This is a genomic window from Marilutibacter aestuarii, from assembly GCF_006546775.1.
In the GTDB taxonomy this organism is placed as follows: domain Bacteria; phylum Pseudomonadota; class Gammaproteobacteria; order Xanthomonadales; family Xanthomonadaceae; genus Marilutibacter; species Marilutibacter aestuarii.
Map to the genome: position 1 here is coordinate 1 of NZ_VICE01000023.1, position 56,025 is coordinate 56,025.

General features: G+C 69.8%; 49 protein-coding genes. 13 read left to right on the forward strand and 36 right to left on the reverse strand.

The genetic code is table 11. The annotated features are described in order from the left end of the window. Positions 1 to 303 precede the first annotated feature (303 nt). The 13 genes from FKV25_RS02730 to FKV25_RS02790 form a co-directional block, all read right to left on the reverse strand. Entirely contained in the window at positions 304 to 1,215 is a 912-nt protein-coding gene (locus tag FKV25_RS02730; RefSeq protein ID WP_141517265.1) for an arginine deiminase-related protein, read from the reverse strand. Then, positions 1,212 to 2,255: a tRNA dihydrouridine(20/20a) synthase DusA gene (gene dusA, locus FKV25_RS02735; protein ID WP_141517266.1), complete on the reverse strand. Its 1,044-nt coding sequence runs from the start codon at positions 2,253 to 2,255 to the stop codon at positions 1,212 to 1,214. Before dusA ends, FKV25_RS02730 begins: the two co-directional genes overlap by 4 nt. 240 nt (positions 2,256 to 2,495) lie before the next feature. Further along, complete coding sequence (locus FKV25_RS02740; RefSeq protein WP_141517267.1) at positions 2,496 to 3,956, reverse strand: serine hydrolase domain-containing protein; 1,461 nt, start codon at positions 3,954 to 3,956, stop codon at positions 2,496 to 2,498. Positions 3,957 to 4,075: 119 nt separating this feature from the next. After that, a complete protein-coding gene (locus FKV25_RS02745) occupies positions 4,076 to 4,825 on the reverse strand; it encodes a LytR/AlgR family response regulator transcription factor (RefSeq protein WP_141517268.1) in 750 nt (249 codons plus the stop codon). Beyond that, positions 4,822 to 5,916 carry a sensor histidine kinase gene (locus FKV25_RS02750; RefSeq protein WP_141517269.1) on the reverse strand — a complete coding sequence of 365 codons (1,095 nt, stop codon included), beginning with the start codon at positions 5,914 to 5,916 and terminating at the stop codon, positions 4,822 to 4,824. Before FKV25_RS02750 ends, FKV25_RS02745 begins: the two co-directional genes overlap by 4 nt. A 403-nt stretch (positions 5,917 to 6,319) precedes the next feature. Next, a complete protein-coding gene (locus tag FKV25_RS02755; RefSeq protein ID WP_211345348.1) occupies positions 6,320 to 7,339 on the reverse strand; it encodes a glycoside hydrolase family 43 protein in 1,020 nt (339 codons plus the stop codon). Between the two features lie 39 nt (positions 7,340 to 7,378). Next, entirely contained in the window at positions 7,379 to 8,227 is an 849-nt protein-coding gene (locus FKV25_RS02760; RefSeq protein WP_141517270.1) for an aldose 1-epimerase, read from the reverse strand. Next, positions 8,217 to 9,254, reverse strand: coding sequence for a glycoside hydrolase family 43 protein (locus FKV25_RS02765; RefSeq protein WP_141517271.1), 1,038 nt, complete (start codon positions 9,252 to 9,254; stop codon positions 8,217 to 8,219). The genes FKV25_RS02760 and FKV25_RS02765 overlap by 11 nt, the downstream gene beginning before the upstream one ends. A gap of 17 nt (positions 9,255 to 9,271) precedes the next feature. Next, entirely contained in the window at positions 9,272 to 10,756 is a 1,485-nt protein-coding gene (locus FKV25_RS02770) for an MFS transporter (protein WP_141517272.1), read from the reverse strand. Positions 10,757 to 10,815: 59 nt separating this feature from the next. Then, the gene (locus FKV25_RS02775; protein WP_246071862.1) at positions 10,816 to 13,518 is read right to left on the reverse strand and encodes a glycoside hydrolase family 3 protein; all 2,703 of its coding nucleotides are present in this window, start codon (positions 13,516 to 13,518) and stop codon (positions 10,816 to 10,818) included. Then, complete coding sequence (locus tag FKV25_RS02780; protein ID WP_141517310.1) at positions 13,518 to 15,215, reverse strand: glycoside hydrolase family 43 protein; 1,698 nt, start codon at positions 15,213 to 15,215, stop codon at positions 13,518 to 13,520. The genes FKV25_RS02775 and FKV25_RS02780 overlap by 1 nt, the downstream gene beginning before the upstream one ends. Before the next feature lie 47 nt (positions 15,216 to 15,262). Next, positions 15,263 to 17,245, reverse strand: a complete 1,983-nt coding sequence (locus FKV25_RS02785; protein WP_246071864.1) for a sialate O-acetylesterase — start codon at positions 17,243 to 17,245, stop codon at positions 15,263 to 15,265. Continuing rightward, positions 17,242 to 19,425: an alpha-glucuronidase family glycosyl hydrolase gene (locus FKV25_RS02790; protein ID WP_141517273.1), complete on the reverse strand. Its 2,184-nt coding sequence runs from the start codon at positions 19,423 to 19,425 to the stop codon at positions 17,242 to 17,244. Before FKV25_RS02790 ends, FKV25_RS02785 begins: the two co-directional genes overlap by 4 nt. Positions 19,426 to 19,538: 113 nt before the next feature. Here FKV25_RS02790 and FKV25_RS02795 point away from each other — a divergent pair, with 113 nt between their 5' ends. Then, the gene (locus FKV25_RS02795) at positions 19,539 to 20,600 is read left to right on the forward strand and encodes a LacI family DNA-binding transcriptional regulator (protein WP_141517312.1); all 1,062 of its coding nucleotides are present in this window, start codon (positions 19,539 to 19,541) and stop codon (positions 20,598 to 20,600) included. A gap of 58 nt (positions 20,601 to 20,658) precedes the next feature. Here the strand turns inward: FKV25_RS02795 and FKV25_RS02800 are convergent, their stop codons facing one another. The 9 genes from FKV25_RS02800 to FKV25_RS02840 all read right to left on the reverse strand — a co-directional run bounded on the left by FKV25_RS02800 (position 20,659) and on the right by FKV25_RS02840 (position 35,115). Beyond that, entirely contained in the window at positions 20,659 to 23,223 is a 2,565-nt protein-coding gene (locus tag FKV25_RS02800; protein ID WP_425462600.1) for a glycoside hydrolase family 3 protein, read from the reverse strand. Next, positions 23,220 to 24,635, reverse strand: coding sequence for a sugar porter family MFS transporter (locus FKV25_RS02805; protein WP_141517274.1), 1,416 nt, complete (start codon positions 24,633 to 24,635; stop codon positions 23,220 to 23,222). The genes FKV25_RS02800 and FKV25_RS02805 overlap by 4 nt, the downstream gene beginning before the upstream one ends. 40 nt (positions 24,636 to 24,675) lie before the next feature. Next, positions 24,676 to 26,010, reverse strand: a complete 1,335-nt coding sequence (gene xylA, locus FKV25_RS02810; protein WP_141517275.1) for a xylose isomerase — start codon at positions 26,008 to 26,010, stop codon at positions 24,676 to 24,678. 42 nt (positions 26,011 to 26,052) lie between these two features. Beyond that, positions 26,053 to 27,546: a xylulokinase gene (gene xylB / locus FKV25_RS02815; protein WP_141517276.1), complete on the reverse strand. Its 1,494-nt coding sequence runs from the start codon at positions 27,544 to 27,546 to the stop codon at positions 26,053 to 26,055. 221 nt (positions 27,547 to 27,767) lie between these two features. Next, positions 27,768 to 28,466 (reverse strand): DUF6445 family protein, encoded by a 699-nt coding sequence (locus FKV25_RS02820; RefSeq protein ID WP_141517277.1) that lies wholly within the window; start codon positions 28,464 to 28,466, stop codon positions 27,768 to 27,770. 24 nt (positions 28,467 to 28,490) lie between these two features. After that, entirely contained in the window at positions 28,491 to 30,020 is a 1,530-nt protein-coding gene (locus FKV25_RS02825) for a tryptophan halogenase family protein (protein WP_141517278.1), read from the reverse strand. 17 nt (positions 30,021 to 30,037) lie between these two features. After that, a complete protein-coding gene (locus FKV25_RS02830; RefSeq protein ID WP_246071866.1) occupies positions 30,038 to 31,030 on the reverse strand; it encodes a cupin-like domain-containing protein in 993 nt (330 codons plus the stop codon). A 31-nt stretch (positions 31,031 to 31,061) separates the two neighbouring features. Beyond that, positions 31,062 to 31,817, reverse strand: a complete 756-nt coding sequence (locus FKV25_RS02835) for a SapC family protein (RefSeq protein ID WP_141517280.1) — start codon at positions 31,815 to 31,817, stop codon at positions 31,062 to 31,064. 145 nt (positions 31,818 to 31,962) lie between these two features. Then, on the reverse strand, positions 31,963 to 35,115 hold the full coding sequence (locus FKV25_RS02840) for a TonB-dependent receptor (protein ID WP_141517281.1): 3,153 nt from the start codon (positions 35,113 to 35,115) through the stop codon (positions 31,963 to 31,965). A gap of 719 nt (positions 35,116 to 35,834) precedes the next feature. Here FKV25_RS02840 and FKV25_RS16335 point away from each other — a divergent pair. Then, complete coding sequence (locus FKV25_RS16335; RefSeq protein ID WP_211345349.1) at positions 35,835 to 36,323, forward strand: hypothetical protein; 489 nt, start codon at positions 35,835 to 35,837, stop codon at positions 36,321 to 36,323. A 99-nt stretch (positions 36,324 to 36,422) separates the two neighbouring features. Here FKV25_RS16335 and FKV25_RS16120 read toward each other — a convergent pair whose 3' ends face one another. The 6 genes from FKV25_RS16120 to FKV25_RS02880 all read right to left on the reverse strand — a co-directional run bounded on the left by FKV25_RS16120 (position 36,423) and on the right by FKV25_RS02880 (position 39,851). Further along, complete coding sequence (locus FKV25_RS16120) at positions 36,423 to 36,977, reverse strand: hypothetical protein (RefSeq protein WP_170218489.1); 555 nt, start codon at positions 36,975 to 36,977, stop codon at positions 36,423 to 36,425. Positions 36,978 to 36,985: 8 nt separating this feature from the next. Beyond that, positions 36,986 to 37,423 carry a hypothetical protein gene (locus FKV25_RS02860; protein WP_141517282.1) on the reverse strand — a complete coding sequence of 146 codons (438 nt, stop codon included), beginning with the start codon at positions 37,421 to 37,423 and terminating at the stop codon, positions 36,986 to 36,988. A gap of 123 nt (positions 37,424 to 37,546) precedes the next feature. Next, entirely contained in the window at positions 37,547 to 38,017 is a 471-nt protein-coding gene (locus FKV25_RS02865) for a hypothetical protein (protein WP_141517283.1), read from the reverse strand. 151 nt (positions 38,018 to 38,168) lie between these two features. Further along, a complete protein-coding gene (locus FKV25_RS02870) occupies positions 38,169 to 38,891 on the reverse strand; it encodes an HAD family hydrolase (RefSeq protein WP_246071867.1) in 723 nt (240 codons plus the stop codon). A 166-nt stretch (positions 38,892 to 39,057) separates the two neighbouring features. Continuing rightward, complete coding sequence (locus FKV25_RS02875; protein WP_141517284.1) at positions 39,058 to 39,399, reverse strand: EF-hand domain-containing protein; 342 nt, start codon at positions 39,397 to 39,399, stop codon at positions 39,058 to 39,060. Positions 39,400 to 39,662: 263 nt separating this feature from the next. Beyond that, positions 39,663 to 39,851, reverse strand: a complete 189-nt coding sequence (locus FKV25_RS02880) for a CPXCG motif-containing cysteine-rich protein (RefSeq protein ID WP_141517285.1) — start codon at positions 39,849 to 39,851, stop codon at positions 39,663 to 39,665. 135 nt (positions 39,852 to 39,986) lie between these two features. On the opposite strand from FKV25_RS02880, the gene FKV25_RS02885 reads away from it, so the two are divergent. From FKV25_RS02885 to FKV25_RS02935, 11 genes are all read left to right on the forward strand, one after another. Further along, positions 39,987 to 41,192 (forward strand): PQQ-dependent sugar dehydrogenase, encoded by a 1,206-nt coding sequence (locus FKV25_RS02885; protein ID WP_141517286.1) that lies wholly within the window; start codon positions 39,987 to 39,989, stop codon positions 41,190 to 41,192. Between the two features lie 262 nt (positions 41,193 to 41,454). Beyond that, the gene (ccoN, locus tag FKV25_RS02890) at positions 41,455 to 42,894 is read left to right on the forward strand and encodes a cytochrome-c oxidase, cbb3-type subunit I (protein ID WP_141517316.1); all 1,440 of its coding nucleotides are present in this window, start codon (positions 41,455 to 41,457) and stop codon (positions 42,892 to 42,894) included. Positions 42,895 to 42,904: 10 nt separating this feature from the next. Then, on the forward strand, positions 42,905 to 43,522 hold the full coding sequence (ccoO, locus tag FKV25_RS02895; protein ID WP_141517287.1) for a cytochrome-c oxidase, cbb3-type subunit II: 618 nt from the start codon (positions 42,905 to 42,907) through the stop codon (positions 43,520 to 43,522). Position 43,523: 1 nt separating this feature from the next. Then, positions 43,524 to 43,682: a CcoQ/FixQ family Cbb3-type cytochrome c oxidase assembly chaperone gene (locus tag FKV25_RS02900; RefSeq protein ID WP_141517288.1), complete on the forward strand. Its 159-nt coding sequence runs from the start codon at positions 43,524 to 43,526 to the stop codon at positions 43,680 to 43,682. Further along, positions 43,679 to 44,635: a cytochrome-c oxidase, cbb3-type subunit III gene (gene ccoP, locus FKV25_RS02905; protein WP_141517289.1), complete on the forward strand. Its 957-nt coding sequence runs from the start codon at positions 43,679 to 43,681 to the stop codon at positions 44,633 to 44,635. The genes FKV25_RS02900 and ccoP overlap by 4 nt, the downstream gene beginning before the upstream one ends. Positions 44,636 to 44,639: 4 nt before the next feature. Beyond that, positions 44,640 to 44,936 (forward strand): hypothetical protein, encoded by a 297-nt coding sequence (locus FKV25_RS02910; protein WP_141517290.1) that lies wholly within the window; start codon positions 44,640 to 44,642, stop codon positions 44,934 to 44,936. 23 nt (positions 44,937 to 44,959) lie between these two features. After that, positions 44,960 to 46,495 carry a 4Fe-4S dicluster domain-containing protein gene (locus FKV25_RS02915; protein WP_141517291.1) on the forward strand — a complete coding sequence of 512 codons (1,536 nt, stop codon included), beginning with the start codon at positions 44,960 to 44,962 and terminating at the stop codon, positions 46,493 to 46,495. After that, positions 46,492 to 47,079, forward strand: a complete 588-nt coding sequence (locus FKV25_RS02920; protein ID WP_141517292.1) for a FixH family protein — start codon at positions 46,492 to 46,494, stop codon at positions 47,077 to 47,079. Before FKV25_RS02915 ends, FKV25_RS02920 begins: the two co-directional genes overlap by 4 nt. Before the next feature lie 6 nt (positions 47,080 to 47,085). After that, positions 47,086 to 49,539 (forward strand): heavy metal translocating P-type ATPase, encoded by a 2,454-nt coding sequence (locus tag FKV25_RS02925; protein WP_141517293.1) that lies wholly within the window; start codon positions 47,086 to 47,088, stop codon positions 49,537 to 49,539. A 21-nt stretch (positions 49,540 to 49,560) separates the two neighbouring features. Then, on the forward strand, positions 49,561 to 49,770 hold the full coding sequence (gene ccoS / locus FKV25_RS02930; RefSeq protein ID WP_141517294.1) for a cbb3-type cytochrome oxidase assembly protein CcoS: 210 nt from the start codon (positions 49,561 to 49,563) through the stop codon (positions 49,768 to 49,770). A 2-nt stretch (positions 49,771 to 49,772) separates the two neighbouring features. After that, a complete protein-coding gene (locus tag FKV25_RS02935; protein ID WP_141517295.1) occupies positions 49,773 to 50,519 on the forward strand; it encodes a sulfite exporter TauE/SafE family protein in 747 nt (248 codons plus the stop codon). Between the two features lie 25 nt (positions 50,520 to 50,544). Here the strand turns inward: FKV25_RS02935 and FKV25_RS02940 are convergent, their stop codons facing one another. The 8 genes from FKV25_RS02940 to FKV25_RS02975 form a co-directional block, all read right to left on the reverse strand. Beyond that, positions 50,545 to 51,315: a helix-turn-helix domain-containing protein gene (locus FKV25_RS02940; RefSeq protein WP_141517296.1), complete on the reverse strand. Its 771-nt coding sequence runs from the start codon at positions 51,313 to 51,315 to the stop codon at positions 50,545 to 50,547. A gap of 91 nt (positions 51,316 to 51,406) precedes the next feature. Next, the gene (locus FKV25_RS02945) at positions 51,407 to 52,195 is read right to left on the reverse strand and encodes an N-acetylmuramoyl-L-alanine amidase (RefSeq protein ID WP_141517297.1); all 789 of its coding nucleotides are present in this window, start codon (positions 52,193 to 52,195) and stop codon (positions 51,407 to 51,409) included. 84 nt (positions 52,196 to 52,279) lie between these two features. Then, positions 52,280 to 52,801 carry a DUF1993 domain-containing protein gene (locus tag FKV25_RS02950; protein WP_246071869.1) on the reverse strand — a complete coding sequence of 174 codons (522 nt, stop codon included), beginning with the start codon at positions 52,799 to 52,801 and terminating at the stop codon, positions 52,280 to 52,282. A gap of 113 nt (positions 52,802 to 52,914) precedes the next feature. Further along, a complete protein-coding gene (locus tag FKV25_RS02955) occupies positions 52,915 to 53,634 on the reverse strand; it encodes a hypothetical protein (RefSeq protein ID WP_141517298.1) in 720 nt (239 codons plus the stop codon). Further along, positions 53,631 to 54,215 carry a hypothetical protein gene (locus FKV25_RS02960; protein ID WP_141517299.1) on the reverse strand — a complete coding sequence of 195 codons (585 nt, stop codon included), beginning with the start codon at positions 54,213 to 54,215 and terminating at the stop codon, positions 53,631 to 53,633. Before FKV25_RS02960 ends, FKV25_RS02955 begins: the two co-directional genes overlap by 4 nt. Positions 54,216 to 54,401: 186 nt before the next feature. Continuing rightward, a complete protein-coding gene (locus tag FKV25_RS02965; protein ID WP_141517300.1) occupies positions 54,402 to 54,947 on the reverse strand; it encodes a lipocalin family protein in 546 nt (181 codons plus the stop codon). A 76-nt stretch (positions 54,948 to 55,023) separates the two neighbouring features. Further along, positions 55,024 to 55,455, reverse strand: coding sequence for a hypothetical protein (locus FKV25_RS02970; RefSeq protein ID WP_141517301.1), 432 nt, complete (start codon positions 55,453 to 55,455; stop codon positions 55,024 to 55,026). 52 nt (positions 55,456 to 55,507) lie between these two features. Beyond that, positions 55,508 to 55,939, reverse strand: a complete 432-nt coding sequence (locus FKV25_RS02975) for a hypothetical protein (RefSeq protein ID WP_141517302.1) — start codon at positions 55,937 to 55,939, stop codon at positions 55,508 to 55,510. Positions 55,940 to 56,025: the final 86 nt, after the last annotated feature.

The window sequence follows — 56,025 nt, forward strand, 5'->3', positions numbered from 1 at the left end:
GCGCGGACGCGCCGCCCATCACCGCCAAAGAGACGGCAAGCAGGCTGACTGCGGCGACGCGGGACGTGAAGGCGGGGGTGGAAAAGTTGGTCATGCGACTCCGGGACGTGCCTCGCAGGCCACCGCTGGGACGGCGGAGGGGGAATGGGCTGCGGGCGTTGGGCTGCAGGGGCATTCTCTGAATCAGGCGGTGAATCCGGTCTGAACTTTTCCGGTGCGGGACGAGGCCCATTCAGCCACGCATTCAGGTTATTGGCAAGTGCTGGCCTGCATTCAGTGTGAAAGACAAGTGATTGAGGACACTCAGAAAATTTCGCCGACGCAGCAGCGCAGCGAGCCCCCGGCGGCCTCGATGGCGTCCAGCGGCACCTCACGCACGACGAACCCCGCCCGGCCCAGGGCAGCGCGGTTCAGCGGGTCCAGGGCGCGCCCGGCGCGGGCGCTCATCCAGACCGTGCCGGCGTCCAGGGCCAGGCAGTTGGCGACGAACCCCTGGCGCTCGGCCGCCGACAGGCGGATCGCATGCGGGGCGTACAGGTCCGCGATGGCCGCGGCCGCCGTCGGGGACGCGAAGCCGTCCTCGCACAGCAGCACGCAGCGTCCGGCCAGCACGCTCATCACCACGTTGGCGTGGTATTCGCCCGGCGCAAGATCGAACACCAGGGTCGTGCGCAGGCCGAAGGCCTCGTGCATCAGGCGGGCGCCGTCCTCGTCGCAGCGCTCGGACAGGCCGCAGTAGCCCAGTCCGCGCGCCCGGTCGATGACCAGCGAGCCCGTCAACTCGCAGGGGTGTGGTTGCCCGGACAGGTCGATCGTGCGGGCGCCCAGGACCTCGCCGAAGAAGCGGCGGATGTCCTCGCGCGCGGTTTCGCGTTGCCGTACCGGGTGCCGCATGCGGCCGACCAGCAGGCGGCCCGGCGCGCTGGCGAAGGCATTGTTGGGGAAGACCGCGTCGGGGGTGTCCGGGTCGCCGGGAAAGCACAGGACCGGGCAGGACGCGGCCAGCGCGGCGTGCAGGGCGCGGTGCTGGGCCAGCGCGCGCTCGGGTTCGAAGGCCGGGGCCTCTGCCATGTAGGCGTTGTCCAGCGCCGACTGCTCGGCCCGGCGGAAGCCCTCCGGCGCGACCAGGAAGGCCGCGCGCGCGGTCGCCGGCCCGAAGTCCGGCCCGCAGCCGCGGGCCAGCGCGAGGAAGGCCCCGGGGTCGCGGGTGATCACGCGTCCTGCACGGCGGGCTGGGCGAAGGACTCGGTGATCGCGATCGCCTCCTCGACCAGCGCCCACCCCGCCCCGGGCTTGTGCGCGCCCTCGCTGAGGACCTGGCGGAACGCCCGCCCGCCCCGCTCGTTGGCGAACAGGCCCAGCAGGTGGCGGCTGATGTGCTTGAGGAAGACCCCGCGCGCCAGTTGCGCCTCCACGTACGGCCGCATCGCCCGCAGCAGCTCCGCGCGCGGCTGGAGCTGACCGCCGAACCAGGCCACGTCGAGGCGGTGCAGCAGGTAGGGCGTGTGGTAGGCGGCGCGACCGAGCATGGCGCCATCGGCGTGCGCCAGGTGCGCGGTGGCCTCCTCCGCGTCGGCGATGCCGCCGTTCACGACCACCTGCAGGTCGGGCCGCTCGCGCTTGAGGCGGTATGCCCAGTCGTAGCGCAGCGGCGGCACCTCGCGGTTCTCCTTCGGGCTCAGGCCCTGCAGCCAGGCATTGCGCGCGTGCACGATGAAGATCCCGCAGCCTGCCTCGGCGACGGTGTCGACGAAGGCGCGGAAGCGATCGTAGTCGTGGTCGTCGTCGACCCCCAGGCGGCACTTCACCGTCACCGGCACCGGCCGCGCGGCAGTGGCGCTGGCCGCGACCATCGCCGCCACCGAATCGGCCACCAGTCCCGGCTCGCGCATCAGGCAGGCGCCGAAGCGCCCCGCCTGCACCCGGTCGGACGGGCAGCCGCAGTTGAGGTTGATCTCGTCATAGCCCCAGTCCGCGCCGATCCGCGCCGCCTGGGCCAGCAACGCCGGCTCGCTGCCGCCCAGCTGCAGCGCCACCGGATGCTCCACCGGATCCATCCCCAGCAAGCGCTCGCGATCGCCGTGGATCACCGCATTGGCATGGACCATCTCGCTATACAAGCGCGCATGCGGCGCCAGCAGCCGATGGAACACCCGGCAATGCGAATCCGTCCAGTCCATCATCGGCGCGACGGACAGGCGCAGGGCGGCCGGATCGATCGACGGCGCGACAGGGGCGGGGGATGCAAGGCTCATGGACGGCACGACGGGCTGGCGGTGGCCCGAATGCCCCATTGTCGCCGCTCGGCGGCGGGAGGTCTAACCCGTGCGGCTGATGGCGACGCCTTGACCGGGCCGTGCAAGCAGCCGGGCTGGCCACGAGGGCGCCAGGATGCACGACTCGGCGTTCAATCGCCTGCGTTCCCATTTCCTTTTCAAGATGGGGCAGGGTCGGAAGCACAGCGCGCGAGGACCCCGGAAGCGCGCGCGCCTGGGTCACAGGGCCAGTTCGAGCGTCGTCTTGGCATTCAGCGTGGCCGACCAACGCTGTGCGCCCGTGGCGCGCAGTTCGTAGAGACCGAACGGCGTGGCGAGCGCGGCCCGCGACAGTGAGCCGTCCGCGACCAGCGAGACGATGCGCAGTCGCTGGCCGGGCCATTGGTAGGCGCTTGCAAAGAACGTGCGCAGCGGTTCGTCGGCGACCAGTTCGCCGACGCAGCGGCCGTGCTCGATGCGGAACGAGGCCGGGACATGGAATCGCGCGCGCTCCAGCGTGCCGGACAGGCGGCCGGATGCGGGACACGCCGCCGCGACCAGTCCATCGGGCGCTGGCCGGAACGGCGCCGTCAGCAACCGGGCCGTTGGCTCCATCGCAGACACCCACATCGCGTTCGACAGCACGCTGGTTGCCGTGTCCTGCTCGGGCCATACGACCAGCACGCTGCGGGCGCCGGGCGTGATACCGGCATGGTGCGCGATGCGGGCGCCATCGGCGTCGTGGCCGAGCCGCCAGCCAAAGCCGACCTCATAGTCGCGCTCATGCACGGGAGAGCCATCGGCCAGGCGGGTGGGCTGCTGCATCGCCTGCCAGCGCGCGGCGGAGACGATGTGATTCCCGAGGAGGCGACCACCGAAGCGCACCAGGGCCTCCGGGGTGGCAGCCAGTCCGCCGCCGGGCCAGGTATAGCTCATGTCGGTGTGCCGGACGCGGCGCGCTTCACCTTGTTCGATGTCGTAGAGCAGTGAGGCCTGCGTGGCCGGAGCGTCGCCATCGGCATGGATCGCCAGGCCCGGGGCGACGTGGCGGCGGACATAATCCAGGAAATGCTCGCCCGAACGCGCTTCGATCACCGCGCCCAGCAGCGTGTAGCCCCACGAAGAGTAGTGGTACGCCGTGCCGGGCGCCGACAGCAGCGGCCGGCCGGAGAAGATCCCGACGGCATCGCGCGCGGTCGGATAGCGGACGCGACTGAGCACCTGCAGGTCATTGCCGGCGTAGTGGGGCGCACCCGAGACGTGCGCGACAAGCTGGCGCACCGTCACCTGCGACCAGCTTTGCGGCAACCAGGGCAGCGTGTCGCCCACTGGCATGTCGATGTCGAGCTTCCCCTCCTCGGCCAGCTTCGCCGCTCCGGTGGCCGCTATGACCTTGGAAACGCTGGCCAGCCGGAACACGGTGTCGCGTTCCACGGGCGCGCGTGCCTCGACGTCGCGCCAGCCCGCGCAGCCGGTCCACGCCACGTGGCCGTCGCGCCATACCGCGGCGCCCATGCCCGGCACGCCGTTGGTGTCGACCAGCGCCTGCAGCAGGCGTTGTGACGTGGCACTGGCGGCATCGGACGATGTGGCACTGCAGGTGTCGGCGGCCATCGCGGGAGCGGTGCCGAACAGCATGGCCACGGCGCAAGCCGTCACCAGGCCGGCACCTGCAGTCGTGCGGGAAGGCGTGAGGGACATGAATGAACTCCGGCCGGGGGAGCTCTCACCCTAGTCGCGTGTCTCCGGGATGTCGTGCGGGATGCGGCAGGACGTGCATGCGCTGCGCCGCTCCGGTGCGGCTGCGCCCGCCACACGGATCAACGGTGTGCCTGCAGCGCGCGAATCAACGTGTCGATATACGTTCGACTGACGCGGACCGGCGTACCATCATGCAGCCGCAGCATGGCATCGCGATTGGTGAGGGGGTGCATCTCCGCCACCTGGTCCAGGCGCACGATCGAAGAACGATGCACGCGGACGAATCGCGAGGGGTCCAGCTGGAGTGCCAGCTGGTGCAGGGACTCGCGCACGATGTAGGTCCGTTCGCCGGCATGCAGGACGGCGTAGTCGCCGTCGGCGCCGATCCAGGCCACGCTGTCAACGCGGATGAACAGCGTGCGGTGGCCGATCCTGACCGAGAACTTCTCCAGGTACCTGCGGGCCGGCAGGGCGGCAAGCTGCTTGCCGGGGTCATCGAGATCGCGCAGACGAAGAAGGGTGCGGACGCGCGACATCGCTTCCGCGAAGCGGAGGTCGTCGATCGGCTTGAGCAGATAGTCGACGGCATTCAGGGCGAAGGCCCTGACCGCGAAGCTGTCGTGCGCGGTAAGCAGGATCGCCAGGGGCCTCCGGGATGGCGTGAGCGCCGCCAGCACATCGAGACCGGTCATGCCGGGCATCTGCACGTCCAGGAACACCACATCCGGGCCTCGGGCCTGCAGGCCGGCGAGTGCCGCGGCGCCCTCCTCGTACTCACCGACGACCTCCACGTCATCGAAGGGCGCCAACAGCGAGAGCACGCCACGCCGGGCCAGGGGTTCGTCATCGACGACGCAGACGCGGATCACGGAGCGGGCTCCAACGAGGTCCGCGCCGGCAGCACCAACCGGACGTGGTAGCAACCGTCCCGGACGCCCGCCTCCACGTGGGCCGTGCCGGGGTAGAGCCGCTCGATGCGGCCGCGCACGTTGTCCAGCCCGACCGCCGGGCGGCTGCCCTCATGTGCCGGCGCATCGTCAGCCTCTGGCAGGTCATTGCTGATCCGGATATCGAGTTGCGCGCCGTCGCGGGCGATGCGGATGCTCAGACGTCCCGGTGCACTGCGGGGTGCGATGCCGTGTCGGATCGCGTTCTCGACAAGGGGTTGCAGCAGCAGGTACGGAACATGCGCGGCGAGCACGCCATCACCGAGCTGCCATGAGGGAAGCAGGCGTTTTCCCAGCCTGGCTTTCTCGATTTCCAGATACGCTTCGGTCATGGCGACCTCTTCGGCCAGCGTAACCTCGTGGCCGTTGCGGGTGTCCAGCACCGAACGCAGGAAATCACCGAGGCGCGCGAGCATCTGGCGGGCCTCGCCGCTGCGTTCTTCCGCCACCAGCGTGGAAATGGCGTTGAGGGTGTTGAACAGGAAGTGCGGTTGCAACTGGTAGCGCAGGGCACGCAGCTCGGCGTCCCGTGCCAGCGCGCGTGCTTCGAGATGCCTCGCCTGTTCGTACCGCAGCTCCGCGTAGTACATGACCACCGCGTGCACGGCGCAGTACGCGACAAGCACCAGCCATGCGCCCTCCAGACCACGGAACAGCAGCGGCACGTCGACCACGCCCGGAGTCGCGAGCCGCATCAGGTCGCCGGATAGGAAGGCCTGCAGCGCGACACTCAACAGACGCGTGGACAGCGCCATCGCATAGGTCGCGGCGAGCAGCAACCCAGCGATCCGCCAGGCGGCCATCCCACGCCGCCACAGCGCACGCTGCAAGGCGGTCAGCGGCAGCACCCACAGCACGAACGCGGACAGGTACAGCGTGCGCGACAGTGTCGCGTTGCCGTGGCCGAGGATGGGCATCGCCATCACCAGGAGGCACGCGCCCAGCGGCAAGCCGGCCAGCACCGGCAGCCAGAAGGGAGGAGAGGCGTGCCGGGCGGCGCGAAGCGGTTTCATGCGTGGGGGGCCTGGACAGGTTGCGGCTACGCTAGCTCACCACGGGAGCCCGCGCCATCGCCAGCCCGCTGCGCCGGAGCGGTGGCGCGGTGCGCCGGATCGGCAGGGAAAATCCTGGAGATGCGCCCGCAAGCGCTGCCCTGCTTCGGGAAAAGGGGCCGCGTTCGTCTGGCGCGTGGTCGCTTGAACAACTGGACGGCTCGCCGGGCTGGCGGCGGCGTGAATGCCCGGTAGTCCGCGCGTGGCCGCGAGAGCCATGAACCGCCCCGCAGACCCGCGACGGACCCGGAAGTGCCTGGGCACGCGATTGGGCCGTCGGGTCCGGGATACGGAGTCCGGCAGCAGGTGGCCCCGCTTTTCCTGGGCTCGAGGCCGGCACAGCAGGACCCAGGGCGTCGTCGAATCAATCCGGCGCCGGCACGGAGATCCCCGCTTCGGTCTGCAGTACGGGCTGCATGCTGCCATCGGGGTTGTACTGCAGGTGCTCGACGGTGACGGCGCGCCTGCCGATGGCGCCGTTCTGGTCGCCGATGGTGAGCGCGGCGTTGTGCAGGAACAGGTACCAGTGGCCCTTGAACTCGACGATGCCGGGGTGGATGGTGAAGCTGTACTTGCCCGAGCCGGTGAGTTCGCCGCGGTAGGTCCAGGGGCCCTGGAGTGATGGCGCGGTGGCGTAGGACACCTTTTCGTCGCGATGCGTGCTGCGGTCGAGCGAGGCGTAGGTCAGGTAGTAAAGTGCGCCGCGCTTGTGCAGCCACGGGCCCTCCTCGAAGTGCGGCGGCGTGATCTCGGTGATGTCGCCGTCGATCTCGATCATGTTGGGCTTGAGCCGCGCGATGTAGCACTGGCGGTTGCCCCAGGCGATCCAGGTGGTGCCGTCCTCATCGGTGAACACGGTCGGGTCGATGTCTTCCCAGCTGTGCGTGCCCCGCGGCGTCATCGCGTTGGTGACGAGCGCCGCGCCCTTGGCGTCGACGAAGGGGCCGGTGGGGCTGTCCGACACGGCGACGGCGATGGCCTTGCCCGGCCGGGTGTCGTCGTGCTCGACGGCGGCATAGAACCAGAACCGGCCGTCTTTCGCGATCGCCTGCGATGCCCAGGCATCGCCCTTGGCCCAGGCGAAGTCGGTGGCCTTCATGATCGGTCCGTGGTCGACCCAGGTCGCCATGTCCGTGGTCGAGTAGACCAGCCACTCGCGCATGTTGAACATCTCGTCGCGCTGGGCCTCGTCGTGGCCGACATACAGGTAGAGGCGATCGCCGACGACCAGCGGCGCGGGGTCCGCGGTGAAGCGGTCGCGGAACAGCGGGTTGGCGCGCGGCGTCACGCTGTCCCGAGCCACGGCCGACAGCACGATCATGCTCGCCGCGATGGCGACCGTGGCGCGGAGGACCGGTAGCGTGGATCGGCGATTCAACTGCATGGTGACTCTCCTTGTGAAGGCTGCAGGCGGGCGAGCCCGTCACCCGCTGTGTTCAAGGCGCCACGAAAGTTCGAAGGCCAGGTCCACCCGCTGGCCGGGCGACAGGACGCGGGGTGCCAGGTTGAAGGCATCGGGAGGTCCGGTCTGCGGTTCGACGCAGGTGGCGGACGGGTCGCCGTCGTAGACGACCCAGTGATCGGTATCGGCGCGCAGGCCGAGACGCTGGCCCTCGCGTTCGAGGACGATGGTGTCGTGGGCGATGAAGCAGTCGTCCCACGGGCCGAGCCCGGGCGCCCCGGGGGGCGCGGTGGTGATGCCGGACGCGTCGCGCGGGTACATCGCCTCGGGCGCGAACAGCAGCCGCTCCGGTTTGCGGAACCACGGATGCCAGCCCAGGGTGACCGGCATTGCATGGTCCCCGGCCTGCACCGACAGCGCCAGTTGCAGCGAGGCATCGCCCAGCGTCACCGACTGCGTGGCGATGCCGCCGAACGGCCAGTAGTCGTCTCGCGGCAGGGACAAGGACAGCCGTGCCTGCCGCGGATCCCGCGCGCCGACCTCCCAGGGGCGCGAGTAGCCGATCCCGTGGATGGCGTGCGCGCCGAAGTTGCGCCGCAGCTGGTGGCTGCGGCCCCCGAGCTCGAAGCGCCCTCCCCTCAGGCGACCGGCCCAGGGCAGCATCGGATAGCAGCCCCACGCGATCGTCGCGGGCGCCTCTTCCGGGCCCAGCAGCCAGTCCACGCCGGCGAACCTGATCTGCGCGAGGCGGCCTCCGGCTTCCGGTGCCAGGGCGACCTCCAGCGGGCCGTGTCGCAACCGGCACAAAGGCCCCGGCGGCATCGGGGCCATCGCATCGTCCCAGGCGGCGCGGGCCGGATCAGCCGCCATACGGATCGATCGTGCGGATGCGACCGTCCGACTCGTGGTGCAGGACCGTGCACTTGGCCGAGCGCAGATGCGTCACGCCGCCCGAGTGCAGGGCGTCGTGGTAGAAGAGATACCACTGCCCGTCGAAGGCGCAGATCGAATGGTGGGTGGTCCAGCCGACCACCGGCTTCAGGATCACCCCGCCATAGGTGAAGGGCCCATAAGGACTGTCGCCAATGGCGTAGCACAGCAGGTGGGTGTTGCCGGTGGAGTACGACAGGTAGTAGCGGCCGTCGTGCTTGTGCACCCAGGGGCCTTCGAAGAAGCGCCGGGCGTGATCGTCCGCCCGCAGGGGATGGCCCGCTTCGTCGAGGATCACCACCTCCCGTGTCGGCTCGGCCAGGGTCGTCATGCCGGCATCCAGGCGCGCGACCCGGGGCCCGAGCGCCGGATCGGCGCCGACGGGCTCCTCGTGCGAGAGGTCATGGCGGTTGTCGCGGTACTTCTGCAACTGCCCGCCCCAGATGCCGCCGAAGTACAGGTAGTGCGCCCCGTCCTCGTCCTCGAACACCGCCGGGTCGATCGAATAGGCGCCCGGGATCGGTTCGGGCTCCGCGCGGAACGGCCCTTCCGGACGTTCGGCGATGGCCACGCCGATGCGGAACATGCCCCCGGGGTCCTTGGCGGGGAAGTACAGGTAGTAGCGGCCGTCGCGCGTGGCTGCGTCCGGCGCCCACATCTGACGGTCTGCCCACGGTACGTCGCGCACGTGCAGTGCCAGCCCGCAATCGATGGCGTCGGCGTCCGGCGCGTCCATCCTCAGCACGTGGTAGTCCTGCATGCCGAAATGCCCGCCCTCGTCGTCGAAGGGCGCGCCGCCGTCGATGTCGTGGGAGGGGTAGATGTACAGCCGGCCCTCGAATACGTGGGCGGAGGGATCGGCGGTATAGATGTGGGTCACCAGCGGCCGGGAGATCGCACGGGCGGCCAGCTCGTCCAGGCAGGGGTTGGCGGCAAGGGCGGCGTGGTGGTCAAGCGTGTCTGTCATGGCTGTGGCTCCTGGCGTCACGCCGGCGTCCCGGCGGCGCGCCTGCGCTCGCCCAGTTCCCGTTCGATCCGCGCCTCCATGCGCTTGTCGATCTCATAGGTGAAAAGCAGCGCCACGGCGACCAGGAAGGGGATCGCGCTGTAGACGCTCACGGTCATTCGGATGCCATCGACGACCGCCGCCGATTGCTGGTCCGCGTCGGCCACGTAGCCGTAGTGCGCGAGGATGCCCGCGACGAGGGCGCCGCCGATGCTGAGCCCGATCTTCAGGCCGCACAACATGGCCGAGAAGACGATCGCAGTGGCGCGGCGACCGTTCTTGAGCTCGGAGTAGTCGGCGACGTCGGCGATCATCGCCCACAGCAGCGGGATCGTGATGCCGTAGCAGAAGCCATGCAGCATGAACGCGCCGAACACCATCGGGACCGCGGTCGGCGGGAATGCGTAGAACGCCAGCAGGAACAGCGTGGACGCGAACAGCGCCCCGCCGAACACGTCGCGCTTGCCGAAGCGATCGGCCAGCCGGCGCGACACGCCGATGCCCAGGATCATGCAGATGATGCCGCTGCCGTTGAACAGGCTGAAGGCCGAGGTCGCCGGGTCCTCCGGCCACTGGAAACCCGCCAGGCCCATGCCGGTGAGCGCGGCGTTGAGTGCGTCGATCATGCCGTTGAAGCCGGTGTCCTGCAGGAAGCCGGCCAGCGCCGCCTCGCTCATGTAGTACTGGAAGTAGTAGATGTACGTACCGCCCTTCAGCGCCAGGTTGGCGAAGACCAGGATCGTCAGCGCCAGCATGACCTGCCACGGCCGGTTGGCGACCAGGTCCGACAGGTCCTGCAGCACGCCGCCGGACTGCGCCTTCGTCGGCACGATGCGCTCGCGGGTGGTGGCGAAGGTGATCAGGAAGAACACCGTGCCCACCACGGCGAACACGGTCATCACCCGCTCGAAGCCCTGCACGCGGTCGCCGTCGCCGAGGATCAGCACCAGGGGCATCAGCAGTACCTGGATGATGAACTGCGCGATCATCACCGCGACGAAGCGGTAGGCCGACAGGCTGTTGCGCTGGCTCATGCTGCCGGTCAGCACGCCACTGAGCGCCGAGTACGGCAGGTTGTTGGCCGCGTAGACCAGGACCAGCAGCGCGTAGGTGACCAGCGCGTACGCCACCTTGCCGCGCTCGCCCAGGTCCGGCGTGGTGAAGGCCAGCAGCGACAGCACGCCGAACGGGATCGCGGTGAACAGGATCCAGGGGCGGAAGCGGCCCCAGCGCGTCGCCGTGCGGTCGGCCAGGATGCCGATCAGCGGCGTGAACAGGAATGCGCCGAGCATGCCGACCACGAAGATGATGGTCGCCGCCGTCGACGCCGGCAGCCGGTAGACGTCGGTGTAGAAGAACGCCAGGTAGGTCACCAGCGTCTGGAAGATCAGGTTCGCGGCCAGGTCACCCAGGCTGTAGCCCAGCTTTTCCCGGATCGACAAGGTGTGGTCGGTGCTGGCCATGCGAGGAATGTTCCCGGCGTCGTCGGCGGATGCAAGCGGAGTGGTGGAGGCGGTCGGGCTCATTTGCGCGTCGCCTCCACCTTGAAGGTCGCGCGGGCCCGCGCATCGGCACTGGAGCCACCGACGCGGACCTCGTAGGCACCGGGCGCGACCGCGTAGTCGTCACGCGCCGCGTCGTACCGGCGCAATGCCTGCCCGGGCTCGAGCTCGAACTCGACGGTCCGCTGCTCGCCAGGGGCCAGGTGGATGCGCTGGAACCCGCGCAGCTCCTGCAGGGAATCGCCGGGGGCCGGACGCACGGGTCGCACGTAGAGCTGGACCACCTCGTCGCCGGCGCGCTGGCCGGCGTTGGCCACGTCCACCTGCACGCGCAGACGCCCGTCGGCCGCGACCTCCTGCGCGCTGGTGCGCAGGTTGCGGTAGTCGAAGCGCGTGTACGAGAGGCCATGGCCGAACGGGTAGAGCGGCGTGCCGCGGAAGTAGCGGTAGGTGCGGCCCTCCATCGCGTAGTCATCGAACGCCGGCATCACCTCGTCGGCCTTGTAGAAGGTGACGGGGAGGCGCCCGCCGGGATTGGTGTCGCCGAACAGCACCTCGCCCACGGCGGTGCCGCCGCGCTGGCCCGGGTACCAGCTCATCAGGATGGCCGGCAGTGTCGCGTCCGCCCAGTCCACCGCGATCGCCGAGCCGCCGGTCAGGACCAGCACCACGGGCTTGCCCGTGGCCTGCAGGGCTTCCAGCAGCGTGCGCTGCGTCGCGGGCAGGCGCAGGTCGGTGCGATCGCCGCCGGCGAAGCCCGGATAGCTGACCGTCATTTCCTCGCCTTCGACGTCGCCGGTGAGGCCGCCGACGAACACCACGGCGTCCGCGTCGCGGGCGAGTTCCACGGCCTCCTCGAACGGCGGTTTCGCGCCGGGCATGCGCCACGCCAGGCGTACCGCGGCGTCACGCTGGTCATCGTAGTACTCCAGGCGCAGGTCGTAGGCGCGCCCTGCTTCCAGCTCGACGTCCACGCCGTCGCCACTCAGGCGATCGGCCTGCGTCCAGCGTTCAAGCACCCGCTTGCCGTCCAGGTACAGCCGGTATCCGTCGTCGGCCGCGACTTCGAGCCGGTAGCGGCCCGAGACCGGCGGCAGCAGCTGGCCGCTCCAGCGGATGCCGAAGCCATCGTCCGGGACATCCTGCCCCGGCGCGGCTTCGCCGCGCGCCAGCAGGTTGTCGGTCGGCGACCCGCGGTCCCAGCGGAAGCCGATGCGCGCGTCGGTACGCACGAGGGCCGGCGTGCCCGTCAGCTCGCGGTTCCTGAAGTATTCGCCGTGCAGGCCGCGCTCGCTGGAGTCGGCCGACGGACGCAGGTAGGCGGTGTCGATCAGCGGCGTGGCCGCCGGGTCGTCGCGCCCTTCGACCAGGTCGACCCCGCGCGCATAGGTGACGTCGACGGACCCCGCCGCGTCGCGGATGCCCTGCAGGATCGTCACCGGTGCGGCCGGCGTGCCGTAGTAGTTGCCGAGCAGGGCCATCGTGTCGTCCGCGGTGGGCCCGATCACGGCGATGCGCTTGAGCTCGCGCGAGAGCGGCAGGACGCCGTCGTTCTTCAGCAGCACGAGGGAATCCCGCGCGGCCTCCAGTGCCAGCGCGTCGTGCGCGGGGGCCTGGTTCACCGAATACGGGATCCTCGCCCAGCGCACGCGCTCGGGCGGATCGAACATGCCCAGCCGCATCCGCGCGGCGAACAGCCGCGTCACGGACGCGTCGATTTCCGCTTCGCTGACGAGGCCCTTGCGCACCGCTTCGGGCAAGGTGGCGTACTCTTCGCCACATTCGAGCTCGGTACCGCTTTTCACCGCCAGCGCAGCCGCTTCTTCGCGCGTTTCCACGATGCGGTGGTGCTTCCACACGTCGACGATGGCCCAGCAGTCGGAGACCACGTAGCCCTTGAAACCCCAGTCGCGGCGCAACACGTCCTGCAGCAGGTACTGGCTGGCGCTCGCGGATTCACCGTACACACGGTTGTACGCGCCCATCACCGCGTCCACGTCGCCCTCCTTCACCAGGGCCTCGAAGGCCGGGAAGTAGGTGTCGTAGAGGTCGCGCCTGCTGGGCCGCGCATCGAAATGGTGGCGGTCGGCCTCCGGCCCGCTGTGGACGGCGAAGTGCTTGGCGGTCGCGTCCAGCTTGCGATAGACCGGATCGTCGCCCTGCAGGCCCTTGACGAAGGCCACGCCCATGCGCGCGGTGAGGTAGGGATCCTCGCCGTAGGTCTCCTGTCCCCGGCCCCAGCGCGGATCGCGGAAGATGTTGATGTTCGGCGACCAGAAGGTCAGGCCCTCGTAGCGCCCGTGCGAACCGTCGCGGATGAACTGGTGGTGCTTGGCGCGGGCCTCGTCGCTGATGGTCGTGGCGACCCGCCCCATCAGCGGCACGTCGAAGGTCGCCGCCAGGCCGATGGCCTGCGGGAACACCGTCGCCTGTCCGGCCCGCGCCACGCCGTGCAGGGCCTCGTTCCACCAGTCGTACGCCGGCACGTCCAGGCGTTCGATCGCCGGCGCGGCGTTCTGCATCTGCGCGACCTTCTCTTCCAGCGTCATCTCCGCGACCAGCGAGGCGGCGCGGTCCTCGAAGCTCCGCGAGGGGTCGAGCCAGGGCTCTTCACCGGCAGCCTGGGCGGAGGTGGCGAACAGCAGCGCGATGCCCAGCGCAGTGGCGCGCAGGCCGGACGCCGCACGCGGCGTCGCTGGAATGTACGGGTTCGTGGCCATCATCAGTCGTTCCCCAGGTTGCGCTCGTCGCGCGCGAATGGTCCCAACAGGGCGCCGACGAAGCCGCCGGCGCGATCGGTGCTCAGTACGGTGCCGTCGACCTGGCCGGCAAGCGTCTGCCAGCCCGCGCCGTCGCCGGTGTCGAACGAGAAGGCATAGTCGCCTTCGTCGCCCTCGATCTTCAGGCGAAGGTCGTCAGCGGCCTCCACTTCGCGCGTGGCCAGGGTCCGCGTGGTGCCCGTGCCATCGCGGCCCTCCAGGAACACGCTCACGCGATCGCCGGGGGCGCTCCTGACGCCGAGGAAGTACCAGTAGGCCTCGCTCTGGAACGCGGCCAGGCCGGCGGCGACCCCCGGTGCAGGTCGCGACATCGAGGTGCTCGCCTCGAAGCGCAGGTGCTGCTGGCGGCGCCCGAGGAACGCGGGATTGCGCAGGGTGTCCAGGTCTTCGGTCAACGGATGCACGGCGAGGGCGCCCGGCTGCGTCGCCAGGTCGGCCCATGCCTGCCTGGGCACGCGTACGCGCATCCACTCCATCGACAGCGTGTCTCCGTCGAATTCGTCGCGTCGCACGAAGTTCCCGGTCGAAGGGGCCTGCGAGGCTTCGCCGCGCATCCACGAGGGCGCGCCGACGACATAGGGAATCGCCTCCCCCGGCGGCAGGATCTCCGGCCAGCCGTCGCGCCAGTGCACCGGCAGCAGATAGGTTTCGCGCCCGGTGTTGTAGTGGCGCGTCTGGTAATTGCGGCTCGCGAGGAACACTGCCCACCAGCTGCCGTCGGGCCCCTCCACCAGGTCGGCATGCCCGGCGTTGGTGATGGGCAGCGGGCGATCGGCCGGCAAGTCGCGCTGGGTCAGGATCGGATTCTTCGCGTAGGGCACGTAGGGGCCCCAAACCTCGCGGCTGCGCAGCACCACCTGCGAGTGCTGCGGGCCGGTGCCGCCTTCGGCGTCGGACAGGTAGTACCAGCCCTCGCGCTTGTAGATGTGCGGCCCCTCGATCCAGATCGGGTTCTTTTCAGGCTCCACGCCACCGTCGATCAGGACCTTGCGCGGACCGATCGGCTCGAAGCGCTCCAGGTCGATCTGCTGCATCCAGATGGCGCGGTGGCCGTCGTAGCGCGCCGGCCCGGGCGGCTCGTCGTTGTTGAGCAGGTAGACCTTGCCGTCGTCGTCGAAGAACAGCGACGGGTCGATGCCGCCGATGCCGGGCAGCCAGTGGGGATCGGACCACGGGCCGGCCGGATCGCTCGCGGTGGCGATGAAGTTGCCGCCGCTGTCGGTCGCCGTGGTGACCACGTAGAACGTGCCGGCATTGAACTCGATGGTGGGCGCGAAGATGCCCCGCGACACGCTGAGGCCGTCGAAGTCCAGCTGCGTGGGCCGGTCGATGACGTTGCCGATCTGCTTCCAGTGCACCAGGTCCTCGCTCTCGAACACCGGGATGCCGGGGAAGTAGGTGAAGCTGGAGTTGACCAGGTAGAACCGGCCGTTGGCGGCGACGATGCTGGGATCGGCATGGAAGCCGGCCAGGACCGGATTGCGGTAGTGGCCGGCGGGCAGCGGCAGCTCGAACGCGGCATCGCGGCCGGCGTATTCGAACCAGTCGAAGAACACCGGGGGCGGCGAAGACGATGGCGTGGGCTGCGCGGCGGACGCCGGCAGCAGCGCGCTCGCCAGGACGCTGCAGGCCAGGCCCATGCAGGCAGTGCGACGAAGGCCGCCCAGCAGGCGATGCGGGAACAGGTTCATCGGGATACCTCGTTGGCCGTGAGGAGGATTTCGAAAGGACCGGCCGGATGCCCGGCCTCGTCGCGCAGCGTGCAGACCGGGCCGTCCGCCCAGCAGTAGCGCACGCGTTCGGGTGCGAGTCGCCGGCGGCCCTGGAGCAGGACCTGTTGCCCGTCCAGCGTCGCATCCGCGTATTCGCAGCGCCGTGCGGCATCGCAGAGTTCGAAGCCGATGGGACCGACGGCCCCGGTCGCCGCCAGGGCGCCGGCGACATCGTCGAAGGCGACCCGGATGCCGTCGTCCGCCTGCCATGCCGAGCGCACGACCGGACCCGAGGCCGCGACCACAGGCTCGCCGAAGACGACGTGGCGCGCGGCGCGCGCCAGGCGGCGCCCCAGTTCCTGCTTGTTCGGCGGGTGGATGTCGTAGGCGTCGCCGATGTCGATGGTCACGACGAGGCCGGAATCCGGATCTTCGGCGGCGACACGGCGCTGGGCCTCGCGCACTTCCGCCCAGCCGCTTTCCGTGGGTGCGCGCGGGGGCATGCCGTATCCGGCCAGCTGCACCACCAGCATCGGCAGCGCGTCCCCGAACTGGCGGCGCCAGTCGCCACGCAAGGCGCGCAGGCGGCCGGCGTACGCGGCGCCCTCGCCCGTGTTCGACTCGCCCTGGTACCAGAGCATGCCGCGCATGCCGTAGCGGCCCAGTGGCGCGATCATGCCGTTGTACAGCGTGCCCAGGCCCGTCGCTGCCTGCCAGGGTGCGCGCGGCGGTTCGCCTGCGTCGGGTGAGGCCAGGTACGTCCAGGGTGCATCCAGGACCACGCGCGTGCCGTCGTCGAAGCGCAGGGCTTGCGCGTCCGCCGGGCCCGCAAGCCCGCCGTCGCGCCAGGTGTCCATCACGTTGACCACCACGGTGTTGCGGCCGGGCTCCAGCAGCCCGGGCGGCACGGCGTAGGCACGCGTGTCGCCGGGGCCGTAGAGGCTGCCGACGACGGTGCCGTTGACCCAGGTGATATCGGTCTCGTCGGCGGCACCCAGTTCCAGGGTGGCCGTGCGAGCGGCCTGGTCGGCAGTCAGGTCCACGTGGGTCCGATACCAAAGCAAGCCGTTGTAGTCGGCCAGCGCGGGGACACCCCAGCGCTCCCAGGCACCGAGGTCCAGCGGCGCGTCGTGCCAGCCCGACTCGTCCGCATCGGGTCGCCAGGGCGCGTCCCCGACCGGGGCACCGGCACGCGCGGTCCACCAGCGCTGCCAGTAGCCGCCCCACTGCGCGAGCGCGGACGCCGAGTCTTCGTCGTAGCGCGCCAGCGCGTCGAGCGCCTCGTCCATGCCGCCCTGGGCGCGCAAGGACGCAGCGCTGGTCCAGGCCTCGATGCGTGAGCCGCCCCAGGCCGCCTGGATCAGTCCCATCGGCACGTCGACGGTCTTGCGCAGCTCCCGTGCGAAGTAGAAGCAGGCGGCGGAGAAATCGCGGGCGCTGTCCGGCGAGGCCGGCATCCAGCGCACCGGCGCTGCGAAGCGCGCTTGCGGCAGCACCGCGCCCGCGCGCGGGACCACCAGCAGCCGGATTTCCGGATCCGTCGACGAGGCGATCTCGTTGTCCGCGTCCAGCGCCAGCCACACCGGCAGCTCCATGTTCGATTGTCCCGAACACAGCCAGACGTCGCCGAGGTGGACATCGTGCACGACCTGGACCGTTTGCCCCGCCCTGACCTCCAGCTCGTAGGGACCGCCGGCGGGACGGGCGGGGAAGCGCGCCTCCCAGCGACCATCCGCGCCCGCGCGGGTGGCGACGTCCTCGTCGCCGAACCTCACGTCGACCGGGACGCCCGCGCTGGCCTGTCCCCACAGCAGGATCGGGGTGTCCCGTTGCAGGACGGCGTGGTCCTGGAAAAGCGGGTGCAACAACGGGGCTTGCGGCGGTGCCTGCGCGTGGGCACCCAGGGCGACTGCCAGCCAGAGCACGGGCGCGAACATGGGGAGATGCATCCGCTTCATCGTCCGTCTCCCGGCGCGTGCGGGAACTGCAACGCCTCGTAGTACGCCAGTGGATGTGGCGGCGGCAACTCCCCGGCCGGCAGCGGCAGGCCATTGATCGACTGGAAGTACGCGACGCTGGCATCGCGCCACCACTGCGCTTCGGCCCGCTGGATGGCGAGGAAGGCGGCGACGTGCGCGTGGCGCGGTCCATCGATCCTGCCGCGAAGCGTTTCCCAGGTCGCCTGCATGGCGTCCACGTAGCGCACGCCGCGCGTGTAGCGATGCACCATCTCGTCCCACAGGGGGCGACCCGAGCGCATCGGGTGGTCCCAGGGGACATGGTGGAACCAGAGCAGCAGCGCTTCGGGCACCTGCTCGATGTCGTCGAAGGTCCGCGCCACCTCGGGCGCGTACTGCGACACCGCGTCGCTGCCCCGGGTGCTGCGGTCGAAGCCGATACCGCGGGCATCGGCCCGGTGGTAGTACACCGAGGTCCAGTCCGCGCGCGGTCCGCCGTCGACCCACGGCCCCGGTCCATAGTGGTGGCCGCGCGCCATCAGGTGGTGCAGGCCGAGCGGTGTCATGTAATCGACGGCGGCTTCGCGCGACCCCATCATCATGTCGACGATGGGCGCGACGACGCCAGGGTCTGGCGAGAAGGTCATGGCCACCCAGTCGGCCGCGATGTCGCGCGCCGACTGGCGGGGGTTCCACGCCAGCCTGCCGAAGGCATACCAGTTCGCCTGGTCGAAGTGCGACCCGCTCCAGGTCCGGTCGTCGCCGATGTTCGCCACGCCGGCGATGCCCGACAGCGCGTGGCCGTCCAGCGATCCGTCCACCACCTTCGCCACCGTGGACCCCGCACCCTGCGCGTGCGTGTCCGAGCGCAGCGCCTCTTCGTACAGGGGCCCCAGGTACACCAGGTGGGTGGCGAAGCCCAGGTATTCCTTGGTGACCTGGAACTCCATCATCAGCGGCGTGCGCGGCATCGCGCCGAACAGTGGATGGAAGGGCTCCCTCGGCTGGAAGTCGATCGGGCCGTTCTTGACCTGCACGAGCACGTTGTCGCGCAACGCGCCATCGAGACCGGCGAACTCGTCGTAGGCCTGCCGGGCGCGATCCTCCGCGACGTCGGGCGCGTAGACGAACGCGCGCCACATGACCACGCCGCCGTGTGCTGCCAGTGCGTCGGCGAGCAGGTTGGCGCCTTCGGCGTGCGTGCGCGCGTAGTCCTGGGGTCCGGGCTGGCCTTCCGAATTGGCCTTCACCAGGAAGCCGCCGAAATCCGGGATGAGCGCGTAGATCTCATCGGCCTTGTCGCGCCACCAGCGCTGCACGCCGGGGTCGAGCGGATCGGCGGTAGCCAGCCCGCCCAGTTCGATCGGCGCGCTGAAGCGGGCACCGAGGTAGACGCGGATGCCATAGGGCCGGAACACGTCCGCCAGCGCGGCCGCCTTGCGCAGGTACGCGTGCGACAGGCTGAGTGCCTCGGCATTGACGTTGTTGAGGACGCTGCCGTTGATGCCCAGCGACGCGTTCGCGCGGGCATAGTCGGTATAGCGCGGGTCCCGCCAGTCGGGCAGCGTGTGCCAGTCCCACAGCGAGCGGCCGGCGTAGCCGCGCTCGACGTAGCCGTCCAGGTTGTCCCAGTGGTCGAGCACGCGCAGTTTGACCTGAGGCACCTCGCGGACCTCGAGCCCGTCCAGTTCCACGCCGGTCTGCATCAGCCGCAGCAGGTGGAATACGCCGTACAGCACGCCGATGTCGCGACGCGCCGCGACCAGCAGGGTCTTCCGCCCGTCCACGCGCGTTTCGCGAAGCAGGAAGCCCTCCTCGCCGAGCCCGTCCAGTTCCCGTCGCATCGGTGCGATCCATGGCGAGGAATCCGGCGTGCCCAGCACCAGCCCACCAGCCCCTCCGGGGCCCTCGCGGAACCGGGGCGCGCTGCCCAGCAGGCCTGCCAGTCCGCGGCGCAATTCATCGCGGGCGGCACGTTGGGTGGGCGTGGCACCGGGCGCGGTGACCTCGCCCAGGCCGATGCCCGTGTCCTCCATGTCGAGGGGGCGAGCCTCTGCGTATCGCAACCACAAGGCATGGCCATCCTCGGCCCGCGCGTGGGCCCCGATGGCCAGCCACACAAGCACGCCGGCCAGCACAGCCCTCCAACGTTCACCGGAACGCGAGGTTAGCGGTAACATTGCTCGATCCGACGGACCGCGGGCGGCGACATGCATCATCATCCGCTCCTGACCGAGGTCCGCATCGGTCGGCCGCTGCGCGGCACCGTCATGGTCGCAGAAGGGAACGCGTGTTGAACAAGCCGAAGAAATCGATCCGCCGGAAGAGCAGTGGCGTGACGATCGACGAAGTGGCCGCGCTGGCCGGCGTGTCGCCGATGACCGTATCGCGGGTCATCAACAACCAGGGCAAGGTCCGCGACGCCACCCGCGAGCGCGTCATGCACGCGGTGCGGGAGCTCGACTACACGCCCAACCTGGCCGCGAGCTCGCTCGCGGCCGCGCAGCACACGCGCATCGCGCTCATCTACACCAACCCCAGTGGCGCCTACCTCCGCGAACTCCTGCTGGGCGTGCTGCGCGCCGCCTCGCGCACGGCGGTGCAACTGGTCGTCGATTACTGGGACGAGCTCGATGCCGACGCCGAGCGCAAGGCCGCCCGCGGACTGTGCAAGCGGGTCGACGGCGTGATCCTGCCGCCGCCGCTGTGCGAGTCGCGCGCGGCGGTGACCGAGTTCGTCAAGGGCGGCGTGCCGGTCGTCGCGATCGCGTCCGGCCGGCTCAGCGACGAGATCTCCTGCGTCCGCATCGACGATTTCCGGGCGGGCAAGGAGCTGGCCGAGCACCTGATCCAGCGGGGCCACACCCGCATCGGCTTCATCCGCGGCCGCACCGACCTGAACGCAAGTGCGCGCCGTTATGACGGCTTCCTTGCCGCCCTGCACGAGGCGGGCCTCGAGGTCGCCGACGATCTCGTCCAGCACGGGGACTACACGTACCGCTCCGGCCTCGCCGCCGCCGAGAAGCTGCTCGAGCACGCGGACCCGCCCACCGCCATCTTCGCGAGCAACGACGACATGGCGGCGGCGGCCATCTCGGTCGCGCATCGCCGCGGCCTCGACGTGCCGCGCGACCTGTCGGTGGTGGGCTTCGACGACACCTCGGCGGCGACCACGGTATGGCCCGAGCTCACCACCATCCACCAGCCCATCGCCTCGATGGCCGACACGGCGATCGACATCCTGTTGCGCAGCATCAAGCGCAAGAACGACAGCACGCGCGTGTTGATGGACCATGTCGTGCCTCACGGCCTGGTCACCCGCGATTCGGTGGCGGCGCCGCTCAAGCGCAGGTAGCGCGTGCGCGCTGCCGTGGCCGGGGGCCACGATGGCGCGGGCATGCGCCGCGATGGGCTCATGCGTCGGGGCACGCCACGCTCGCCTGGGCTTCATTGAGCGCCCCCAGCGCCACGCGCGACACCGACAGGGTCATGGCCGCGGCGGTGCCGATGGACCACGGCCTGTCCAGCTTGCCCACGTCCGCACCCGCCTTGGCCAGGCACTTGAGCGGCACGCCGACACGCGTCCATTCGCCGACGGGCAGCTTCGCCAGGGTCGGCCCCAGTGCCACGCGACCCGCGCATCCCGGGCCGCAGCCCACCGACAGCCATGCCTCGCCACGCGGCGGCGCGTCCACGCGCAGCGTGGTCAACACCATCACGTCGCCGTTGCTTTCGCGCTGCACGTCGAGGGACACATGCGACTGCAGGGCCACGACGGCCTCGCCCGCACCCGACCAGGCCAGCCGGCGTGCATCTTCCTGCGCCAGATGGTCCACGCCGGTGACGCGCACGAGGTCGCCCTCGAGTGCCTCCGGCACCTTGGTGACGGTGACGCTCTGGCCGCCCGCGCCCTCGATGCGAAGCGCCATGCCGGATGCCGCTTCGCCGCGCGCGAAGTAGACGCCCCTCGCGCCGGCGTCGCCGACCGGTCCGGGGTCCTCCGGCAACGGGGCCAGCTCGCCGTCGTCGGCGTAGGCCAGGCCGAAACCGAAGGCGAAGAGCGGGTCATAACCCTCTTGCCCCGCGTTGTTGGCGTACTGCGTCGCGGTGCGCGGCCAGCTGAAGGAAAGCGTGCCGCTGAAGTCGTGCTGCACGCTGCCATCGGCCTTGCGCAGCAACACGTCCGCGATGCCCTCGCCTTCCGAGCCCGGCAGCCAGGCCGCGACGAACGCGTCGGCCGCATTGATCTCGCGGTTCACCCACAGGGGCCGGCCACTGAGGAACACCGCCACCACCGGGATCCCCTCGCCCTTCAGGCGCTTGATCAGCGCGAGGTCGGTGTCGTCGCCCGGCTTGTACAGCAGGGTCTGGAGGTCGCCCTGGAACTCCGCGTACGGGTCCTCTCCGAACACCACCACCGCGACGTCGGGCGTGTCGGCATACGTCCCGTCCTCGGACAGGACCGCTTCGCCGCCGGCGGCGCTCGCCTGCCGCGCGATCCCTTCGTAGATCGAGTCGGCGTTGGGGAAGTCCTTGCGCAGGGTACCGGTGCCCTGCCAGTTGAGCGTCCAGCCGCCGGCCTGCTTGCCGACGTCGTGGGCGCCGTCGCCGGCAACGAGGATGCGCTGGCCCGGTGCGAGGGGCAGCACGCCGCCGGCGTTCTTCAACAGCACCAGCGACTCGCGCACCGCCTGGCGTGCGACGGCCCGGTGCTCGGGCGAGCCGAGCAGGGCGAAGTCGCCGCCGATCTCGCGCGAGGACGGCTTGCCCGCCTCGAACAGGCCCAGCCGGAACTTCACCCGCAGGATCCGTCGCACCGCGTCGTCCAGGCGTTCCTGGCTGATCACGCCCGACTTCGCCGCCGCCAGCGCGGTTTCGTAGAAGCCCTTCCAGCTGTCGGACGCCATGGCCATGTCCAGGCCGGCGGTGATCGTCGCCGGGCAGTCGCTGTTCGTGCAGCCCTTCACCTGGCCGTGGCCGTTCCAGTCGCCGACCACGAAGCCGCCGAAGCGCATGCGGTCCTTCAGCACATCGGTCAGGTACGGCGCGTTGCCGTGCATCTTCTCGCCGTTGACACTGTTGAACGAGGCCATCACCGTCTGCGCGCCCGCGGCGATCGCCGGCGGATAGCCGGCGCCGTGGATGCGCGCCAGGTCGGACTCGCTGATGCGGGTGTCGCCCTGGTCCTTTCCGTCCACGGTGCCGCCGTCGCCGACGAAATGCTTCACCGAGGCGATCACGTGGCGTCCGTCGAGGAATGCCGGCGTGCCTGCCTTGCCCTGCAGCCCCTCGACCATGGCGCTGGCATAGCGGGCGACGATCTCCGGCGACTCGGAGTAGCCCTCGTAGGTGCGGCCCCAGCGGTCGTCCTGCGGCACCGCCACGGTCGGCGCGAAGGCCCACTCCATGCCGGTGGCGCGCGTCTCGAGCGCGGTGATCTCGCCGATCCGGCGGACCAGTTCAGGGTTGCGCGCGGCGCCCAGGCCGATGTTGTGCGGGAACAGCGTGGCTCCGACAATGTTGCTCTGGCCGTGCACCGCGTCGATGCCGAAGACCACCGGGATCGCCTTGCCACCCTGCGAGGTGTCCATCGACGCCTCGTAGAAGGCGTCGGCCAGCGCCAGCCACTCCGCGGGCGATGCGTCGTAGCGGCCGCCGGGATCGGAGTTGCCGCCCGCCAGGATCGATCCCAGGCGGTACTTGCGCACGTCCTCCGGCGTGAGGCTGGCGATGTCGCCCTGGACCAGCTGGCCGACCTTCTCTTCCACGGTCATCGTGGCCATCAGCTCGCTGATGCGCTGTTCGAGCGCGGGGTCCTCGGCGAGTGGCCAGTCGACGCGCGGCCATGGGTTGGCATCGGTCGCGACGGGCGCCACCGCCGGTTCCTCGCCCTTGCAGGCGCCCAGGGCCAGCACGACGGCAGCCACCAGCACGGCCGTCGGCCGACGCATCGCATCGCGGTTCCTCATCCTGCTCATCCCTCCATCTCCTCGAGCTCCTTGCCGCGGGTCTCGTGCACGTACCTGAGCACGAAGACCACCGACAGCGCCGCGGCGACCGTGTAGATGCCGTACGCGCCCGCCAGTCCGATGCCGGCCAGCAACATCGGGAAGGTCCAGGTGACCAGGAAGTTGGCCGACCATTGCGCCAGTCCGGCAATGGCCAGGCCCGAACCGCGGATCTGGTTCGGGAACATCTCGCCCAGCATGATCCACATCACCGGCCCCCACGACATGTTGAAGAACACCACGTAGAGATTGGCGGCCACCAGGGCGAGCACGCCCATGCCGTCCGACAACTGCAGCGTGCCGGCGCCGTCCAGTTCGCCGCTCGCGAACGCGACGGCGACCAGTCCCAGGGTCACGGCCATGCCCGCCGAACCCGTCCACAGCAGCGGCTTCCGCCCCACCTTGTCCACCAGGAACATCGACACGATGCATGCGCCGATGCTGAGCGCGCCGGAGATCACGTTGATGAGCAGCGCGTCGCTCTCGGAAAATCCCACCGCCTGCCACAGCACCGCGCCGTAGTAGAAGACGACGTTGATGCCGACCAGCTGCTGGAACGTGGCCAGGCCGATGCCCACCCAGACGATGGGGCGGAGCCTGCCGGTGGTCCTGCTGACGACGTCCGACAGGCGCGGCACGTGGTGGTCGGAGGCGAGCGAGGCGTCGATCTCGGCCTGCTTGCGGCTGCCGCCCGCCGCGCCGTAGAGCCGTTGCAACACGGCCGTCGCCTGCGCCTTCCGGCCCCGGGCCACCAGGTAGCGCGGGCTCTCGGGGATGAACAGCAGGGCGAGCAGGAACAGGCCGGCCGGCAACATCTCCACCCAGAACATCCAGCGCCATGCCTCGTGTCCGCCCCACAGCGGCGTCACCGAACCGCCGGCCATGCGGGCCAGCAGGTAGTTGCTGAGGAAGGCCGCGAACAGGCCACCGATGATCGCGATCTGCTGCACCGTCGCCAGCCGGCCGCGGTACTGCGCCGCAGAGACCTCGCTGATGTAGGCGGGCGACATCACGCTGGCCGCGCCCACCGCAAGACCGCCCAGCACGCGGTACAGCACGAATTCCAGCGAGCCGCTGGCGATGCCCGAGCCCCATGCCGAGACCAGGAAGAACACCGCCGCCACGATCAGCACGTTGCGTCGGCCGTAGTGGTCGGCCAGCCAGCCGGCGAAGAACGCGCCCACCGCGCAGCCCAGCAGCATCGAGGCGACGTTGAACCCGGTGCCTACAGAGTCCGAATCAAAGGCCTGTTGCAGGCCGTCGACCGTGCCGTTGATGACTCCGCTGTCGAATCCGAACAGGAATCCGCCGATCGTCGCCACCACGCTGATCAGGATGATCAACCGCGTGTTCTCGCCCCCCGTCGCCGCCTGGTTGCTCATCGTCCCCATCCTCGATCGTCGTGTCGTTGGCCCGTGCCGCTCAACGCAGCAGGTACTGGTTGAGCAGGTTCTCGTACCGTTCCTGCTTGCCGCTGGCCTGGGTCGGCTCGCCCTGGCCGACGGCCAGTGCCGCCAGGCCGGCGAGGTCCAGCGCGCCGTCCTCGAACGCCTTGCCCGGGCCCGCGTCGAAACTGGCGTAGCGATCGCGGCGCCACTGTTCCCACGGCGAATCGTTCAGCAGCGCATGCGCGACCTCCAGGCCACGCGCGAATGCATCCATGCCACCGATGTGGCCGATGAACAGGTCTTCCATGTCGGTCGACTCGCGGCGCGCCTTGGCGTCGAAGTTCAGGCCGCCCTCCAGTCCGCCCTGCCGCAGCACCACCAGCATCGCCCCGACGGTGTCGTACAGGTCGGTGGGGAACTGGTCGGTGTCCCAACCGTTCTGCGCGTTGCCGCGGTTGGCGTCGATGCTGCCGAGCAGCCCGTGGTCGGCGGCGACCTGCAGGTCGTGTTCGAAGGTGTGGCCGGACAAGGTGGCGTGGTTGGCTTCGATGTTGAGCTTGAAGTCCTTCTCCAGCCCATGCGCCTGCAGGAAGCCGGCCACGGTGGCGCTGTCGAAGTCGTACTGGTGCTTCATCGGCTCCATCGGCTTGGGCTCGATCAGGAAGTTGCCCTTCAGGCCGATGCTTCGGCCGTAGTCGCGCGCCATGGTCAGGAAGCGGGCGAAATGCGCGAGCTCGCGCTTCATGTCGGTGTTGACCAGCGAGGCGTAGCCCTCGCGGCCGCCCCAGAACACGTAGTGCTCGCCGCCCAGTTCGACGGTCGCCTCCAGCGCCGCCTTCACCTGCACCGCGGCGCGGGCGACGACGGCGAAGTCGGGATTGGTCGCCGCGCCGTTCATGTAGCGCGGATGCGAGAACAGGTTGGCCGTGCCCCACAGCAGTTTCATGCCGGTGGCGTCCTGGCGTGCCTTGGCCAGCCCGACCATGTGCCTGAGGTTCTTCTCGTACTCGCCGATGTCGTCGGCATCGGGCGCAAGGTCGACGTCGTGGAAGCACCAGTACGGCACGCCGAGCTTGGTGAAGAATTCGAATGCGGCGTCGACCTTGGCTTCGGCCGTGGCCATCGGCGCGCCGGCGTCCCACGGGAAGTGGCGGGGCCCCGGGCCGAACGGATCGTGGCCGGCGTTGCCGAAGGTGTGCCAGTAGCAGACCGCGAAGCGCAGGTGCTCCTGCATGGTCTTGCCGCCGATCTTCTTGCCGGCGTCGTAGACCTTGAACGCCAGCGGGTTGTCCGAACCGCGGCCCTCGAACGGGATGCGGCCAATGCCGGGAAAGTACTCCTTGGCGCCGATGAAGGGCTGGGTGCTCATGGTGGGGTGTTCCTGTGGTTGAGCGGGATGTGGTGGGCGGCGTCAGCCGCGCTGGAGCGGCGTGACCGCGTCGAGGTACTGGAGGAACCGGCGGTACGCCGCCGCATAGGCGGCCGAGCGGGACGCGTCCGGCGTGGCGGAAAGGGCGGGGTCGACCGCAACATGCGCGCGCGCGATCCCGGCGATGGACGTGTCGTCGCCGCGCGCGCGGCCCCATGCCCACAGCGCCTGGAGTGCGGCGCCGAACGCCGCGCCCTCGGACTGCGCGGGCACGTCGACCGGCAGGCCGAAGACGTCCGCGACCAGCTGCCGCCATGCCGCGCTGTTGCTGCCGCCGCCGGTCAGCACGATGCGCTCGAAGCGCATGCCCGCGCGAACGAACGCATCGTAGCCGTACTTCAGGCTGTAGGTCGCGCCTTCCATCGCCGCGCGGAAGACGTGCGCCGGCGACAGGTTGGTCGTGTCCAGTCCGGCCAGCACGCCCTTGCCCAGCGGCAGGTCGGGGGTGCGCTCGCCGTTGAGGAAGGGCAGCATCACCAGTCCATCCGCGCCGGGCGGCGTGGCTTGCAGGTGGGCATCGGCATCGCGCACGCCCAGGCCGAACGCCTTGGCCACCTGCTCGGTGGCCAGGGTGCAGTTCATCGTGCACACCAGCGGCAGCCAGCCGCCGGTCGAGGAGCAGAAGGCCGCCCATGCACCGGTCGGATCGACCACGGGCGTGTCCGAATAGGCGAACAGCGTGCCCGACGTGCCCAGGCTCATTGCCAGGCGACCTTCTTCCACGCAGCCGGTACCGATCGCCGCCATCATGTTGTCGCCACCGCCGACGGCGACTTGCACCGTCGCTGGCAGGCCAAGCCGGGCGGCGGCGGCCGGGTCGATGTCGAACAGCGCATCCGGGGCGGCGATCGGAGGGAGGCAGGTGCCGAGGTCACGCTCCGGGTCCGTCGCTTCCAGCAGCTCGGCCGACCAGGTCCGGGTGCGGACATCCAGCCAGCCCGTGCCCGAAGCATCGCCATGTTCGCAGAAGCGCTGGCCGGTCAGCACGAAGTTGAGGTAGTCGTGCGGCAGCAGGATGCTGGCCAGGCGCGCGTAGGCGTCCGGGCGATGGGTCTTGGTCCACGGCAGTTTCGAGGCGGTGTAGCCGGTGAGGATGGGATTGCCGGCGAGGGCGATGGTGGACGCCACGCCGCCCACGGCGTCCATGATCCGGCTGCACTCGGCCGACGTACTGGTATCGCACCAGAGTTTGGCCGGTGCCAGCACCTCGCCCGCGGCATCCAGCGGCACGAAGCCATGCTGCTGGCCGGACACCGCCAGCGTCGCGATGCGCGCACGCACTGCCGGGTCGATGCGGTCGAAGCAGGCGTGCATCGCCGCGACCCAGTCGGCGGGCTGCTGTTCGCGGCTGCCGTCCTCGCCACTGGCAAGGTCCAGCGGTTCGCTCGCCGTCGCCACGAGGGCACGGGCGGCGGGGTCGTAGACCACCACCTTCAGGCTCTGCGTGCCCGCATCGATCCCCGCGGCAAAAGCCATCCAACCCACCTCCGAAGCAAAAAAGTTAGCGCTACCATTCCTCTCGCCAGAAAAAGGGGAATCGCTCGATTGCCCCTTCCACGGCGTGCCGGGTACGGCCCGGCTCGCCTTGGGGACACTCTACCCAGCGGCGCCCGAAAAAGCGTGCTGCACCGCGGAAATTCATTTGGGACAATCACTTACGGCAGCCCCCGCTGTCCCTGGCAAGCGGACACCCGACCTCAAGCCGCCACATCGATGAAGCTGTTGATCGACAGGCGGCCGGTGGCGGGATCGGACGGCAGCAGGCGATCGTTGCCGATCCGGCCCGAGTGCAACGAGTTCCGCCGGTACACGATGAGCCGGTTGAAAACACCTTCCACGCCCTCGATCCGCTCGAACAACGGGGTGTCCCCGTCGATGTAGCCCTGGACCCGCCCTGCGTCGCGGCGGCGCTCCTCCTCCGTGCACGCGAAGTAGGCCGCATGGCGCCCCTCGTCGACATACTCGAACCCCGTGGCCCGGTGCCGGTAGAAGTCCGTGCCGCCCCAATCCCCTCGAAACAGGTAGTGGACGGTGGCCAGGCCGTTCCGGTGCACGGAGTCGATGTGCGGGATGCGCTGCAGGTAGTGCAGGCTCGACGGAGGCTGCGTGACCAGCGAGAAGTGGCACATCGGGAAGACGAACCGCCCCGGCGCCAGGTCGAAGCAATCACGCAACAGGGGATTGAGGATGGACTCCAGGAACTGGCCGTAGGACGGCGGCGCGGGGGCGCGGAGACCCGGGAACATCGAGGCCATCTTCGTGTACTGGCGGGTGCAGGCCTTGCCCACCATGCGCTCGGGGTCGGCGAGCAGCTGGTCGATGACCAGCAGCGGCGCCCGCTCGCGACCGATCAGCCTGCGACTGGCGCGTAACCCGGGATGCGTGTCCAGCAGCATCGACCCGCCTCCTTCCCGGACGCGTCAGCCGGGCACGGGCCGAGCGCCCCAGACTTCCGCGCTCGCCCTGCAGTAGCCATCGATGAACGCCTGCTGCGACGGCATCGTCGCCACGGCCTGGTCGATGGGCCGGCGGATCGAGGCCAGCAGCGACCGCAGACCGTCGTCCCCCAGCGCCCGCGCCAGGGGATGGGCCGGGCCGGGCTGGACCCCCTGCCCCAGCAGCACATGGGTCCAGGAGTCGACCCGGAAAAGCTCGTCGGGATCCTGCCAGGCATGGGCGCGCTCGCGCCAGGCGCGCAAACGGATCTCCAGCGAATCGGGAAGCGCCATCTCGCGGCAGGCCTTCCACATCGGTTCCTCGCGCTGCGTGGCGTGGTAATGGAGGATGATGAAATCGCGCACGTGCTCCATCTCCGCGCGACTGACGTCGTTGTACAGGTCCACCAGGGACGAGGCCATGCCATCGAACGGGAACAACTGGACCAGGCGCACCACCGCGCTGATGGCCAGGTGGATGCTGGTCGACTCCAGCGGTTCGATGAAGCCACTCGCCAGTCCCAGCGCCACCACGTTCCTGTTCCAGGCCTTCAGCCGCCGGCCGGTACGGAACGGCACCAGCCAGGGCTCCCGGATGGCCGGCGCACCGACGTCGCGCAGCAGCTTGGCGCGGGCCTCGTCGTCGGACATGTGGCGGCTGGAGAACACCAGCCCGCATCCCACGCGATGCTGGAGCGGGATATGCCAGCGCCACCCGGCCTCGTGCGCGATCGCACGGGTGTAGGGAACCGGCGGCCCGACGGACTCGGTCTGTACCGCCACGGCGCGGTCGCTGGGCAGCCATTCGTTCCAGTCCTCGTAGCCGGTCTCCAGCGTCTGCTCGATCAGCAGGCCGCGAAAGCCGGTGCAGTCGATGAACAGGTCGCCTTCCAGCACCGTGCCGTCCTCGAGCACCAGCGCGCTGACCGAACCGTCGTGGGCATGTTGCCTGACCTCGCGGATCTTGCCTTCAAGACGACGCAACCCGTGGCGCTCGGCAATGCGGCGAAGGAACTTCGCGTACAGGCTTGCATCGAAATGGTAGGCGTAATTGACCTGGGGCTTCGTCTGCAGCGAGAAGCGGTCGCCGCGCGAGGCGACCGTCTCCAGGCAGAAGTCGCCGAGCTCCGACGGCATGCCACGGCGGATGCTGTCCAGCCAGAAATGGTGGAACGCCGTCGCCCAGGTGCCCTGCCCGGTGATGCCGAACGGGTGTATGTAGCGCTCGCCCGGGCGGCGCCAGTTCTCGAACGAGATCGACAGCTTGAACGTGCCGGCTACCGCGCGCAGGAACTCCTGTTCGTCGATCTGCAGGAAACGGTGGAAGGTGCGGATGGGAGGCACGGTGGATTCACCCACGCCCACCGTTCCGATCTGTTCGGACTCCACGAGGGTGATCTCGAGCCGCTCGCGGAACTGGTGCGACAGCGCGCAGGCGGCCAACCAGCCCGCGGTACCGCCGCCGGCGATCACCACCTTGCGGACCGGGCCTTTCGGGGTGTCTGTGGCGTCCAAGTCGATGGCTCCGTGCGTCAGCGGTTGAGGCGATTCAAGAGCATGGCGCGCATGCGCCGGGCCCGGGTTTCGTCGATGGGGCCCAGCATGTCGCGGGCCTGCTCGGGCAGATGCGCCCCCGCCCGCCCGGCCGGCCCGAACACGTAGTAGTCGAAGACATGGGCCCAGGCCTGCTTCTCGCGCTCGGGCAGGTCCCGCATCGTCCACAACGCATGATGGAGCGCCGGCAAGGGCGAGGACAGATAGTCGGGCGAGCGGCGCCACCAGTAGTTGACCAGGACATTGAACGGTTCCAGGCTGCGTACGTGATGCCACCACATGCTGGGGATGAAGATCGCGTCGCCCGGTTCCAGCGTCGCGGTCCGCGCATGGGCGAGCGCATCACGGAAGCGCGGATGACGCTCGAAGTCCGGCGCATCGAAATCGACCACGCTGACGACCTGCCCGCCCGGCGTCGGCTCGAGTGGCCCCGGATAGAGGTTCCCGACCTGGTCCGGCGGGAACAGGGTGAACTGGCGGCGCCCCACGGCACAGCAGGCCAGGTTCTCGGGCGCATCGAAATGGCAGGACGCAACGACCCGGTTCCCGATCCAGATGCTGGCCGGTGCGTCGATCCCATGGGCCTCCAAACCGAGTCCGTTGGCTTGCGAGAAACCGGGCAACGCGCGGTCGACCAGGAGCGAGGCCACGTAGTAGGTCGGCGGTCGTGGATCCTCCAGGTGGGCGCTGATCCCGTCGAGCACCTCGCCCAGGTGTCCGCGCCTCACTTCGAAGTTCAAGCGGGTGAAGTCGTCGTTGTAGAACGGCCGTCCGCCGATATCCGGATCGCCCCGGGAATACTGCACCGGCTGGCCCGCGTCCAGCCCGCGCAGGTAGTCCATCGCGTCCCGCGTGGCGCGCAGGCCCGCCTGCACCAGGGGCCAGTCGCGCGCGACGCCCTTCAGGATGGCAGGCTGTCCATCGGCCAGGAGCGCATCGAGCGGCAGCGCTTCGCCACCGGCAAGGCGCATTGTCCTGATTGCCTCGCCTTCCATCCGGGCCTCAGCTGTCGCCGGCCCGGGCGGTGTCCTGCTCACGCAGGCGACGCTGCTTCTCCGCCATCAACCGGCGCACGTTGTGCAGCGATGCCAGCATCAGGTAGGCCCCTTCCAGGTAGCCCGCGCGGTTGAGCTCGAGCAGGGTGGGTCCGTCCAGCGAGGCCAGTCGTTCGCGGGCGATGCCATGCAGGCCTGCGACGGCGACCCGGTGTTGCCCGTCCAGTTGCACGTCCAGGCTGACCGGCTCGATGAGCCCGGCTGCGTCCAGCGCGGCGAACATGGCCTTGCCGAAGGTACTGCCCTCGTGGATGCCTCGCAGGATGGTCGCCACGTGCTCGAGGTACGGCGTATTGCCGCCTTGCGGCAGGAACAGCGGCTCGCCCTCCACCCGGCCCACGCGGGGATGCTCCACGTCCACGTGCACCACCGGCTCCAGGACCGGTTCGCCGCCGACCTGCTGCTCCTGGAATCCGATGAGGAACGGTCCCTTGGCCGAGGCACCCGGCAGGTAGGACGCATTCCAGCGGCCGTCGCGCAGGAACAGGTTCTCGCGCTGCTCGAACCCGAGCAACGCCACCGATTGCCACTCGCCGTCACCGGCGGCCTTCTTCAGGAAGATCGGGTACTCGCGCTGCAGCTCCGCGAACTCGCTGGGGAACGCCGGCACCATGCCCACGTCGTCGCCGAACTGCGGGCCAAACCCGGTGGCGACACGCAGGTCCTTGTGCGTCACGTTGTTGAGTAGCTCGTAACGGGCCATCGTCGACCTTGGAGGGAAGCCTTCGGCCAATACTAACGCCGGCGCGTCATGCCGGCGCAGTACCCCGGGGCCCTGTCAAAAAGGGACCGCCACTTGCGCGGCGGTCCCGCCCGGCGACACGCGGAGAGGGTATCAGTCGCCAAACTCAGAACTTGTAGCGGACGCCCAGCATGTAGCGTGGATCCTGGTCCGCCAGCTTGACGATCATCTCCTCGGTGCGCGCGCGCCAGCGCACGTCCTCGCCCGTCAGGTTGATGGCCTCAAGGCCGAACGACCAGTGATCGTTGAGCGTGTAGTTCACGCTCAGGTCCCACTGGTCGTACTCCTCCACGTAGTACGGATTGCGGCTGGAGCCCTGGTTGGCGAGGATCAGGTACTCGTCGCGCCAGTTCCAGGCAAGGCGGACCGACCAGCCGTACTTTTCGTACATGAACATCGCATTGGCCGTGTCGCTAAGGCCGGTGAGCGCGAACTGGTCCAGGCCGGGGTCGCCCCCGTCGTCGTAACCCACGTCGCCGTCGACGACGGTGTAGTTGGCGAGGATGCCGAAACCGCTGTCGCCGAAGAAGTACTGCCCGCCGATCTCCCAGCCATGGAGCTTGGCCTTGTTCTGGTTGATCGGCCGGTTGACGTTGAACAGGTACAGCGGATCGTCCGCCTCTCCGTACAGGTCGTAGGCCGCCTCGGTGGTCAGCACCTGGGCACCGGTGCCGTCGTAGGCCGCCAGGCCTGCCGGGTCGTTTCGCAGGAGCGCCAGTGCGGTGAACAGCGAGGTGTCGTTGGCCGAACACGCGGCCGCGTTGGCGGCACCGACCTGTGCAAGGCAGGCCGCGCTCGTCAGGAAGTCGAGCGCCGCCTGCGCGTCGGGACCCGAGGTGGGGTCGCGCAGGCCGTACAGCGATTCCTGTCCCACCGTATTGCCGATGAAGTTGTCGACGGACTTGTTCCAGTACGTCACCGACACGTAGCTGGAATCGGCGAAGTACCACTCCAGGGCCAGGTCGAGGTTGTCCGATTCAAGCGGCTCCAGGCTCGGGTTCTGCGCGTTGCCGCTCGCCCGGGTCGAGGGATCTATCAGGACCGAACCGAACGGCTGCTGCGCACCCGGACCGGCGTACAGGTTGCCGTAGGGGGCCCGGGCGATGCTCTTGCCGAACGAGGCCCTGCCCTTGAGGTCCTCGGTGAAATCGATGCTGAAGTCGAGGTTGGGCAGGATGTAGCTGTAGCTCGCCCGCTCGCTGAAGGGCTGCTGCTCATCGGACAACACGATCCGGAAGTCGTTGTTGGCCTGCCATTCGATCGCCTCCGGGATCGCGATCACCGAAGTGGACACCACGTCGGTAGTCTCGTATCGGACGCCCAGGCGGGTATTGGTGCGCATGTCGCCGAGCGAACCGTCCAGCTCCACCTGGATGTAGGCGGAGTGCGTTTCTTCCTCCACCCGGTTGTCGGCGGCGCGCTGCGGGCTCACGCCCAGCCCGACGCCGTACACGTCGGCTGCCCACTGCGCCAGTTCGCCCGCGTCACCGCGCCAGCCCGGCCAGCTGGACACGCTGAAGTCGTTGAACAGGTTGCCGATGTTGACGGGGCGGAGCAGGTCCATCAGCCCGGCCGCCGTGTCGGAGTCGACGTTGGCCACGCCCCAGTCGCCCAGCGTCGAGTAGGCTTCCGCGGCCTGGATGCGATGGGTGCTGGACTCGTTGGTGTCGACGCCGAACTGGAAGCGCCCCTGGTCGAACAGCCACTCGCCGTCGATGCGGGCCTGCTTGATCTCGCTGATCTGGGTCTGCGCATTGATGCGCAGCACCTGCGAGCCGACCTCGCCTTCCACGAACCCGGGGTTGACCACGCCATTGGTGCCGGCGACGGCATCCGTGGTGGTCGGATACCAGGTCTGGATCCCGACGGGCAGGCCGTCGTTGAAGATCAGCTCCTGCACCCATGAGCCGCCGCAATGGGGTCCCGTCGTGCAGTTGTTGGTGCCGGCGATGCTCGAGAAGATCGAGCCACCGCCGGTCAACGGGTCGTTCGGCCGGCTCTCGTTCTTCGAATCGTGTGCGTCGAAGCTGAGGCGGAAATTGTCGTTGACGAACCATTCGGCATTGAAGCCCAGCGATCCCAGCTTGTACTTCTGCGCGCTGCGCTGCTGCTCCAGGCCGAAGTCCTTGGTGCCCGCGATCTCGCGGATGTAGATGGGCGTGGCCACGGCACCGCTGGTGTCGAACTCGACGTCGGTGTAATTGCTGTTCTGCAGCCACATCGCCTGCTCGCCGCGGTTCTCGGTGATCTCGTTGGTCGAGTAGGTGTAGTCCAGGGTGAAGGTCAGCGCGTCGGTCGGAGCGAACTGGACGACCGCCTGGCCATTCACACGCTCGCGTTCGAACTCGGAGAAGGCATAGCGCAGGTCGTTGGGACGTGCGTAGAGCTCGCCGATCCCGGGCGCGTTCACCACCGTCGGGTTGCCGGGCATGGTCCCCGTCCACGGCTGCACGTTCCAGTAGTTCTCGGTCGCCTGGACGGAGCCGCCCTTGCGCTTCTGCTGGCTCGCGCTCAGGCTCACGCCGAAGGTCTTGTCCGGGTTCGCGTAGCTGAAGATGCCCGACAGCTCCGGCGTGATGTCGTTGTCGAACGGCTGGCTCTTGTCGGACACCGCCTTGGCGCCTGCGCTCGCCACGATGCCGTCGTAGTTGAAGGGCTTCGCGGTGAGGATGTTGATGGTCGCGCCGATGCCGCCACTGGGCACCTGGGCCTGGCTGGTCTTGTAGACCTCGATGCCGTTGATCGCTTCGGCGGCGAGCTGCGCGAAGTTGAACGCACGGGTACCGCCGTCGACGCCGCCGATGGCGACCTGTCCGGATGCACCGAACGCATCGGCGCCCGGCATCTGGCGGCCATTGAGCGTCACCATGTTGAACTGCGGGCCGAAGCCGCGGGCCGTCACCTGCGCGCCCTCGCCGTCGCGGCGTTCGATCGAGATGCCGGTGATGCGCTGCAACGACTCGGCGAGGTTGGTGTCGGGGAACTTGCCGATGTCCTCCGCGCTGATCGCGTCGACGACGCCGGTGGCATCGCGCTTGACGTCCATCGCCTGGCTGAGGCTGTTGCGGATGCCCGTGACCACGACCGCGTCCAGGTCGGTCGCCTGGGCTTGCGCCTGCTCCTGCGCCTGCTCCTGCTCCTGCTGCGGCGCCGGGGCCTGCGTGGTTGCTTCCTGCCCGAACGCAGGGTTGATGACCAGCACGCCCCCGACAAAGGTGAACATGGCCTTCGATCTGAGTGTCGCCAACTTACGACTCATTGACGTGCCCTCGGGTCTGGAGTTGCACGGAAACTGCACGCGTTCATGGACTTCCCCTTTCGCTGCATCGATGGATGTTTCGCCCCCCAAGGGGGCACCCGCGGGCTTGGCCCGTCTTCCTGGCCGGGTATGGGTACGGAAACATCCGGCAGGCTTCCGTAGCGCGAGTTCCGGCTTCCAACGTGACGAACGACTGCGCGGTGGACGGGCTCCCGCCGGCCCCTCCGGCCGGACATTGTGGTAGCGCTACCATCGCGATGGACGCAGACTAATCACGGGTCTCGGCACTTGTCACCGTGCAGCGCAACAAAGTGGCGCCGATCACCGAGCCACCCGGGCGGGTTCGCGCTGCCCGCACGGGCGTGGGAGCGACCCCGCAGGACTCTTCACGGGAGGTGCGCACATGCTCCGGTGACTGCCATCGAGCCGGACAGGCGGGGTCCGCAAAAACCGGCAGATCGCCGCGTGAGTTGAGGCGGCATGCCCACGCGTCCCGGTGTTGCCATCGCGCCCCTGTCCTGCAGGTCATCGGGCGGGGTGATGCACGCATGACGCTGCTGGCGCCCGGTCCGACATGGCAAGTACGAGGCGCCCGCCGCCCGCCCCCGGGGACGTCGATGCCGTCTTAACCCGGGCGGTCGTACCTTCGACGCGTGTTCGGCCCTGATCGAGCGGGTGGGCGCGTGGCCTGTCCACTCCCTTTCCTACGGAGACACCCCATGAGAGTCGCCTGCCTGCTGTTGCCGCTGTGCCTGGTCGCCACTGCCTGCAGTGGTCCGTCCGAAACGCCGGAGGCCGCGGCTCCGGCCGCCGATGCCACGCCCGAAGCCGCGACCCCGGCACCGGGTGCGCCGGAAGCCATGCCAGCGCCCGAAGCCAGCGCAATGCCGGCCGCGCCGATGCCGGCACCCGAAGAGGCGAACGCGCCGCTCGACGCCCCCGCGCCCGCGGACGAACCGCCCAAGGCGAAGATCTCCATGTTCAACGCAACCTGCCCCGGCGGGATCGACGTGCACGCCGACGACGGCGGCCCGGTCTTCGTCAACGGCAACGAAGCCGCGTACAAGTCCTTCAGCGAGAGCTACTACGAGGCCCGTGACGACGCGTCCGGGGTGACGATCTCGGTGACGACCAACACCGACGGCAGCCTGTCCGTCAGCTACACCGGCAAGGGCGGCGCCAACGGCACCTGCACGCTCGCCAGCTGAGCCAAGCGCGCACCGCGGGGACGCCCGCGGTGCGCGGTGCCGGAACGAAGGGCCTGGCGTGGTGGGGTGTTGCGCTGCGCGCGCGTCGTGGCGACGGGATCAGGACCCGGGCGTCGCCTTTTCCGCGGCGTTGTCCTCGACGGCCGCCGGAATGCGCTCGCGGCCGGGGAAGTCGCGCGCAAGCGCGTCATCGACGCGGATCGGCCGGCCCCAGCGGTCGTAACTGGGGACGAAGCCCTTCTTCAGGCGCATGAAGGCGGCCGAGCCGGGCTCGACGCCGAGTTCGACGGCGATCGCGCCCCAGCCTTCCGCGCCGCCGCGCTGCCACCTGTCGGCCACGTGGCGGCAGGGACGGCCGCTCACCGCGGCCAGGCCGCAGGCGTAATAGACGTCGCCGGGTCGCCACTTGCGTTCCACCAGCAGCTCGCGCACCAGCGCGCGTGGGGCTTCGTGGTAACGCACGATCTCGTCGATGAACGCGTCGGGGTAGGCGCTCCCGTAACGGTTCATGTCGCCCAGCCAGGCGTCGACCCAGGCATCGCCGGTGCGCGGGTTCCAGTCATCCTGGCCCCAGGCCGGCGCGAGTGCGCTGGCGAGCACAAGGGCCAGCAGGCAGGAAATCGACGACGGACGGGCGGAACGGCGCGCCGGCATGGCCGCGCTCAGCGGGAAATCACGAACTTGCCGAACGCCACGCCGATATCCCAGCCTTCGCCGGTACCGGCCAGGGCCAGGGAAACCTCGCCCTTGGTGACCACCTGGGCCTTGCTGGACTTGACCGCGCCGGCGTGGGCCTCGGCGCTGGCATAAGTGCCGAGCAGTTCACTGATGCCATTGACGCCTGAGAACTCGCCGACGCCATTCTCGATCTTCGACTTGCCGAAACTGAGGCCGCCGCCGCGGGTCTCGATCTTGACGGCCATGCTCTGGCCGTTGTCGCAGGTGATCGTGCCGCTGCCGGAAGCGGTCTTGTAGAACACCGACCAGCCGGACAGGTTGAAGCGCAGCTTGCAGTCCACTTCGCCGGCCTGGGCCGGGAGGGTGGCGAACGCGCCCGCGGCGGCGAGGCTGCCGATCAGTACGAGGCGATGCAGGGTCATGGGCTTCTCCGGGACGGCGTTGGACGGATCGGCGTGCGCCAGGCGGCGCCAGGCGCACGTCGACAAGGGGGCTAGGCTAGCACCGGCCGGGGTCGATCCGGCGTGAGGGGATGGCCCGAAGGTTCAGCGGCCGCGATGGTGGCGATGGCCGCGGTCGTCGTCGCGGTAGCGGTAGCCGACGTCATAGCGACGGTCGTAACGGCGATCGTGGCGATCGCGGTAGCGGCGGTCGTCGTGGCGCGGGTCGTAGTAATGGACCTTGCACTTGCCGTGCGGGTTGCACTTGCGGTCGTAGCGCACCGCCGGATAGCGGTACACCACGCGCTGCGGCGGGCCCGGTCGATACATGTAGCGCGGGACGTCGCGGTAGTAGCGGCGATAGCCACGCGGATCGCGCACGACGATGACGCGGTCGTAGCGGCCGTAGTTGCCATGGCGGTAATACGGCTGTCCGCTGTGGTAGACCACGTCGGCGATATCGACCAGCACGCGGACCAGGTCGTCGCTGGCGCGTGCCGGTGCCGGGAGCAGCGAGGCGATGCCCAGGCCTGCGGCCAGGGCGGAGGGAATGAGCCAGCGGGGCAGAATCGTCATGTGTCGCGCTCCATGGTCAGGGTGGAGGCCAGGCCGGACCCCGGGGGGGGGACGGGTCAGGCTGGCGCGACTCCACCCTGCGACGCGCTGGGTGAACCTTTTTTTAACCGCTGCGTGATGCGCCCTTCATGCATACCCGAGCCGTTCAGGTTCACCCGAGGGCTTCGGCCTCGCGCGCTGCGGATGCCACCGCGGCGGGGATGCCGCGGGCATCGTCCACCACGCGCAGGCGCGGGGCATCGGCGGCGACCTCGGCCTCGGTCTCGTGCGCCCAGGTCAGGTGATAGGGCACGTGGACGCCCCACCCGCCCAGCGCCAGGACCGGCGCGATGTCCGAACGCAAGGAATTGCCGATCATCAGGAACTCCGGGGCCTGGCAGTCGAACTCCTCGAGCAGGCGACCGTAGGTGCCGGTGTCCTTCTCGCTGACGATCTCGATGCGGCGGAACAGGCCGGCCAGGCCGCAGTCGCGGACTTTCTTCTCCTGGTGGAACAGATCGCCCTTGGTGATCAGCACGATGTCGAAGTCGCGCGCGACCGCCTCCACTGCCTCGCGCACGCCCGGCAGCAGTTCGACGGGGTGCTGGAGCAGTTCCTTGGCCAGCCCGACGATGCGGTGCAGGTCGCGGGCGTGGATGCGCGCATCGGTGATCTGCACCGCCGCCTCGACCATCGACAGCGCCATGCCCTTCACGCCATAGCCGAACAGTTCGATGTTGGCCTTCTCGATCGCGTACAAGCGCGCACCGACGTCATCGAGGTCGACATAGGCGCCGACGATGCGTTCGAACTCGGCCTGCGCGGCGTGGAAGTAGTCCTCGCTTCGCCAAAGCGTGTCGTCGGCGTCGAAGCCGACCATGCGGATGCGTGTCATGCGTGCAGTATGCCGGGCGCTCGCGGCTCCGGACAGGAGGAAGGGCGGCACGGGGCCGCCCTTCCGGTCGCGTCCTGTCAGGGGAGAACAGGGGAATGGACGCGACTACAGGCAATGGAGTGCCTGCATGCTGCCGGCCTGCTCGTCCCAGGCCGTCGTTGCGGGTTTACTGGCCCGAGGAGGCCTCGCCGCCCTGGGCCTTGGCCACGTAGGCCTTGTACTCGTCGGCGGTCAGGTTGCCGTCGGCATCGGCGTCGGCCTGGTCGAACACCTGGCTCAGGGCCGGCACGGAGGCGGCTTCGTCCTTGCTCACCGAGCCGTCCTGGTTGACGTCGATGTCGGCCCAGCTCTTACGCGGCGCCTCGGCGTCGTTCATGGTCGCGGTCTCGGCCTGCTGGGCACCCTCGGTGGCGGTCGCGTCCTGTTCCTGTGCGAAGGCCATCGAGCTGGACATGGCGGCCGTCAGGGCCAGGGCGACGATCAGCGGCTTGCGGTTGGACTTGTTCATGGTGTTCCTCCTGGGGGATATGAAATGAACCGCACGGTCCTTGTTGTTTTCGTCAGTCGACCGTACGGGGCACACACTGCCAATCCCCGCATGAACGCAAAGACCGTCGCGAAACACTGCAAAACAAGTGTTTAACCCCTTCCCCGCACGACCGCGCTAGCGACGCGGCACAACGTGACCCCCGACCTGCGCGACGTGTGATTGCGCGCCAGCTTCGCGCGCCGCGCGCGGATGAACGGAACACAACATTAACGCGCCGCGCGTCAGGCCTCGTCCTCCGCCGCGACGTCGACGTGCACTGCGCCGTCCTCGTCGACGCTGGCGGTGACGTTGATCGGGCGGCAGCAGACCTGGCAGTCCTCGATGTAGCGCTGCGTGCCCGAAGACACGTCGAGCAGCAGTTCCAGCGGTTCCCCGCAGTAGGGGCAGTGGACCTCGGCGGTGGGCAGCATGGCGGGGACTCCATCGGGATGCGCCGACTGTGGCACGGGCAGACCCCGGGCGCGAACGCGTTGCATCCGCCGGCACGGATGCGAGAATCGGGACATGCCATCGCGATGGCACCCGTCCGCTACCGGAGCCCCGCCATGACCTTACGCCCCCTTCCCGCCGCCTGCCTCGCCGTGCTGCTCGTCGCATGCGGCCCGCGCAATGGCGATGTCACGGCCGCGACCACCTCGGCGGCGCCGGCAGCGGCCGCCACCGGCCCGTTCGCCAGCCACGAAGTCGCGCGCTTCGATGAGCCCTGGGCGATGAGCTTCCTGCCCGACGGTCGCCTGCTGGTGACCGAGAAGGAGGGCCGCCTGAAGCTGCTGGCGCTGGAAGCCCGGCCTGACGGGACCCATGCAGCGGGCGCGCTCGGCGAGATCACCGGCCTGCCCGAGGTGGCCTACGGCGGCCAGGGCGGCCTGGGCGACGTGGTCGTGCACCCGGGATTCAGGAACAACGGCCTCGTCTACCTCAGCTACGCCGAGCCCGGCGACGGCGACACCCGGGGCGCCGCCGTCGCACGCGCGCGCCTGGTGCTGGACAACCAGGGCGGCGGGCGCCTGGAGGGGCTGAAGGTGATCTGGCGCCAGGTGCCGAAGGTGACTGGCCAGGGCCACTACAGCCATCGCCTGGCCTTCGGTCCCGATGGCCACCTGTGGATCAGCTCCGGCGAACGGCAGAAGTTCGATCCCGCCCAGGACATGGCCAGCAACCTGGGCAAGATCCTGCGCCTGAACGACGACGGCAGCGTGCCGGCGGACAACCCCTTCCCCGACCAGGGCGAGGTCGCCGCGCAGGTCTGGTCGCTGGGCCATCGCAACGTCCTGGGCATCGCCTTCGACGCCGACGGCCAGCTGTGGAACCACGAGATGGGCCCCAAGGGCGGCGACGAGCTCAACCGCGTCGAGCGGGGCGCCAACTACGGCTACCCGATCGTCTCCAACGGCGACCATTACGACGGCCGTCCCATCCCGGACCACGACACCCAGCCGCAGTACAACGCGCCCGTGATCACCTGGACCCCGGTGATCTCGCCGTCGAGCCTGGTGATCTACAGCGGCGACGCCTTCCCCGACTGGACGGGCAATGCCCTCATCACCGGGTTGTCTTCGGAATCGCTGGTCCGGGTGGCGTTCGACGGCGAGGGCGGCGCGCGCGAGGCCGAGCGCTTCGACATGGGCCACCGGATGCGCGAGATCGAGCAGGGCCCGCAGGGCCACCTGTGGCTGCTCGAGGACGGCGACGGCGCCCGCCTGCTTGAGCTGGTCCCGCCGCCGGCGCCGACGGCGCCCGCCGAGCCCTGAGGCCCGCCGCACCGGGCTTCTTCACCTTCACATCACGCTGCCGTCGCCTCCGGCAGGCTGGATCCGGGCCTCGGAGAGGCCGGCCGGAGCAGGGCTCCGGCCGCGCGATTTGATCCATGTCAAACGCGGCAATCGACCCGGGGACTAAGCTGCGCGGCGACCACGGGCCCGAATTGCAGGCGCCGACCCGCGCGGGTCGGTCCGGCGCACCCGGCCGATCGGTCTGAGTTGCCTGAACTCGCCTGGACTGGGGAACGTGCGGATGCAAACGTCGGTGGAAACCTATAACGACAGGGTGGTGCGCCAGTTCGTGGCCGCGACCGTCATCTGGGGCATCGTCGGCATGGCGGTCGGCGTGTTCATCGCCGCCCAGCTGTACTGGCCGGCGCTGAACTTCGACCTCCCCTGGCTGAGCTACGGCCGCCTGCGACCGCTGCACACCAACGCGGTGATCTTCGCCTTCGGCGGCAGCGCGCTGATGGCCACCAGCTTCCACGTGGTCCAGCGGACCTGCCACGTCCGCCTGTTCTCCGACAGGCTGGCCGCCTTCGTCATGTGGGGCTGGCAGGCGGTGATCGTGCTGGCCGCGATCACCCTGCCCATGGGCCTGACCCAAGGCAAGGAATACGCCGAACTGGAGTGGCCGATCGACCTGCTGATCACCGCGGTCTGGGTGGCCTACGCGGTGGTCTTCTTCGGCACCATCGCCAAGCGCCGGGTCAAGCACATCTACGTCGCCAACTGGTTCTACGGCGCCTTCATCCTGACCATCGCGCTGCTGCACATCGTCAACAACATGGCCATCCCGGTGACCATGGGCAAGTCGTATTCGCTCTACACCGGCGCGGTCGACGCGATGGCGCAGTGGTGGTACGGCCACAATGCGGTGGGCTTCTTCCTGACCGCCGGCTTCCTGGGGATGATGTACTACTTCGTGCCCAAGCAGGCGCAGCGGCCGGTGTATTCCTACCGCCTGTCGATCGTCCACTTCTGGGCGCTGATCGCGATCTACATGTGGGCCGGCCCGCACCACCTGCAGTACACCGCGCTGCCGGACTGGGTGCAGTCGGTCGGCATGGTGTTCTCGCTGGTCCTGCTGGCGCCGAGCTGGGGCGGCGCGATCAACGGCCTGATGACCCTGTCGGGCGCCTGGCACAAGCTGCGCACCGACCCGATCCTGAAGTTCCTCATCGTCGCGATCTCGTTCTACATGATCGCCACCTTCGAGGGACCGATGATGTCGATCAAGACCGTCAACTCGCTCTCGCACTACACCGACTGGACCATCGGCCACGTCCACGCCGGCGCGCTGGGCTGGGTGGCGATGATCACCCTGGGCTCGATCTACTCGATGCTGCCGCGCCTGCTCGGGCAGAAGGAAATGTATTCGGTCAAGGCGATCGACGTGCACTTCTGGATCCACACCATCGGCGTGGTGTTCTACATCGCATCGATGTGGATCGCCGGCGTCATGCAGGGCCTGATGTGGCGGGCGACCAACGACGACGGCACCCTCACCTACAGCTTCGTCGAAGCGCTCAACGCGACCTACCCGTACTACCTCGGCCGCCTGGCCGGCGGCCTGCTGATCGTGGCGGGGATGCTGCTGATGGGCTGGAACGTCGCCAGGACCTGGCAGCGCGCCCCCGCGCTCGATCCCACGCCGGTGCTGCCGCCGGACCGTGCCGAAGCGACCGCCTGAGGACCGACGGATGAGCCATTCCCACGAGAAAGTCGAGACCAACGTCGGCCTGATGGCGGTGCTGATCGCTGTGGCGGTGTCCTTCGGCGGCCTGGCCGAGATCGTGCCGCTGATGTACCAGGCCGAGACGATCAAGCCACTGCCGGGCGTGAAACCCTACCCGCCGCTGGAACTGGCCGGCCGCGACGTCTACATCCGCGAGGGCTGCTACAACTGCCATTCCCAGATGGTGCGCACCCTGCGCTTCGAAACCGAGCGCTATGGCCACTACTCGCTCGCCGGCGAGTCGGTCTACGACCGCCCGTTCCAGTGGGGCAGCAAGCGCACCGGCCCCGACCTGGCCCGCGTCGGCGGCCGCTACTCGGACGACTGGCATCGCGTGCACCTGGTCAACCCGCGCGACCTGGTGCCGGAGTCGAACATGCCCGGCTTCCCGTGGCTGGCCGGCGCCCGGGTCGACGGCGCCCTGGTCGAGAAGAAGATGAAGGCCCTGCAGTCGATCGGCGACCCCTACACGGACGAGGAGATCGCCGGCGCGCGCGAGGCGGTGTCGGGCAAGAGCGAACTGGACGCCGTGGTCGCGTACCTGCAGGGTCTGGGGCGGCACGCACCGCGGGGAGGCGAGTGACATGGTCTCCGGCATCGTCACCCTGGTCCTGCTGCTGCTGTTCGTCGGTGGCTGGGTCCACCTGTGGAACCCGCGCCTGAAACCCGAGCTCGACGCGGCCGCGCGGCTGCCGCTCGAAGAAGACGCCCCCCTCGAGACGCCTGAGGAGACGCAGCGATGAGCGCTGGCTGGTCGTGGTATGTGATCGCACTGATCGCGCTGAACATCTTCGGCTGCGTCTGGCTGCTGTGGTGGACGGGCAAGCGCCGTCCGGGCGACCCGGCGCCGACCGACACCAGCCACTACTGGGACGGCGACCTGACCGAGTACAACAAGCCGATGCCGAGGTGGTGGATCAACCTCTTCTACATCACCATCGTGTTCGCGATCGGCTACCTGGCCTACTATCCCGGCCTGGGCAACCTGCCCGGCATCGGCAACTGGACCTCGGCGGGCAAGCACCAACGTGACAAGGAGCGCTTCGACGCCACCCTCGAGGAGACTTTCCGCCCCTACGTGGGCCAGCGCATCGACGTCATCGCGCGCGACCCCACCGCGGTCGCGCTGGGCCGCTCCATCTTCAGCAACACCTGCGCGACCTGCCACGGCTCGTCCGCGCAAGGCGCGATCGGCTACCCGAACCTGACCGACGACATCTGGCACTGGGGCGGCAGCCCCGAGCGGATCCTGGAGACGGTGATGCAGGGGCGCGAGGGCGTGATGCCCGAGTGGGGCAAGGTCCTCACCGGCATGAAGGGCGACAATGCGGTCGACTACGTGATCGCCTACGTGCGCACCCTGTCCGAGCCGGCCTCGATGCAGAACAACTTCATGGCCGCCCAGGGCAAGCCGCTCTACGACGGCGTCTGCGTGGCCTGCCATGGCCCCGACGGCAAGGGCAACCAGGCACTGGGCGCGCCCGACCTGACCGACGGCTACTGGATGTACGGCACCAGCAAGGCCAGCCTGTACCAGACCATCGCCCACGGCCGCCATGGCGTGATGCCGGCTCACGGCGAGCTGCTCGGCGAGACCCGCTCGCGCCTGGTCGCCGCCTACGTGTGGTCGCTGTCCCATGGCGATGGCGACGACGCCGACAGCGGCGCCGATGCCGCCGCCCCAGGAGCCCGCTAGCGCCATGCCCGACTTCACCGCCCCGCGCTTCGACCATCCCCCGCGCCCGCTCGCCCAGCGGATCGGGGCAATCGTCTGGCCGAGCTTCTTTACCGCATGCGTGTGCACGATGGTCTTCTTCGCCCATGTCGATCCGCTCGAGCTGCGCGACCTGACCTTTCCCGGGCTCCCGCTGACACGGGCGGTGGGCTACAGCATCGGCTTCTTCATGTTCTGGCTGGCGACCGCTTCGTCGAGCCTGTTCACGTGGATCCTGCTGCGTCCATCGAGCCGCTACAACAAGCCCCTGCCGCCGGAATGACGGCATCGGGATGAGCGCCGTCCATGACTGACAAGATCCCCATCGACCTGCTGGACGACGGCGGAAGCGCGCTCTACGTCAGCGAGCGCAAGGTCTATCCGCGCGACGTCGACGGGCGCCTGCAGCGCCTGCGCAAGATCGCTGTGTTCGTGCTGCTGGGCATGTTCTACGTGTTCCCCTGGCTGTCCTGGGACGGCCGACAGGCGGTGCTGTTCGACCTGCCCGCGCGCAAGTTCTACGTCTTCGGGCTCAACTTCTGGCCGCAGGACTTCATCTTCCTGGCCATGCTGCTGGTCATCGCCGGCATGGCGCTGTTCTTCTTCACCACCCTCGCCGGGCGCCTGTGGTGCGGCTATGCCTGCCCGCAGACGGTGTGGACGGAGGTATTCCTCTGGATCGAGCAGTGGACCGAGGGCGACCGCGCCCGTCGCATGAAGCTCGACGCCGGTCCCTGGAACCGCGACAAGTGGCTGCGCAAGGGCGGCAAGCACGTGCTCTGGCTGCTGTTCGCGCTTTGGACGGGCTTCACGTTCACCGGCTTCTTCACGCCCATCCACGACCTGGCCGCGCGCGCGCCGCTGGGATGGGGCGCCTGGGAGGTGTTCTGGGTACTGTTCTACGCACTGGCGACCTGGGGCAACGCCGGCTTCCTGCGCGAACAGGTCTGCAAGTACATGTGTCCGTACGCGCGCTTCCAGAGCGCGATGTTCGATCGCAACACCCTGCTGATCGCCTACGACCCGATGCGCGGCGAGCCGCGCGGGCCACGCCGGCGCGGCCTGGCCAGCGTGCTCGAGCGCGGTCGCGGCCTGCTCGGACTCGACGCCGCGACCGACTACGTGTTCCGCTTCGCGCACGCCACGCAGAAGGTGGCCAGCGCCGGCACGACGTCCTTCGTCGACGCGGGCCTCAAGGCCGAGCCCCTGCCGAAGTTCGAGCCCGAGGCGCTGGGCGACTGCATCGACTGCACCCTGTGCGTGCAGGTCTGCCCGACCGGGATCGACATCCGCAACGGCCTGCAGATCGAGTGCATCGCCTGCGGCGCCTGCATCGACGCCTGCGACCAGGTGATGGACAAGATGAACTACCCGCGGGGGCTGATCCGTTATTCCACCCAGAATGCGATCGACGGCAAGCCCTCGCGCGTGCTGCGGCCGCGCGTTCTCGTCTACGGGCTGCTGCTCGCCGGGCTCTGCGCGGCCTGGGCCTGGGGCGTCACCCACCGCAGCCCGCTGATCGCCGAGGTCCTGCGCGACCGCAACGCGCTCTACCGCGAGGTCGCCGGCGGACGCATCGAGAATGGCTATACGCTCAAGCTGGTCAACAAGAACGTCGATCCGCAAACCTACACCCTGGCCTTGCAGGCACCGGCCGGGATCGAACTGGTCGGCGGCGAGCGTCGCATCGAAGCGGCTGCCGAGCAGGTGATGGAGATCCCGCTGGCGCTTTCGGCCGACGCTTCGGTGCGCGGCCGCCAGCCGGTCACCTTCAGCATCGAATCCATCGACGGCCAGGCCCGCGAGGACGTCGAATCCAGTTTCTTCGGACCCGTCGAATGAGCCCGCGCACGCCGCTTCGCGAACCCATGGTCTGGCTGGTCGTCGGCCTGCCCGTCGTCGCCGTCGTCGCCGGCATCGGCCTGCTGGTGGTCGCCACCCGCAGCGGCAGCAGCGACGCGGTCATCGACACGGTCGCACGCACCGCGCAGATCCAGACCACCGAGCTTGGGCCCGATGCCCGCGCGCAGGCGCTGAAGCTCTCGGCGGTGCTTCAGGTCGACGGCAACCGCCTGAGGCTGCTGCCGGCCAGTGGCGGATGGGTACGCGACACCACCGGCTCCTCGCCCGGGGAGCAGGCGACCGACGACGCCGGCGGCGACGCGGCACGACGCAGGCAGGACGCGACCGCGCACGAGCAGTCGCTGCTGCTGGTGCTCTCGCACCCCACCGACGCGGACCGAGACCTGCGCCTGCGGATGCAACCCGAGTCCCTGGGCTGGCGCGTCGAGCTGCCCACGCCACTCGACGGCGACCACGACTGGCTGGTCCAGCTGACACCGCCCGATACGCAGTGGCGCCTGCACGGTCGCCTGGTCGCTGGCCAGCAGGCCACCCGCCTGGGACCGTCGCTGGTGACGGAATAGACCGGCGTGTCCGCCGTCCCAGCCGCTCCCGATACCTGCCATCACTGCGGCGAAGCGCTGTCGGCGACGGCGCTGCGCGGGGTCGAGGCCGACGTCGCCGGATCCCTGCGGCGCTTCTGCTGCGAAGGCTGCGCGGCCGCCGCGCAGTGGATCGACAGTGCCGACCTCGACGACTACTATCGCCTGCGCGAGGCGCCGGCGGGGTGCGTGGGCAGCGAATTGCCCGACTACGCCGCCTTCGATCGCGACGCGGTGCTCGCCGAGCACAGCCGGGCCGTCGCCGGCGGCCGCGAGATCACCGTACTCACCGACGCCATGCGCTGCGCGGCCTGCGCCTGGCTGGTCGATCGCGCCCTGCGCCGGGTGCCGGGCGTGCTCGACATCACCGCCAATGCCGTGACTGGACGCATCCGCCTGGCCTGGGATCCGGACGTGACCCGGCTGTCGCCGCTGATGACGCGCCTGGCCGCGCTCGGCTACCGCCCCTGGCTGGCCACCGGCGAGGCCCGCGAGGAAGCCCGCCGCCGCGAACGCCGCCGCTGGTTGCTGCGCCTGGGCGTGGCCGGACTGGGGGCGATGCAGGCGATGATGCTGGCCGAGGCGCTGTACCTGGATACCGAACAGACCATGTCGCTGGCCACGCGCGACTTCTTCCGCTGGCTGACCTTCCTGGTGTCCACGCCCGTCGTCTTCTATTCCGGCTGGCCCTTCCTGGAAGGGATGTGGCGCGAGCTGCGCGAGCGACAGCCCGGCATGGACACCCTGATCGCGGGCTCGACCCTGCTGGCCTACTTCGCCAGCCTGCTGGAGACGGTGCGCGGCGGCGTGCACGTCTGGTACGACGCGGCGGTGATGTTCGTCCTCCTGCTGCTGGTCGCGCGGATGCTCGAGCAGCGCGCGCGCGGCATCGCCAGCGCCCAGGTCGATGCGCTCGCCCGGGCACGACCGGCGCTGGCCGCGCGCGAGCGCCTGGACGCATGCGATGGCGCGCTTCACGTTGAGCAGGTCGCGCTCGGCGACCTGCGGCCGGGCGACATCGTCCGCATCGCGCCGGGCGAGGCGGTACCCGCCGACGGCATCCTCCTCGACGCCCCCTCGGCCTTCGACGAGGCCCTGCTGACCGGCGAGTCGGAGCCGGTGCCGCGCCAGCCGGGCGAGGTCGTGCTCGCCGGCAGCCATTGCCGCGAGCTGCCGGCGCGCGTGCGCCTGGTCCGTACCGGTGGCGACACACGGCTCTCGCAGCTCACCCGGCTGGTCGATCGCGCCCAGGCCGACCGCCCCCGCCTCGCGCGTGCCACGGAGCGTATCGCCCGCCATTTCGTGAGCGGCCTGTTGCTGGTGGCGGTCGCCGTCTACCTGGGCTGGCAGCTGTACGATCCCTCGCGCGCGCTCGAGGTCACCCTCGCCGTGCTCGTGGTCAGCTGTCCCTGCGCGCTGTCGCTGGCCGTACCGACCGCGTTGACCACCGCCCATGGCGCACTCGCGCGAATGGGCGTGCTGGCGCTGCGCAGCGACGCGCTCGAAGCGCTGGCGCGGGCCGACTGCATCGTGTTCGACAAGACCGGCACGCTCGGCGATGGCCGGCCGGTGCTCGATGGCGTGGCGATCTTCGGCACGGCGGGCATCGATGCCGACGCTGCGCTGCGCATCGCGGCGGCGCTGGAGCGCGACAGCCGCCACCCGCTCGCACGTGCCTTCGCCCATGCCGGTGCGGTGCCGCCCGCCGAGGCGGTCCGGCTGCATCCGGGCGACGGCCTGCAGGGGCGCGTCGACGGACGCGCCTGGTACCTGGGTCGCGCCGGCTTCGCCTGCCAGGACCGGGTCGACGACGGCGGCCTGTGGCTGGGCGACGGCGAGGTCGCCGCGGCGCGCTTCGAGGTGCGCGAGACCCCGCGCGCCGATGCGGCCACGGCGCTCGCCTCGTTGCGCCGGCTGGGCCTCAGGGTCGGGATCTGCAGCGGTGACGCCGACGCGCCGGTGGCGCACTTCGCCGCGGCGCTCGGCGTCGACGCCCCGCTGGCGCGGCAGTCGCCCGAACGGAAGCTCGCGCACGTGCGTGGCCTGCAGGCCGACGGCCACGTCATGGCGATGGTCGGCGACGGGCTCAACGACGCCCCCGTGCTCGCAGGTGCCGACGTCTCGCTGGCGATGGCCGATGGCGCCGCGCTGGCCCAGCGCGCCGCCGACTTCGTGGTCACCAGCCCATCGCTGTCGCGCATCCCCGAAGCGATCGCACTGGCCCGCCGCACCCGCGCCATCGTCCGCCAGAACCTGGCCTGGGCACTGGCGTACAACGTCCTCGCGCTGCCGCTGGCCGCGGGCGGCCATGTCACGCCCTGGATGGCGGCGCTCGGGATGGCAGTATCCTCCCTGCTGGTGACCCTCAATGCGCTGCGACTCGCCCGCGGGCCACGCGCGGCCGCGGATGCGTCGGCGCGCCCCGCCACCGCCCTTCCCTGAGCCGCCGGAACCGCCCCGCCCATGACCGTCCTGCTGCTGCTCATCCCCCTCAGCCTGGGCCTGCTCGTCGCCGCGATCTGGGCCTTCGTCTGGGCCGTGCGTAAAGGCCAGTTCGACGATCTGGACACGCCGGCGCTCGACATCCTGCGCGAGGACCCGCTACCCCGGCCGCGGAACACGCCCGAGGCGAACGCGACGCCCGACGGCGACCGGAACGACGGAGCCGCCTGACCATGCCGTTCGACTGGCTGACCCTGGGCGCGGCCCTGCTCAGCGGCCTGCTGGGGGGCCTGCACTGCGCGGCGATGTGCGGCGGCATCGCCACCGGCTTCCCGGCGCTGCAGGGCGCGTCGGCGGTGCCGGCGCGGGCACGATGGGCGCCCGCCCTGGACGCCAACCTCGGCCGCGTGGGGGGCTACGTGCTGGCCGGCGCCGTCGCCGGCGGGTTCGGCCAGGGCATCCTGCGCGTCGCCCAGGTCGAAGGCCTGGCGATCGGCTTGCGGATGCTGGTGGGCGCTGTGCTCGTGCTGGTCGCGCTGCGCCTGCTCAACCGCGGGGGCCGCCTCGCTTTCATCGGTCGGCTGGGACAAGGCTTCTGGCAATGGATCCGCCCGCTGCAGGTGCGCCTGCTGCCGGCCAACACGCGTCCACGCCGGCTGGCGCTGGGCATGCTGTGGGGCTGGTTGCCCTGCGGCCTGAGCACGACCTTGCTGCTGGCGGCCTGGCTGCAGGCCGATGCGCTGAACGGCGCGCTGACGATGGCCGCGTTCGGCCTGGGCACGTTGCCGGTGATGCTGCCGCTGACCTGGTCGGGCGCCCATGTGGGCCGCCACCTGAAGGATCCACGCTGGCGCGTCCCGGCGGCCCTGCTGGTGCTGGTGGCGGGCCTGTTGACGCTGGCGGCCCCCTGGCTGATGCAGGTGCCGGCCCTGCACGGGCTGCTGGCGGCGCTGGGCTGCGGCAGCCTGCCCGCGCCCTAGCCGGCACGGGCAACGGCGTACGGAATCAAGCCTGCCGGCGCTTGCCCGGATCGGCCTCGGCGCAGCCCTCGCGCCCATGCGCGAGGGCGCTGAGTGCCTCCCTGTCGAGCACCTCCACGCGCCGCCCGTGCACCGCCAGCACGCCGTCTTCCTGCATGCGGGTGAGGCCGCGGCTGACGGTCTCCAGGGCCAGGCCGAGGTAGCGCGCGACTTCTTCGCGGCTCATCGGCAGGCGGAACTCGCGCGCCGACTGGCCGATCTGGGCATAGCGCTCCGACAGCCCCAGCAGGAACAGCGCCAGGCGTTCATGGGCCTGGCGTCGCACCAGCAGGTCGGTGTGCAGGTGGTCGCGGTCCATGCTGCGGCCGATGACGCGCAGCAGTTGCTCGTGCAGGCCGGGCAGTTGCAGGGCCACCGCGGTCAAGCGCTCCAGCGGCACCTCGCAGACATGGGAGTCGACCAGGGCGACCGCTTCGCAGCGATGCGCGCCCTCGCCCAGTCCGTCCAGGCCGATCAGTTCGCCAGGCAGGTGGAAGCCGGTGACCTGCTCCTCGCCCGACTCGCTGAGGCTGGCGGTCTTGAAGGCACCGCTGCTGGCAACGTACACCGCGCCCAGGGGATCGCCGATGCGGTACAGGCGTTCGCCCCGGCGAAGCGTGCGTGGGCGGCGGACGATCGCCTCCAGGCGCGCCAGGGCATCGACGCCGATGCCCGCGGGCAGGCACAACTGCTGCAGGGAGCAATTCGCACAGCTGCGACGCAGGCGCGCCAGGTCGACGGAGACGGCTTCGTTCATCGGTGGCTATTGTCGCACGGCCACCGCTCGGGCCGCGCTTGCCCATGCGGCTGTCTCGCGCGGGGTCGCCGGGGATGGCGGGGGCGGGCGCCTATCCGCCGCCCTCCAGGCGCTGGCGTTCGAGGTCATGGAGGATGTCGAGGTCGCCGGGCAGCCACTCGCCCCACGACGCGTTGCCGTCTTCGTCGAGGCGGCACTCGTGGGCGCGGAAACGACGCTGGAACGCGCAGCGCGCCGCCTCCGGGTCGGCAAGGTCGTAACCGACCAGGCGCAGGGCGCGCCAGGGGTCGAAGTCGTCCGGCGCCGGCGCGGGTGCGGGGCGCGGCCACAGGCCGAAGCCGGCTTCGGCCAATCGTGCCCACGGGAACAGCGCGCTGGGGTCACGCTTGCGCGACGGCGCCAGGTCGGCATGGCCGATGACCTGCGCGCGCGGGATGCCGGTGCGCGCGACGATGTCCTCCAGCAAGCGCAACAGGGCCTGGACCTGTGCGTCGGGGAAGGGTGACTGGCCGTCGTTGTCGATCTCGATGCCGATCGAGGCGGAGTTCAGGTCGCCCTGGCCCTGCCAGCGCCCGGCACCCGCGTGCCAGGCCCGCAGTTCTTCGGGCACCAGCTGGTACAGGCGACCGTCGCGGCCGACCAGGTAGTGCGCGCTCACCGGACCGCCGGAATTCCCGGTCTGCAGGGTATGCAGCGCGGCCTCCGCGCTTTCCATGTCGGTGTGGTGCAACACGACCAGGCGTGCGCGACGGACATCATGGTTGGGCGAGCCGCGCCATTCGGCCAGCGGATTGCGCGGGGGCGTGCTCGCGCAGGCCGCCAGCACCACGCTGGCCACGACGGCGGCGAGCAGGCCTCGACGGGGGACGGGACGGAACATGCGCATGGCGGGATCGATGCGGGTGGGCCGGATGCCCACCCTACTTCATCCCGCGACGCAGGACGGCCCGTGCCGCGAGCGGGCTCAGCGCTCGATGTCGGCGCCCATGTAATCCAGTTTGCCCAGCCTGACGCCCGACTTGCGCAGCACGGCGTAGGCGATGCTGGCGTGGAAATAGAAGTTGGGATGGACGAAGCCCATCAGATAGTCCCACCCTTTGAACTCGAGGGTACGCGGGCCGAACTTGAGCTGGATGTCGCGCGCCTCGCTGCCGTCCAGCTGCTCCGGCGACAGGCTGCGCAGGAAGGCGATGGCGCGGTCCAGGCGCGCGTACAACTGCGCGAAGTCGGTCTCGTCGTCGGCGAACGGAGGCGGCTCGAGCCCGGCCAGGCGGGCGGCGCCGTTCTTGACCATGTCGGTGGCGATCTGCACCTGCCGCACCAGCGGCAGCATGTCCGGGGCCAGCCGGGCCTGCAGCAGTGCCTCGGGTGCGTACTCGTGCGCCTGTGCGTGCGCCTCGCCCTTGCGCAGCACGTGCGCCAGGTTCTGCAGGCCCTGGATGAAGCCGGGCACCGACGCGGTGTACATGGAGATCGTCGTGGTCATGCGCCTTCCTGTTCGCCGTGGAGAGCGGCAAGGCTACGCCCCACCCACGCGCGCGAACAGGCGGCAGGCCGGGAATCAGCGTCCCGCGGCGCGGACAATCCGCCACCCGGGGTTCACTCGGGCGGCGAGCCGTACTTGGCCTGCATGAAGTTGTGGTAGATCCAGCCGTAACGCTGGTACCAGTCCTCCTCGCCATAATGCCGGGCCTCGCACTGGCCGAGCTCCTTCAGTGCGCCCTGCAGGCCGTCGAGGTACTGGCCGGCCTTGCGGGTGTAGGTCTGCTTGAGCTTGCCGACGGCCTGCTCGATCTGCGGCTTGCCCTGCAGCTGCCACGACAGGCCGGAGACGGCGTGGATGCCCGAGGCGCTGTCGCCGAAGGCCATCGCCGAGTTGGCCATCTTCACGTTGGCCGCGGTGATGCAGCGCGCGCGCTCGATGTAGAAGCGGTTGAAGTCGATCTTGCGCACCGCCTCCTCGTAGCACTGCCGGCAGGCATCGCCCTCGGCGCAATGCGAGGGCACGGTGGGGCCCGAGCTGTCGGTGTACGCCGAGCCGCAACCGGCCTCGGTCGCGTCGAGCGCCTCGAGGTCGTTCAACAAGGTGTTGGCATCGCGCGCCACGCCGATCGCGTCGCTGTCGACCAGCACGTCGATGATGTCGAGCGCGCGATCGCCATCCATGCCGTCGAAGAAGCTCTCCCAGTCGCCTTCCGTCGCAGGCGGCCCTTCGCCCGACTGCGCGGATGCGCCCAGCGCGGCCAGCGCGACCAGCGCCGCCATCGCCAGCACGACGGGGCGAAGCCCCGCCAGAATCCGTCCCCGTGCACGCGTCATGCCCGCTTCCTCCGCATCATCAGGACCGCCATCACCGCGACCGCCAGCACCAGCAAGCCGATCACCGCCCAGGTCCAGGGGAACCCGCCACCGCCGCCATCGAAGGTACTGGCATCCACCACCACGGGGGCGAAATCGGGCTGGGTCTCCTCGCCCACCCAGACCAGCAGCCGGTACGGCGTGTCGGCCGCGTCGGCACTGACCGATACCTGGAACTCGCCCTCGGTGCGGAACAGGAAGCGCAGCGGCGCTTCGTCCGTGCTGCCCTCGCGCAAGGGCTGGTTCCAGGCGTACTTGGTGATCGACAAGGCGACCTCGTCGCCTGCCTCCACCGGCCGCAGGACCACCCCGACCGGGTTCATGTAGGAAATGCCCTCGAGCAGGAAGCGTTGCGGGGTGCGTCCAGCCCGCCCCTTCACGACCACCGCCTTGCCCGTGTCCACGCCCGCAAGCGCCTTGGGTTCGAGCCGGATGGTCATCGGCTTGCCCGCCTCCTGCGCCATCGCCAGCCCGGCCGGCATCGCCAGCAGCGATGCCACCACGCAGCTCCCGAGATACCGCCGGATCCGTTCCTTCGTCATGTCGCCTCCACGGCGCAACCGCCCTGCATGCAATCACGAACGCGATCGGCGCGGAAATTCCGCCATCCGGCGATTGCGCGCCCCGCCCCGGCATCGCCACATCCGCGCGCGGAAGGCCTTGGGAATGCCCTGCGAACGGGCGCGCGGCTGCCGGACGGCCGCGCGGGACGCGCGGCACCCGGTCCCTCAGTCGACCTCGGCCATCATCACCAGTTCGTCGACGGGATACCCTCGCCGGGCGGCGCGCTCGCGCAGGGCATCGAAGCGTTCACGGTCCATCGTCGGCGTGCGCGAGAGGATCCAAAGGTAATCCTTGCCCGGCGACCCGACCACCGCCCACTCGTAGTCCGGCCCGGTCTCAAGCACCCAGTAGTCGCCCCAGACCATCGGCAGCCAGGACAGCCACTCGGGCGCGAAGCGCACCTCGAGCTGGCCCTGTGCGTCACCGGCGGGCCGTGCGGTCCCTTCGGCGACATCCATGCTGCCATCGTCCGTGCGGCAGGCGTTGCGCACGCCGATGCGCCCGTCCTCGCGCGGGGTGTAGGTCGCGGTGACGTCACCGACGCACTGCTTCTGGAAGAACATCGGCAGGTGGGCGATCTCGTGCCACTGGCCGCTGTAGCGCTGCAGGTCGAGTGTCTCGACCGGCACGTTGGGGAGCGGTTCGGCGGCGCGCAGGGGCGCCACGAGCAGGGCCGGGACCAGACCAAGGGCAAGCAGGGATGTCCGCATGGAAACCTCCGGGAAACGGAAACCCCGGACCTTCGTCGGTGTCGCGTCGTCGTCGCGTGATGCAGCCCGTCGCGGTTCAGCCAAGCCAGCCGCGCGCGGTGCAGCGGCGGGCGTACAGCCACAGGGCGACGCACACGACGATGATCACCACGGGCATCACCACGCTGCTCGGACCCAGCACGCTATAGGCATCGGTGAGCGCGAACACGCCGCCGAACTGCAGGACCGCGCCGATCGCGGACAGCAGGAACAGCGCCATCGCGATGCGCTTGCGCAGCAACAACGCCAGTGCGCCGAGCGCCCCACCGAAGACCGCGGCGGCATAGCAGGCCTCGACCCAGGCTGGCATCTGCGCATACAGCGCCTGCTGGTCGGGTGGCAAGGCCGCCAGCGTGGCCGGCGACATCGTCACCTGGCCGATGAAGGTCGCCACGCCCACCAGGTTCCAGGCGAGCGCGAGGGCGCCCACGACCCAGAACACCCTGGATGGCTTGCTCGATATCGTCATGTCCCGCTCCCGCTCCGATCCTGCCGACAGCATACGCCGCCGCGTGCATGACTCAATGCGCGAGCGGGGCCGCGCCTTCGGCGCCGCCGCCCGGCGCCGACTCCGACAGGCGCTCCACGCGCTCGGCCTCGAGCATGTCCAGGTATTGCGGCAGCGACTGCCCTGCCGCGGTGGCCTCGTGCGTGGCCGCGGTGTCCAGCGCCGCCGACACGTGCAGCTCCAGGCTGCGGCCCGCGCGTTCCTGCACCGCGACGGCGTGCTTGAGCATGGCCAGCATCATCGCCGGGCTTTCGGTGGCGGTCACGGACTTCCCGCCCAGGACCAGGACCCATTCCCCGTCGCGGAAGCCGGCCCCGCCGACCACGCCGCCGTCGTCGCCGACCAGTTGCGCATGCGGTTGCAGGGTGCCGCCCAGGCGGCGGATGGGACGCGCGGGAGCCTGCTTGCGGCGGATGTCGCGGCGCGCCTTGGACTGTCTGGACATGGGGCCCCCTGCCGGCTCTGGATGGTGTGGGCGGTCGCTCGCGCCGCCCCGACCAGCTTACCCGAGCCATGGTGGATGGCGGAGTC

What these genes read in the sequence shown, in the direction of transcription:
- dusA (WP_141517266.1), bottom strand. Translation starts at nt 2,255, where the DNA reads ATGAGCCTTGCATCCCCCGCCCCTGTCGCGCCGTCGATCGATCCGGCC.
- FKV25_RS02740 (WP_141517267.1), bottom strand. Translation starts at nt 3,956, where the DNA reads ATGTCCCTCACGCCTTCCCGCACGACTGCAGGTGCCGGCCTGGTGACG.
- FKV25_RS02750 (WP_141517269.1), bottom strand. Translation starts at nt 5,916, where the DNA reads ATGAAACCGCTTCGCGCCGCCCGGCACGCCTCTCCTCCCTTCTGGCTG.
- FKV25_RS02755 (WP_211345348.1), bottom strand. Translation starts at nt 7,339, where the DNA reads ATGCAGTTGAATCGCCGATCCACGCTACCGGTCCTCCGCGCCACGGTC.
- FKV25_RS02760 (WP_141517270.1), bottom strand. Translation starts at nt 8,227, where the DNA reads ATGGCGGCTGATCCGGCCCGCGCCGCCTGGGACGATGCGATGGCCCCG.
- FKV25_RS02765 (WP_141517271.1), bottom strand. Translation starts at nt 9,254, where the DNA reads ATGACAGACACGCTTGACCACCACGCCGCCCTTGCCGCCAACCCCTGC.
- FKV25_RS02770 (WP_141517272.1), bottom strand. Translation starts at nt 10,756, where the DNA reads ATGGCCAGCACCGACCACACCTTGTCGATCCGGGAAAAGCTGGGCTAC.
- FKV25_RS02775 (WP_246071862.1), bottom strand. Translation starts at nt 13,518, where the DNA reads ATGATGGCCACGAACCCGTACATTCCAGCGACGCCGCGTGCGGCGTCC.
- FKV25_RS02780 (WP_141517310.1), bottom strand. Translation starts at nt 15,215, where the DNA reads ATGGGCCTGGCCTGCAGCGTCCTGGCGAGCGCGCTGCTGCCGGCGTCC.
- FKV25_RS02785 (WP_246071864.1), bottom strand. Translation starts at nt 17,245, where the DNA reads ATGAAGCGGATGCATCTCCCCATGTTCGCGCCCGTGCTCTGGCTGGCA.
- FKV25_RS02790 (WP_141517273.1), bottom strand. Translation starts at nt 19,425, where the DNA reads ATGTTACCGCTAACCTCGCGTTCCGGTGAACGTTGGAGGGCTGTGCTG.
- FKV25_RS02800 (WP_425462600.1), bottom strand. Translation starts at nt 23,223, where the DNA reads ATGAGCAGGATGAGGAACCGCGATGCGATGCGTCGGCCGACGGCCGTG.
- FKV25_RS02805 (WP_141517274.1), bottom strand. Translation starts at nt 24,635, where the DNA reads ATGAGCAACCAGGCGGCGACGGGGGGCGAGAACACGCGGTTGATCATC.
- xylA (WP_141517275.1), bottom strand. Translation starts at nt 26,010, where the DNA reads ATGAGCACCCAGCCCTTCATCGGCGCCAAGGAGTACTTTCCCGGCATT.
- xylB (WP_141517276.1), bottom strand. Translation starts at nt 27,546, where the DNA reads ATGGCTTTTGCCGCGGGGATCGATGCGGGCACGCAGAGCCTGAAGGTG.
- FKV25_RS02820 (WP_141517277.1), bottom strand. Translation starts at nt 28,466, where the DNA reads ATGCTGCTGGACACGCATCCCGGGTTACGCGCCAGTCGCAGGCTGATC.
- FKV25_RS02830 (WP_246071866.1), bottom strand. Translation starts at nt 31,030, where the DNA reads ATGCGCCTTGCCGGTGGCGAAGCGCTGCCGCTCGATGCGCTCCTGGCC.
- FKV25_RS02835 (WP_141517280.1), bottom strand. Translation starts at nt 31,817, where the DNA reads ATGGCCCGTTACGAGCTACTCAACAACGTGACGCACAAGGACCTGCGT.
- FKV25_RS02840 (WP_141517281.1), bottom strand. Translation starts at nt 35,115, where the DNA reads ATGAGTCGTAAGTTGGCGACACTCAGATCGAAGGCCATGTTCACCTTT.
- FKV25_RS16335 (WP_211345349.1), top strand. Translation starts at nt 35,835, where the DNA reads ATGAGAGTCGCCTGCCTGCTGTTGCCGCTGTGCCTGGTCGCCACTGCC.
- FKV25_RS16120 (WP_170218489.1), bottom strand. Translation starts at nt 36,977, where the DNA reads ATGCCGGCGCGCCGTTCCGCCCGTCCGTCGTCGATTTCCTGCCTGCTG.
- FKV25_RS02860 (WP_141517282.1), bottom strand. Translation starts at nt 37,423, where the DNA reads ATGACCCTGCATCGCCTCGTACTGATCGGCAGCCTCGCCGCCGCGGGC.
- FKV25_RS02865 (WP_141517283.1), bottom strand. Translation starts at nt 38,017, where the DNA reads ATGACGATTCTGCCCCGCTGGCTCATTCCCTCCGCCCTGGCCGCAGGC.
- FKV25_RS02870 (WP_246071867.1), bottom strand. Translation starts at nt 38,891, where the DNA reads ATGACACGCATCCGCATGGTCGGCTTCGACGCCGACGACACGCTTTGG.
- FKV25_RS02875 (WP_141517284.1), bottom strand. Translation starts at nt 39,399, where the DNA reads ATGAACAAGTCCAACCGCAAGCCGCTGATCGTCGCCCTGGCCCTGACG.
- FKV25_RS02880 (WP_141517285.1), bottom strand. Translation starts at nt 39,851, where the DNA reads ATGCTGCCCACCGCCGAGGTCCACTGCCCCTACTGCGGGGAACCGCTG.
- FKV25_RS02885 (WP_141517286.1), top strand. Translation starts at nt 39,987, where the DNA reads ATGACCTTACGCCCCCTTCCCGCCGCCTGCCTCGCCGTGCTGCTCGTC.
- ccoN (WP_141517316.1), top strand. Translation starts at nt 41,455, where the DNA reads ATGCAAACGTCGGTGGAAACCTATAACGACAGGGTGGTGCGCCAGTTC.
- ccoO (WP_141517287.1), top strand. Translation starts at nt 42,905, where the DNA reads ATGAGCCATTCCCACGAGAAAGTCGAGACCAACGTCGGCCTGATGGCG.
- FKV25_RS02900 (WP_141517288.1), top strand. Translation starts at nt 43,524, where the DNA reads ATGGTCTCCGGCATCGTCACCCTGGTCCTGCTGCTGCTGTTCGTCGGT.
- ccoP (WP_141517289.1), top strand. Translation starts at nt 43,679, where the DNA reads ATGAGCGCTGGCTGGTCGTGGTATGTGATCGCACTGATCGCGCTGAAC.
- FKV25_RS02910 (WP_141517290.1), top strand. Translation starts at nt 44,640, where the DNA reads ATGCCCGACTTCACCGCCCCGCGCTTCGACCATCCCCCGCGCCCGCTC.
- FKV25_RS02915 (WP_141517291.1), top strand. Translation starts at nt 44,960, where the DNA reads ATGACTGACAAGATCCCCATCGACCTGCTGGACGACGGCGGAAGCGCG.
- FKV25_RS02920 (WP_141517292.1), top strand. Translation starts at nt 46,492, where the DNA reads ATGAGCCCGCGCACGCCGCTTCGCGAACCCATGGTCTGGCTGGTCGTC.
- ccoS (WP_141517294.1), top strand. Translation starts at nt 49,561, where the DNA reads ATGACCGTCCTGCTGCTGCTCATCCCCCTCAGCCTGGGCCTGCTCGTC.
- FKV25_RS02935 (WP_141517295.1), top strand. Translation starts at nt 49,773, where the DNA reads ATGCCGTTCGACTGGCTGACCCTGGGCGCGGCCCTGCTCAGCGGCCTG.
- FKV25_RS02940 (WP_141517296.1), bottom strand. Translation starts at nt 51,315, where the DNA reads ATGAACGAAGCCGTCTCCGTCGACCTGGCGCGCCTGCGTCGCAGCTGT.
- FKV25_RS02945 (WP_141517297.1), bottom strand. Translation starts at nt 52,195, where the DNA reads ATGTTCCGTCCCGTCCCCCGTCGAGGCCTGCTCGCCGCCGTCGTGGCC.
- FKV25_RS02950 (WP_246071869.1), bottom strand. Translation starts at nt 52,801, where the DNA reads ATGACCACGACGATCTCCATGTACACCGCGTCGGTGCCCGGCTTCATC.
- FKV25_RS02955 (WP_141517298.1), bottom strand. Translation starts at nt 53,634, where the DNA reads ATGACGCGTGCACGGGGACGGATTCTGGCGGGGCTTCGCCCCGTCGTG.
- FKV25_RS02960 (WP_141517299.1), bottom strand. Translation starts at nt 54,215, where the DNA reads ATGACGAAGGAACGGATCCGGCGGTATCTCGGGAGCTGCGTGGTGGCA.
- FKV25_RS02965 (WP_141517300.1), bottom strand. Translation starts at nt 54,947, where the DNA reads ATGCGGACATCCCTGCTTGCCCTTGGTCTGGTCCCGGCCCTGCTCGTG.
- FKV25_RS02970 (WP_141517301.1), bottom strand. Translation starts at nt 55,455, where the DNA reads ATGACGATATCGAGCAAGCCATCCAGGGTGTTCTGGGTCGTGGGCGCC.
- FKV25_RS02975 (WP_141517302.1), bottom strand. Translation starts at nt 55,939, where the DNA reads ATGTCCAGACAGTCCAAGGCGCGCCGCGACATCCGCCGCAAGCAGGCT.